Consider the following 55903-nt stretch of genomic DNA (forward strand, 5'->3'; position numbering starts at 1 on the left):
CCTGCTTAATTTTGGAGCCAGGAGCTTCAACCACCTTGTGGTTGGCTTTCACTGCGTTTCTAATTCTGGTCAGAAAGTCCGCAATAGGATCAGTCATAACGAATAGAAGTTAAAATTAATGAATTAAGTTAATGTGTTGTTCCTCAGCTTTCTACCGCATCGACGACACGTATACGGCTTCGGAGCGGTTCTCTTTTTGCCCGGCCTGGGACCGATTTTTGAGTCTGCCGACGAACCCTTGCGGTTCATCCGCTCCCCTTTCAGCCCCGGGTATAAAGCGCGCAAATATACGCATTATTTCCCAAACAAACAATTTAGGGCCTGATTTTTAGCATTTCAGACACCCCTTTGGGAAAACAGACCATGTTAGCATCCGAATTGCTAACATGTATCCGCACATAATTTCCGCAGGGCGACCTGTTCTGTTCCGGCTTCGAAAGCCGCGGCGCGTCCTCTCTCCGAGACACTCGCCGCTCCTTTCTCGCCGGCCACCGGCCCGGGAAATCTGTAACCCGATGCGAACCTTTCGAGTGCGTCCCACCGCCGAGAAGTTACCGCTTGCGGCGGCACTTTCCTCGACATTGCGACGTCTCTACACGGGTTCGGCACCCGTATCGGACTCTGCTTCTCAGAGCAATTAAAAATGAAAAATTAAAATTCCTTTCCCCATTCAATCACCCGCGGGCTTGCACCCTCAAAACAGAGACCTTTCAAAAATCAAGACTGAAAAACAATTTTCAATTTTTCATTCTTAATTTTTTAATTGGTTTCAGTCCGGGGCCGAACGGCCCCGGACTGAAACTACCAACTTGCCTTCGTCACGCCCGGGATCAACCCCTTCGAAGCCATCTCGCGGAACTGGATACGGCTGATGCCGAACAGGCGGATGTACCCCTTGGGACGCCCCGTGATCTTGCAGCGGTTGTGCTGGCGGATGGGGTTCGAGTTGCGGGGCAGCTTCGAAAGCGCCTGCCAGGACTCCTCGTGGTCCATCTCACCGCTCTTCACCTTGGCAGCGATCTCCTCACGCTTGTGCGCATAACGCTTTGCGAGCTTCTCACGCTTCACCTCGCGTGCTTTCATCGATTCTTTAGCCATAGCTTAGTTGTTGTTCTTTTTAGCGTTTTTGAAAGGGAGGCCGAATTCGCGCAGCAGGGCATAAGCCTCTTCGTCGGTCTTGGCCGTGGTCACGAACGTGATCTCCATGCCGAAGATCTTGGTGATCTTGTCGATGTCGATCTCCGGGAAGATGATCTGCTCGGTGATGCCCAGGGTGTAGTTGCCCTGGCCGTCGAATTTCTCGTTGATACCCTTGAAATCGCGGATTCGGGGCAGCGCCACGGCGATCAGGCGCTCCAGGAACTCGTACATCTTCGTGTCGCGCAGCGTCACGCGCACGCCGATGGGCATGCCCTTGCGCAGCTTGAAATTCGAAATGTCCTTGCGCGAGCGTGTCTGCACGGCTTTCTGACCCGTGATCTGCGTCAGCTCGGCTTCGGCCACATCGATGAGTTTCTTGTCGGCGACCGCCTGGCCCATGCCCTGGTTGATGACGATCTTCTCCAGGCGCGGGCACTCCATGATGCTCGAATAACCGAACTCTTTCATAAGGGCAGGCTTGATCTGCTCCTTATATTGTGTCTTGAGTGTGGGTACGTATGCCATTATTTGATCTCCTCCCCTGACTTTTTAGCGTAACGAACTAATTTACCTTTTGCATCCGCCTTGCGACCGACCTTGGTGGGTTTCCCGCTCTTGGGGTCCAAGACTTGCAGATTCGAGACGTGGATCGGCGCTTCTTTCTCGACGATTCCGCCCTGGGGGTTCTGCGCGTTGGGCTTGGTAGCTTTCTTGCAGAGGTTCACGCCCTCGACGATGGCACGCTGCTTCGACACCTCGACCTTGAGGACTTTGCCCTGCTTGCCTTTGTTGTCGCCGGCCATGACCTGAACCGTATCCCCTTTCTTAATATGTAATTTCACTGACATATCCGAAATAGTTTTTTATGATTACAATACTTCGGGTGCGAGGGAGATAATCTTCATATACTGGTCGCGCAGCTCGCGTGCTACGGGGCCGAATATACGAGTACCGCGCATTTCACCCTGGTTGTTGAGCAGCACCACGGCGTTGTCGTCGAAACGAATGTACGAACCGTTGGCACGCCGGATTTCCTTGGTCGTACGTACGACGACCGCTTTCGAAACGGAACCTTTCTTGACGTCGCCCGAGGGAGTGGCGCTCTTGACCGTCACAACGATCTTGTCGCCGATCGAGGCGTAGCGACGCTTCGTACCGCCGAGCACGCGGATGCAGAGCACCTCCTTAGCACCGCTGTTGTCAGCTACTATGAGTCTACTTTCCTGTTGTATCATGATTATTTCGCTCTTTCAGTGATTTGTACTAATCTCCAACGCTTCGTCTTGCTCAGCGGACGGGTCTCCATGATGCGGACCGTATCGCCCTCCTTGCAGGTCTCGTCGAGGCACTCGGCAACGAACTTGGTGGTCTTGTTGACGAACTTGCCGTAGATGGGGTGCTTGACCTTGCGTGCTACCGCAACCACAATGGTTTTCTCCATTTTGTTGCTGACAACCACCCCAATACGCTCTTTTCTAAGATTTCTTTCCATAGCGTGTCCAGTTATTTAGCGTTTTTTTGACGCAGAATTGTCAGCATGCGAGCGATGTCTCTGCGGTTCTTCTTAATGATCGACGGGTTTTCGACGGGGGACACCGCGTGCTGCACCTTCAGTTTCGAAAGCTGCGCTTTCTCGGTCTCGATGCGCTCCTGGAGGTCCTTGATCGAAATATCCTTGATTTCTGCACTTTTCATCTTGTGGTCCCTTAAATTGAGGTTTCGACGTAGTCACGTCTTACGATAAACTTGGTGGTGATGGGCAGTTTCTGGGCACCCAGGCGCAGTGCTTCCTGCGCGATTGCCAGGGGTACACCCTCGGCCTCGAAGAGAATGCGTCCGGGCGTAACGGGCGCCACGAATCCCTCGGGATTACCCTTACCCTTACCCATACGCACCTCGGCGGGCTTCTTGGTGATGGGTTTGTCGGGGAAGATGCGGATCCAGAGCTGACCCTCGCGCTTCATGTAACGCGTGATGGCCTGACGGGCCGCCTCTATCTGACGACCCGTAATCCAGGTCGATTCAAGTGCCTTGATTGCGAACGATCCGTATGCAAGCTGGTTACCTCTCTGAGCGATACCTTTCATACGGCCTTTCTGCATTCTTCTAAACTTGGTCTTTTTCGGCTGTAACATTGTTGTTCTGCTTTAAAAAGGTCCTACTTACTACTGATTGTTGTTGCGACGCTCGCCGCCACGACGTCCGCCGCGACGGTCGCCACCGCGGCGGTCTCCGCCACGACGGTCACCGCGACGCTCGCCGCGATCCCCGCGGTCGCCCGAAGCGGACTGCGCCGAAGCGCCGGCGATTTCGAACAGGTCGCGCTTGCCGTATACCGTACCCTGGCAGATCCAGACCTTCACGCCGAGAATACCCACCTTGGTGAGCGCTTCGGTCAGGCAGTAATCCACGTCGGCGCGGAACGTATGCAGCGGAATGCGACCCTCCTTGATGGTTTCGCTGCGGGCCATCTCGGCGCCGCCCACGCGGCCCGAAACCTGGATCTTGATCCCCTCGGCGCCCATGCGCATGGTCGAAGCCACGGCCATCTTGACGGCACGGCGGAACGACACGCGGCCCTCGAGCTGACGAGCGATGTTCTGACCCACGATCACGGCGTCCACCTCGGGACGCTTCACCTCGAAGATGTTGATCTGAATCTCCTTGCCGGTGAGCTTCTTCAACTCCTCCTTGAGCTTGTCGACCTCCTGGCCGCCCTTGCCGATGATAATGCCCGGGCGGGCCGTCGAAATGGTAACCGTCACGAGTTTCAGCGTGCGCTCGATGATGATCTTCGAGATCGAAGCCTTCTGGAGACGAACGTTCAGATACTTGCGAATCTTGGCGTCCTCCACGAGTTTTTCGGAGAAATCCTTGCCTCCGAACCAGTTGGAATCCCAACCGCGGATGATACCGAGACGATTTGCTATCGGATTAACTTTCTGTCCCATCTTGCTTACTTGTTTTCTACGGTTACCATTTTGTCAACTACGATCGTCACGTGGTTCGAGCGCTTGCGAATGCGGTGGGCACGTCCCTGCGGCGCAGCCTGAATACGCTTCAGCATGCGGCCGCCGTCGACGAACACCTCCTTGACGCAGAGCGTCGCATCTTCCAGACGCTCCGTCTCGTTCTTGGCCTCCCAGTTGGCGATGGCCGATTTGAGGAGCTTCTCCATGCGGATCGAGGCCTCCTTCTTCGAGAAGCGGAGGATGCCCAGAGCCTTGTTGATCTCCACGCCGCGGATGATGTCGGCCACCAGGCGCATCTTGCGGGGAGAGGTCGGGCAATCACGCAGTACGGCGATTGCTTTCTGCTTCTTTTCAGCCTGGATTTTCTCGGCTTTTATTGCTTTTCTTGCACCCATTTTCTACCTATTTTTTCTTGTTACCTGCGTGACCGCGGAAATTGCGCGTGGGAGCAAACTCACCGAGTTTGTGTCCTACCATGTTCTCAGTTACATAGACCGGAATGAACTTGTTTCCGTTGTGGACAGCCACCGTCTGCCCGACGAAATCGGGCGAAATCATGCTGGCCCGCGACCATGTCTTGATGACCGACTTTTTGTTTCCCACGGCCTGGGCGACGACTTTCGCTTCGAGCTTGGGATCGATAAACGGTCCTTTTTTTAATGAACGGCTCATTATGTACTCTTATTAAATTATTTTTTCTTCTTGGAAATAATAAATTTCGAGGTCGTCTTCTTGGGGTTGCGCGTCTTGTAACCCTTCGCCAGCAGACCCTTGCGCGAACGGGGATGACCTCCCGAGGCACGGCCTTCGCCACCACCCATCGGGTGATCCACGGGGTTCATCACCACGCCGCGGTTGCGGGGACGGCGGCCGAGCCAACGCTCACGACCTGCCTTGCCGGACGATTCGAGGCTGTGGTCGACGTTCGACACCACACCCACCGTCGCGCGGCAAGTTACGAGTACCATACGAGTTTCGCCCGAGGGCAGCTTGATGATGGCGAATTTGCCTTCACGAGCCAGCAACTGGGCATACGAGCCTGCGGAACGCGCCATCGCGGCGCCCTGGCCCGGGTAGAGTTCGATGTTGTGGACAACCGTTCCGAGCGGAATCTCGCTCAGGAAGAGCGTGTTACCGACCTCGGGAGCAACACCTGCGCCGCTCATCACCGTCTGGCCCACTTTCAGTCCGTTGGGTGCGATGATGTAACGCTTCTCACCGTCGGCGTATGCCACGAGGGCGATGCGGGCCGTGCGATTGGGGTCGTACTCGATCGTCTTTACAGTGGCAGCGATGCCGTCTTTCGAACGCTTGAAATCGACCATGCGGTACATCTGCTTGTGACCGCCGCCGATATAGCGGACCGTCATCTTGCCGGCATGGTTACGTCCGCCCGAACTCTTTTTGGGGCTCAGCAACGACTTTTCCGGTACGTTCGTGGTGATCTCGTCGAACGTGCCGATAATCTTATGTCTTGTACCTGGGGTAACAGGCTTGAATTTTTTTACTGCCATCTTCGTTAGATATTACTGTAAAAATCGATCTTGTCTCCATCCTTCAAGGTCACGATCGCTTTCTTGAAGTTGTTGGCGCGGCCTTCGAGCAGTCCCGCCTTGGTGTAGCGGCTCTTGAGCTTGCCCATGTAGTTGATGGTATTCACGTCCGTTACGACGACGTTGTACATCTGCTCTACGGCCTTGCGTATTTGCAGCTTGTTAGCCCGCACGTCAACGATAAAACCGTAGCGATTCAACTTGTCGCCCTGAATCGTCATTTTCTCGGTCAGAACCGGCTTAATAATAATTTCCATGGTTGTTTCCTGCGTTTTTAAGCTAACATAGTGTTCAATACGTTCTCGGCGCCCTCCACCAGCACGATGGCCGAAGCATTCATCACGTCGTACGTGCAGACGTTCTGAGCCAGCACGGGCTGCACGTAGGAGAGGTTGCGGCACGAGAGCTGGAGATTGGCGTTTCCTTCGGGCAGTACCAGCAGCACTTTCTTGTCCGCTACGTTCAGTGCATCGGTCAGAGCCACGATGGTCTTGGTTTTGGGAGCGTCCATCGAGATGGGCTCCACGACGCTGATTGCGCCGGCCTGGGCCTTGTACGTAAGAGCGCTGCGGCGGGCCAGCTGCTTGAGCTTCTTGTTGAGCTTGAAACTGTAATCGCGCGGCACGGGACCGAAGATGCGGCCGCCGCCGGGGAAGAGGGGCGACTTGATGCTGCCCGCACGTGCACCGCCGGTGCCTTTCTGGCGCTTGAGTTTGCGGGTCGATCCAGCCACCTCGTTGCGCTGCTTGGATTTGTGCGTGCCCTGACGCTGATCGGCGAGGTACTGCTTCACGTCGAGATAGATCGCGTGGTCATTAGCCTCTATCGAGAAGACGGCATCCGAAAGGACTACCTTGCGACCCGTCTCTTTTCCTTGTGTGTTCAATACAGCTAATTCCATACTATTTCTCGATTGTTAAATAAGCACCCTTTGCTCCCGGAATCGAGCCTTTCACCAACAGGAGGTTGCTCTCGGGAATTACTTTCAATACACGCAGGTTCAACACTTTCACCTGCTCTCCGCCCATCTGGCCGGGAAGACGCTTGCCTTTGAAGACACGCGAGGGATAGGACGATGCGCCCAGCGAACCGGGTTTGCGCTGCCGGTTGTGCTGACCGTGGGTCTGACCGCCCACGCCGCCGAAACCGTGACGCTTCACAACGCCCTGGAAGCCTTTGCCTTTCGAAATCCCGGTCACGTCGACCCAGTCCTCTTCGGAGAAGAGCTCCACGGTCAGCGTGTCGCCGAGCGCCACTTCGGGCATGCCCTTGAATTCCGCCATCTTGCGGCGGGGGGTCGTGCCGGCTTTCTTGAAGTGTCCTAACAAACTGCTGGTGGTGTGCTTTTCACTTTTCTCGTCATAGGCAACCTGAACCGCTTCGTAGGAGTCCTTCTCCACGGTCTTGATTTGCGTAACAACGCACGGACCAGCCTCAATGACAGTGCATGGTATGTTCTTACCCTCGGCACTGTAAACGGATGTCATTCCGATTTTCTTTCCAATAAGTCCTGACATTTGTTGTCGAATTGTTTGTTATAAATAAGTGATCTTTAGTCGTTTGATTCGGCTGTGCGCCTTTCACATCACACCTTGATCTCGACCTCGACGCCCGAGGGGAGCTCGAGTTTCATCAGCGCGTCGATGGTCTTGGGAGTCGAGGAGTAAATATCCAGGATCCGCTTGAACGTGCAGAGCTGGAACTGCTCGCGGGCTTTCTTGTTGACGAACGTCGAGCGGTTGACCGTAAAAATCTGCTTGTGCGTGGGGAGGGGCACCGGGCCGCTCACGATGGCGCCCGTGCTCTTCACGGTCTTCACAATCTTCTCGGCCGACTTGTCCACGAGATTGTGATCGAATGACTTTAACTTGATTCTAATCTTCTGGTTCATATTGTTTGCTTATTCTATATCCTTACGTTTACCACTCGCTTTCTCGATGATCTCCTTGGCCAGGTTGGCGGGAACCTCCTCGAAATGCGAGAACTCCATCGACGAGGTGGCGCGGCCCGACGAGATCGTACGCAATACGGTCACGTAGCCGAACATCTCCGACAGCGGCACCTTGGCCTTGACCACGCGGGCGGTGCCCTTGGACTCCATGCCGGTGATCTGACCGCGGCGCTTGTTCAAGTCGCCGATGATGTCGCCCATGTTCTCCTCGGGGGTAACGACCTCCACGGACATGATCGGCTCCAAAATCACCGAACCGGCCTTGGGAGCGGCGGCGCGATAGCCGTTGCGGGCAGCGATCTCGAACGAGAGCTGATCCGAGTCGACGGGGTGGAACGAACCGTCCTTGAGGGTGATCTTCATCGAGTCCATCTGGTATCCGGCCAGGGCGCCGTTGGCCATGGCCGACTCGAAGCCTTTCTGAACCGAGGGAATGAACTCCTTGGGAATGTTGCCGCCCTTGACCTCGTCGACGAACGTAAGGCCCATCTTGCCCTCTTCGGCGGGACCGATCTCGAAGATGATGTCGGCGAACTTACCGCGGCCGCCGGTCTGCTTCTTGAACACCTCGCGGTGCTGCACGGTCTTGGTAAGCGACTCCTTGTAATTGACCTGGGGAGCACCCTGGTTGATCTCCACGCCGAACTCGCGGCGCAGCCGGTCGACGATGATGTCGAGGTGCAGCTCGCCCATGCCGCTGATGACGGTCTGGCCCGAATCCTCGTCGGTATGCACCGTAAAGGTGGGGTCCTCCTCGGCCAGTTTCGACAGGGCGATGCCCAGCTTGTCGAGGTCTTTCTGCGTCTTGGGCTCCACCGCCAGGCCGATCACCGGCTCGGGGAAAGTCATCTGCTCCAGAACGATGGGTGCATTCTCGGCACTGAGCGTGTCGCCCGTGCGGATCTCCTTGAAACCTACCGCGGCGCAGATGTCTCCGGCGCCGACGGTCTCCATCGGGTTCTGCTTGTTGGCGTGCATCTGGTAGATGCGGCTGATGCGCTCGCGCTTGCCGCTGCGCGTATCCAGCACGTAGGAACCTGCATCGAGCTTACCGGAGTAGACGCGCACGAATGCCAAACGGCCTACGAACGGGTCGGTAGCGATCTTGAACGCCAACCCGCAGAACGGATCGTCCTCCGAAGCGTGGCGCACCTCCTCCTTTTCGGTCTTGGGGTTCATACCCGTTACGGGGGGCAGATCGAGGGGGGAGGGCAGGAAAGCCATCACATAGTCGAGCAGCTTCTGCACGCCCTTGTTGTGGAACGACGAACCGCAGAGCATCGGCACGATCTGCATCGAGATCGTGGCCTTGCGGATGGCTGCGAGCAACTCGTCGGCGGTGATCGAATCGGGGTCCTCGAAGAACTTTTCCATCAGCGCGTCGTCGGTCGAAGCCACCTCCTCGATGAGCTTGGCGCGCCACTCGGCGGCCTCGGCTTTCATCGACTCGGGAATCTCCTTGAGCTCGAAATTGTCGCGGACGGTCTTGTCGTCGTAGTAGTAGATCGCGTTATTATATATAAGGTCTACCAGTCCCTCGAACTTGTCCTCGGCGCCGATGGGCAGCACGACCGGCAGCGCCGTAGCGCCGAAATGCTCCTTGATCTGCGCGCACACCGAGAGGAAATCGGCGCCCGTGCGGTCCATCTTGTTGACGTAACCGATGCGGGGGACGTTGTATTTGTCGGCCTGGCGCCATACGGTCTCCGACTGCGGCTCGACGCCGCCCACGGCGCAGAACGTGGCGATCGCACCGTCCAGCACGCGCAGCGAGCGCTCCACCTCGACGGTAAAGTCGACGTGTCCCGGGGTGTCGATCAGGTTGATCTGGTACTGGTTGCCCATGTAGTTCCAGAATGCGGTCGTGGCGGCCGAGGTGATCGTGATGCCGCGCTCCTGCTCCTGCACCATCCAGTCCATGACGGCAGCACCCTCGTGCGTTTCGCCGATCTTGTGGGTCTTGCCCGTGTAGAAAAGGATACGCTCCGACGTGGTGGTCTTGCCGGCATCGATGTGCGCCATGATGCCGATGTTGCGAGTATAATGTAAATCTCTGGTTGCCATCTGTGGGTATGCGTATTAGAATCTGAAATGAGCGAATGCCTTGTTCGCCTCGGCCATGCGGTGCATCTCCTCCTTGCGTTTGAAAGCGGCGCCCTGCTGGTTGTAGGCATCCATTATTTCGGCTGAGAGTCGGTCTGCCATCGTTTTGCCGGCGCGCTTGCGGGAATAGAGGACAAGGTTTTTCATGGAAATAGAAATCTTGCGCTCCGGCCTAACCTCCATGGGAACCTGGAAAGTCGCGCCTCCGATACGTTTCGATTTCACTTCGACTTGGGGCGTGATGTTCTCCAGAGCCTGTTTCCAGATTTCCAGCGGAGATTTATCAGCATCCTTCATCTTCTTGCCCACCAACTCCAGCGAGTCGTAGAAAATCGTGTAGGCAATACTCTTCTTACCATCCAGCATGAGGTTGTTCACGAAACGGGTCACGGCCACGTCTCCGAACTTGGGATCCGGAAGTAGAATTCGCTTTTTTGGCTTAGCTTTTCTCATTGCTATTGTAAAATGACTTGATTAAAATTTTCGGTTGATTACTTGCCTGCCTTGGGGCGTTTGGCACCGTATTTCGAACGACGCTGACGGCGACCGTCGACACCGGCCGAGTCCAGTGCGCCGCGCACCAGGTGGTAGCGTACACCGGGCAGGTCCTTGACACGACCGCCGCGGACGAGCACGATCGAGTGCTCCTGCAGGTTGTGGCCCTCTCCGGGGATGTAGGCGTTGACCTCCTTGCCGTTGGTCAACCTGACACGGGCGACCTTGCGCATGGCCGAGTTCGGCTTCTTGGGGGTCGTGGTGTACACACGCGTACATACGCCTCGGCGCTGGGGACACGCGGCCAGTGCGGGAGATTTCGACTTGTCCTCCATCTTCACGCGGCCGTTTCTGACTAACTGTTGAATAGTTGGCATTTCTAAAACTGTCCTTTAAGTTGTTAAAAATTCTATTTCCATTGTCCAAAATGGACTGCAAAGGTACGCATTTTTTCGGAATTACAATATATATGCGCATCTTTTTCCGCCATTTTTCAGGAATTTGCACGTTTTGAGATTCTTTCTATTTATAGTTTTCGTGATAATATAACATGGATTTATGTATAAAAATACAACCGAATGAAAATCGTACCTTTATGCCGTCAGCGGATTGCAAAAAAGCGGACGACACCGCAAGGTATCGTCCGCCCGATCCGTTCGAATTGCAACAGGATCACTCCACCGGATTCGGATCACGCTTGAGCAGCCGGTAGAGAGACACCGGAACCACCACCACGAGCCACACTAACACATAGATACCCACCTCGGTCCCCAACGGCAGCGAATGTCCGTAAAAGACGATCATCGCATAGTGGATACCGAAAGCCAGCAGCAACAGTACAGCGTGTTGCGAAATCACATAATACAAGTCTTCCCACTGCCGGATACGCCGCACGTCCGTTTCCCGCTCCTTTTTCCGATCGAGGAAGCGGCGGCCCCAGATCGCCGCCGAGAAATGGATAATCAGAAAAAGCAGCGCCACGACAAACGGCGCGCTGAATCGGATCGCTCCTCCGTTTTCGTACAGGTTCATCCCGAACAGCGCCAGCGCCAAAAACGCAAAACCGCATAAGCTAACAGCCAACTGAGAATTGTTTTTTTCCATAACGTTCCCATGTTTTCAGTTTATTTAAAAAAGCGCCTCGACCGAAGCCGCGATGCCGCCCGCCAGCGCCCCGACGCCCGCACCCGGCACGGCGCCGAGACCGCCGGCAGTACTGCCGGTAATCGCCCCGCTGACAGCGCCGCCCAATGCACCGGCAGCATCTTTCAGGGCCACATCCTTTACCTCGTCCAAGCTCTCAGCATCCTCTTTGAGCACCACCTTTACGTTTTCGTTCCTGCCGACTTTTATGAGCTCCGTCCTGTATCCGATATAGCTGATCATCAATTCGGAATCGGACGAGGTGACCTCGATTTCGAAATGCCCGTCCATATCGGTTATCGTACCGTTGGTAGTCCCTCGCTGCACGACGCTGGCCCCGATTACCGCCCAGCCCGATGTGTCCTCGACCCGGCCCTTGACCTTCCTGCCGCCGCTCCGCGTAACCGGGTCGGCTACGTATTGCGCCACCAGCCTTTTCCATCTGGCATAGTTGCTCAGCCAGTATTCGAGACTGGAGGCAGCCGTAGCGGTGCAGCAGAAAAGCGCATCCTTTTCGGATCGGGACAGCTGCCGGTCCGCCTCGATTCGGTCATTGAGCCTGCCGATCCGGTCGAATATCACGTCGACACTTGAATTTTGGAATATGCGACGCAACTCTTCAAAGTAACTTTTCACACCCTCCGACCACTCGACCTGAGGGGACTTTTCATCCTGGTCGGCTCGTGTCGAAAACAGATGGTCGCCATCCAAATCTTTGGATTTCAGAAACTCTCGGATAGCGGCACCGATTTGTTGATCCAAATCCTCTGCGTTAACAGTACGAGTCTCAGAGCCCTTCTCCAACTCCTTGTAAACACACTCGACTCCTTCGTTATGCAGTTTTCCGATTTGTTCGAAAGGATTATTTTCCGGAACTCGTTGCTGAGGTTCTACTTTCGAACAGGAATAAATAAAAAGTCCCGACAAAAAAAAGATAAAAGACAAAATACCGAACTGAAATTTGGATGGTTTTTTCATGATCGCAAATTTTAGGTTACAAGTGATTGCAAGTTACGATAAAATACCAAAAAGTCCAAAATAAATCAACCAAAACATTCCGTTCGGAGCTTTTTCAATAAGACCGGGCCATCAAATGTACATTTTTTTTACCTTTGCAGGAAATTCGTCATCAAACAAAACCGGATATGGAGTACAATTTCAAGCAGATCGAGTCCAAATGGCAGGAGCGGTGGAGAGCAGATAAAACCTATCGCGTCGAGGCAGACCCCTCGCGTCCCAAGTTCTACGTGCTGGACATGTTCCCCTACCCCTCAGGGGCGGGGCTGCACGTGGGGCATCCGCTGGGCTACATCGCCTCGGACATCTTCGCGCGCTACAAACGGCTCAAGGGCTTCAATGTGCTCCATCCGATGGGCTACGACGCGTTCGGTCTGCCGGCCGAACAGTACGCTATCCAGACGGGCCAGCATCCGGCCACGACCACCGAGCGCAACATCGCCCGCTACCGCGAGCAGCTGGACAAGATCGGCTTCTCGTTCGACTGGGACCGCGAGGTGCGCACCTGCGACCCGGCCTACTACAAATGGACCCAGTGGGCGTTTCTGAAGATGTACGACCACTACTACTGCAACGACACGCAAAAGGCACGGCCCATCTCCGAACTGGTCGAAGCATTCCCCAAATATGGAAACGAGGGACTGAACGCCGCGTGCAGCCGGGAGCTGCATTTCACGGCCGCGGAGTGGAACGCCTGGGACGAAGCCACGCGCGAGCAGGTGCTCCAGAACTACCGCCTGGCATTCCGTGCCGACACGCAGGTCAACTGGTGCCCCAAGCTGGGCACCGTCCTGGCCAACGACGAGGTGAAAGACGGACTTTCGGTCCGCGGCGGCTACCCCGTCGAGCAGAAGCGCATGAAGCAGTGGCTGCTGCGCGTAACGGCCTACGCCGAGCGGATGCTCGCCGGACTGGACCGGTTGGCCTGGAGCGAGTCGCTCAAGGAGATCCAGCGCAACTGGATCGGCCGCTCGGTGGGTGCCCAAGTATTCTTCGAGATCGCTAGCAGCGACCGCAAACTCGAAATTTTCACCACGCGTCCCGACACGATCTTCGGGGTGACATTCATGGTCATTGCCCCCGAACACGAGTGGGCCGGCGAACTGACCACCGCCGAAAACCGGGCCGCCGTCGAGGAATATGTCCGCGAAGCGGGAAAACGCTCTGAACGCGAACGCATCGCCGAAACACGGCGCGTAAGTGGCGTGGCGACCGGCTCATACGCCATCAACCCGTTCACGGGCAAGACCATTCCGATCTTCATTTCAGACTACGTGCTCGCGGGCTACGGAACGGGGGCCATCATGGCCGTTCCGGCACACGATTCGCGCGACTGGGCGTTCGCACGCCATTTCGGTTTGGAGATCGTCCCGGTAGTCTCGGGCGGCGATGTGGAGCAAGCCTCGTACGATGCCAAGGAGGGCAAAGTAATCAACTCGGATTTCCTCGACGGATTGGATGTAAAGGAGGCAATCGCCCGGATGTTCGACCAGATCGAGCAACGCGGATTGGGTCGCCGGCTGGTCAACTACCGCCTGCGCGATGCGATCTTCTCGCGCCAGCGCTACTGGGGCGAACCGTTCCCGATCTACTACAAGGACGACGTGGCCTACCCGCTCTCGGAGGATCGACTGCCGCTCGAACTCCCGCCGATCGCCGATTTCGGCCCCACAGCCGAGGGCGAACCGCCGCTGGCCCGCGTCGAAGGCTGGGCCACACCGGAGGGATACCCCTACGAACGCTCGACCATGCCCGGATTCGCCGGCTCGTCGGCCTACTACCTGCGCTACATGGACCCGCACAACGACCAGGCGCTCGTGGGGCGCGAAGCCAACGACTACTGGCGCTCGGTCGACCTTTACGTGGGCGGCATAGAGCACGCAACGGGGCACCTGATGTACTCGCGTTTCTGGAACATGTTTCTCTACGACCTGGGGTACGTCGCCGAGGCGGAGCCGTTCCGCAAGTTGGTGAATCAGGGCATGATCCAGGGGCGTTCGAATTTCGTCTACCGCATCGCGGGCACCAACCGCTTCGTGTCGCTGGGGCTGAAAGACCAGTACGAAACGCAGGAGATCCATGTCGACGTGAATATCGTGAAGAACGACGTGCTCGACCTCGATGCGTTCCGCCGCTGGATGCCCGATTTCGCCGACGCGGAGTTCATTCTCGAAGACGGCAAATATATCTGCGGCTGGGCCGTCGAGAAGATGTCCAAGTCGATGTACAACGTGGTCAACCCCGACTATATCGTCGACACCTACGGCGCCGACACGCTGCGCATGTATGAAATGTTCCTCGGTCCGCTCGAGCAGTCCAAACCGTGGGACACGAACGGTATCGACGGCGTGCACAAATTCCTGCGCCGCTTCTGGCGCCTGTTCTACAACCGCGACGGACGGCTGCTCGTCACCGACGAACAGCCCGACGAAAAGGAGCTTCGCACACTGCACAAGACGATCAAAAAGGTCACCGAGGACATCGAGCATTTCTCGTTCAACACCGCCGTAGCGGCTTTCATGATCTGCCTCAACGAATTGGGCGAGTGCCACAAACGCGCCATCCTGGAGCCGATGGTCGTGCTGCTCGCGCCGTTCGCTCCGCATATCGCCGAGGAGCTGTGGGCGGCCCTTGGACACACGACCACCGTTTGCGACGCCGCCTACCCGGTCCCGAATGAGAAATACCTCGTGCAGAACTCGTTCGAGTTTCCCGTTTCGGTCAACGGGAAACTCCGCTTCAAAAAAGAGTACGCCACTTCGCTGACGCCCGCCGAGATTCAGCAGGCCGTCGTCTGTGAGCCCGAAGCGCAGAAATGGCTCGACGGCAAGGCGCCGAAAAAGGTGATCGTCGTACCGGGAAAGATCATAAATATCGTCGTGTGATCTCTCCACCTGACCGAGGTCTGCACCGTTTTACCTCTCCGGTCGGTGTATTCTCGCCGCCTATGGCGACGTTTGCAATTCTGACCCCACCCCAAACCCCTCCCTCGGGAGGGGCTTAAAAACTTGCTGCAATGAAACGAATCTTCTTCCTTTTCACCGCCCTGTTGACGACCGCGCACGCATTCACGCAGGATTATGGCCAGTCGGCCACCCTGAAAATCTGGGACAATGCCACGGCGCCCCACTCCAACGGGATCACCACGCCCCAGACCGAGACCCGGCCCAACCGCATCGGCAATACCTCTTCGGCCGAACTCTATCTCTTCGCGGCCGATACGGCCCGCGCCACGGGCCAGGCCGTCGTGATCTGCCCGGGAGGGGGCTACGCGCGTCTTTCGATGGACAACGAGGGCTATGAAATGGCCCGCTGGTTCGCCGCGAACGGCACGACGGCCGCCGTGCTGAAATACCGCATGCCCAACGGGCACCCCGAGGTGCCGCTCGAGGACGCCGAGCAGGCCCTGCGCATCCTCATGGGGCTCGAAGCCGGAGCCACAGGTTTCACGGCCGACCGGGTCGGGATCGTGGGCTGCTCCGCAGGCGGGCACCTCGCGGCAATGGCTTCGACGATGGGTTCCACCCGGCCGGCTTTTGCCATCCTGTTCTATCCGGTTATTACCGGCGAGGAGGGACGGTGTCACAAAGGTTCGTTCGACCGCCTGCTGGGCCGCGACCGCACGGCCGAGCAAACCGCATTCTACTCCCTGGAAAACCGCGTGGACAGCCGGACGCCCCCGACGCTGCTGCTGCTCTCGGACGACGACCGGAGCGTGCCGCCCATAAGCAGCACCCGCTACTACGATGCACTCAAAGAGCACGGCATCGCCGCCTCGATGCACATCTACCCCTCGGGCGGCCACGGCTGGGGCTTCCGCGACGATTTCCCGTATAAGGCCCAGTGGCAGCGGGCCGTACTGGAGTGGCTGCAAACCCTGCCGGCAACCCAACAATAACCGGCCAAGGGCCAACCCACCCAACGACCATGCAATCCAGACCGATCCTCTGTTTCCGCGCGGCAATTCTGCTCGCCACGCTCGTGTGTTCCCTTTCGGCCACGGCCCAGCAAGAGTATTACGAGGGAAGCATCACCCACGCCGACCGCAACGGTCAGCGCATCTGGCTCCACGACGGCAAGCCGCTCGAAGGGCTCTGCAAGATCAGCTACCTGGATACCGATCTCGCAGCTCGCTACACCCTGGCCCGCTACCGCGATGGCGTGCGAAGCGACACCGTCAGCTACCACTCCGCCGCCTCGGACCAGCTTTTGCTGCGCATAATCCACCTAAGCGACAATGCTCGCCATATATACAAGTACCAGCCATACGGCTCGTTCATGACCGACTGGCTCGAGGCGGACGGCGAGCGGGAGGGAACCTGCCGGGAGTGGTACGCCGAGGGAAAGCTGCGCTGCACGAAAGAGTACCGGGCCGGAAAGCTCGAAGGGCCGAGCCGGGAGTGGGACGAGGCGGGACGGCTGGTGTGGGAGGGCTTCTACCGCAACGATGTGCTCGACGGCCAAGAGACCACGTGGCATCACGAGGCCCCGGGAACTGGTGAAATCGAGGTCGCCAGCCATCGTAGGAGCGACCGTCCCTATCTGGTCGAACGCTACGCTTTCTGGGAAGATCAGCGCGGATTGATCGAACGCAAAACCCTCGGCTCGGATGGCGAAACGATCTATTCGGAAAGCAAACCGGACTGCGACTCCACGCGCATCGACACGCTCTGCGGCCAGCGCATGATCGTCGAGTTCCGCGACTACAAGGAGGGTACGCTCCGCTCGCTGGAGCGCTTCGACACATTCACGGGCTACCTCGTTCCCCACGGCATCTTCGAACTGTACGCCCCCGACGGACGGATCGGCACGCGGATGCGCTACGAGGACGGCGAGCTGATAGCCGTCCGAAATTACGACGAGGACGAGCCGCGCGAGGACGTCCGCTTAACGCTCCTCTCCCGCCAGGAGGGCGACCGGCTGCGCAGCGCTTCGGCCGATTCGAAACACCTCGACAAAAGCGAGGAGTGCCGCCCCCTGTGCATCCGAAACCGCGCGGGCGAGGGGCTTCTCTCAGTGGACGAAGAGGACCGCCGCTACGAGTACCACGGCTACGACCCCCGCCTGCACCTGCATGTCGGCTTTTCGAGCGAGGGCTCCTGGAACGACATCTGCTGGCACGTGGTCTACGACCACGACGGGGTGACCTCCTTTCTGGATTTGCGCGAGGAACTCTTCGCCGTGCACGGCACCTCGGGGCTTATTGCCGTGGGAACGAGCCGTTTCGAGGATGAACTGGACATCCAGGTCTACCGCTTCGTCGAGGACGGGGAGGTTGGCGGCTTTTTCGAACAGGTCTTCACGTTCACGCTGCCCGAGCTTCCCGAGGCGGTCTGGGGGCTGCACTGGCTCGGCGAGAGTTCGCTCCTGTTGTGCATGGAGAAGAGCTGCATCCGCCTGGACATCGACCCCGAATCGCTGACCTGGCAGCCGGAGGAGATGTATTAGGCTCAATTCGCCGCCCGGCGGTTGTTGAACTTGTATTCGAACGAGAACGTAAAGTAATTCCCTCCCACATATTTCACCTCCGTGGAAACTCCCTCCAGCGTTTGTGCGAACCGGATGGGCGCGTAATCGTTCAACACGTCGTAGGCGTTGAAAGCGATGCGCCCGCGCTCTTTCAGCACGCGGCATCCGAGCGAGAGGTTGAGCAGGTTGGTGTCTGTGGTCGGGAGCGTCTCCGAACTGACGTTGAAGATACCCGTGTAACCGGCCCTCAGACTCAGACGCCCGAACAGATCGCATTCACCGCCGACTTTCAGCACGTCGCGGAATTCGCGGCTGGAGGTTCCAAATCGGTTCAGCAAATGCAAATCCGCGGAATTTTCCACCCGGATTCGGAATTTCGAGGAGAAATTGGTCGTTATTCGGGTATCCAGGGTGACCATGTGGCTTCGCATGCGACCCGTTTTTTCGTAGAGCTGCTCCTGCGGATTGGAAAAGTGATACCAGCCCCTCATATCGAGCATCAGCCGCAGGGGCGCGATCGGCACCTTGTACTTGGCAGAGCAATAGAATTCGAAATGGGCCGCTCCGTTTTCGGGTGTGATGAGCGTCGAGCCGGCCGGCATCCGGTAGTCGTCGTACCCCGCAAGCGGGGTCTCTTCTGCGAAGAATACGCGACGATTCTGAATCGGATCGCACACGGCCCGCACATCGACGGAGAACCCCCAGGAAGATTTCCCGCCCAAAAATTCACTGTCGAAACCGAGCCTGTACTCTTTTGTCGGCACCAGCGAGCGGTTTCCCCGCCTCACGTAGAGCGGATTCGAATCGTCGAGGCGGCTGGAGAGATCCCGGCCCAGTACCGGCGTATGGCTGTTGCTGAAAGAGACCGAAAACCTTTTTTTCGGGCCGTTGTACTGGTAGGAGAGGCTGGCGGTGGGGAAATGAAAAATCCGACGGTCCCTGCTGCCGGCCTCGTAGTCCTCGTAGACCCGGTTCTCCAGCAGGTATTTCAACTCTGCCAAAAAACTGTAATCCTCACCTTGGAGCAAATAATTCGTGCCGATATTCCAAGTAAGGGTCTTGTCGAAAGCATCCTCCGATCGTGCCGCATCCAATAATCCGGTCTGAAGATCGGTATAGCGCATCCGCTGCGTATCTCCGTCGTACTGCACACCCGATTCGAGCGAGAGGTTGCCGGCCTTGCCGAGATCGAGCCTGTACCCGGCATTAGCCGATACGCTCTGGTCGGGTCGGGGGATATAGGAACTCCATCCCAGCGGCGTCTGCACCCCCTCCGTCGTCCGTTCTTCGAGCCGCGTTCCCCGCTGCTCTCCGCCCGACAGATTGACCCGCATGGAGGCAGACACCGAGTTTCCGCTTTTGAAACGCCGGTCGGAGTATGTCTGCCAGTCGAGGGAACGGAAATTTCTGCGGCTCCTGTCGGTCGCATCGGTCGAGGACGCGAGTTCCGCGTCTCGGACCGTGCGCTGACTCCATTGCTCGGAATTTTCGCCGCCGGACAACCTCGCACGCAGCGAGGTTTGCAGCCCGAACCGCTCCCCGGTAAAATTGTAACTGCCCGACAGGGAGTGGGAGTCCGATTCGTATTCGTTGCGTTTAGCGCTCTCGATATGCTGCGAGGTGAAATACTCGGTCGCAAAATAGTCGATGCTCTCGGCTTCCCGCATCCGCGTGATCCCGCTGTCGTAGCTGTAACCCGCCTTGTACCGATGCCGCCCGTCACCCGACCTGCCCGAAACGTCGGCTTGGGCATTGGAACTGCGTCGGGTCAGGACCGGAGAGTAGCCACTTGCACCGTTTTCGTCCATGGTCAGGTTGTTGCTCTGGCCGCTGAGGGCAAATTGCAAGGCTTCGCTGTAAAAATTCACATTGCCCGATGCGAGGTAGCGCACCGGACGCTCACCCGCCGCATTCTGCGCGAAATCCGTCCCCATCTCCCCGCGGGCTTTGGCGGAGTAGGACTGGGTAAACTCTTTGAATGTAACGATATTAAGCACCTTCCGTTTGCGGGCATTCTGTCCGTGGGCCACCGCATCCGCCTCGTCCACCTCGTCGTAGGCTTCGATCGACGCGACCTCCCTGGCCTCAAGTTCGCGCAGCGCGGCCGTAGGGTCGTAGCCGAAAAGCAGTTTCTCATTCACATAGGTCCGCTCGACTGTCTGTCCCAGAATCTTGACGCTGCCGTCGTTGCCCACCTCCACACCGGGCATCTGGCGCAGAATCTCGAGCGCCGGATCGTCTTTCATCGTCTTGACCGCCTTGGGGAAAAACAGAATCGTGTCCCCTTTCATCTTGTACAGCTGCATGCGGGCCTTGACTACCACCTCGTCGATAGGCTGCGAGCTTTGCGCGAGGAGTATCTGTCCCAGATCGTCTTTCTCCCTCCCCAAACTCAGATAGACCGTCAGGGGCTTGTAGCCCAATGACGCTACCTCCATCCGGCGCTGCACGCCGACAAAAATCTGGAAACTGAAATCGCCCTTTTCATCGGTCACATAGTTGCGAATGACCTTATCACCGTAATTATTGATCGTAACCACGGAGATAACCGCCGCGGGAAGCGCTTCCCACGTCAGCGAGTCGACGATCCGACCGGAATAAATTGTATTCACAGCCCATTCAGGCCTATCTCCGTAGTACTGCTGCGCGCTGGCGTCCAGATAGAGAGCCAGTGCACAGAGGAGAAAACAGTATTTGAACCGAAAGAAAGTCACGGCAATTTTCTCGTTACATCCCCATTTGTTACATTCAAACTTGCAACAGCTACGGCTACCCCTCCTTCGTTTTCTACGCTGAATTGATAGTACCCTGAATCCTTGATTGTTGCATCCCTAATAAGTAAACCATAGCTTCCGGCATCACTATACGACTCAAATTTCAGTATATTACTATCAGGTAGCACCGCTTTGAAATTAATCGGCCTATTATCATGCGTACAATACACTGTAGGAATAGGATGCCCTGAGAAATTAAGACTAAAATATGCGCTTTCACCCACTTTTATCCTTATACTTTTTGGATTCTTAATAATCCACGGAGCTACAATCGGATCCCGCGTCACCGAATAATAGAGTTGCGGCATATTGGGAATAGCAGGTTGCGGGGCATCGCCCGAAGCGGGTGGAGGCGTTTGCCCAAGTGCGGTCGAGACACTGCAAAGCGTCGTGAGAACGGCGGTGAAAATGGCAAGCGAGGTTTTCATAAACAAAAATTTAAGGGTTAATGAAACACGAAACTGATACTTTCCCGTTCGTTGATAATGCAATATAGGAAAATAGCGATAATTATCCAAATCGACCGACGGGAAAATCGTCCAGCATGCGGGATAGACAAAACAAATAAATTTGGTTCTGCGCCCGCCTTGTAGTATCTTTGTCTTCCAAAGACACATTTTTTTATGGCAGACAACACCATTCTGAGCCGGCTGGACGGGCTGAAACTCAAATACGAGGAGACCGGGCAGAAGCTCACCGACCCCGAGGTCATCGCCGACGTCAAGCAGTTCATCCAACTCAACAAGGAGTACAAGGAGCTGGAGCCGATTATCGAGACCTCGGAGCGCTACCGCACCGCCGTGGCCAACCTCGCGGAAGCCAAGGACACCTTTTCCAACGACCGCGACGAGGAGATGCGCGAAATGGCCCGCGAGATGATCGCCGAGCTGGAGCCCCAGATCGAACGGATGGAGGAGGAGATCAAACTGCTGCTGATCCCCAAGGACCCGCAGGACTCGAAGAACGCCATCCTCGAAATCCGCGGCGGCACGGGCGGCGACGAGGCCGCGATCTTCGCCGGCGACCTGCTGCGCATGTACACCAAGTACGTCGAGTCGAAAGGGTGGCGCTACGAGATCACCTCTTTCTCGGACGGCGCCGCGGGCGGCTACAAGGAGGTGGTGCTCAAGGTAACGGGCCAGAACGTCTACGGCACGCTCAAATACGAATCGGGCGTCCACCGCGTGCAGCGCGTCCCCCAGACCGAGACGCAGGGGCGCGTCCACACCTCGGCCGCTTCGGTGGCCGTGCTGCCCGAAGCCGAGGAGTTCGACGTCGAAATCTCGATGAACGACGTGCGCAAGGACATCTTCTGCGCCTCGGGCCCCGGCGGCCAGTCGGTCAACACGACCTACTCGGCCATCCGCCTCACGCACATCCCCACGGGGATCGTCGTGCAGTGCCAGGACCAGAAATCGCAGTTGAAGAATTTCGACAAGGCGTTCGAAGAACTCCGCACGCGCGTCTTCAACCTCGAATACTCCAAGTACCTCGACGAGATCGCCTCGAAACGCAAGACGATGGTCTCGACGGGCGACCGTTCGGCCAAGATCCGCACCTACAACTACCCGCAGGGGCGCATCACCGACCACCGGATCAACTACACGATCTACAACCTCTCGGCTTTCATGGACGGTGACATCCAGGATTGCATCAACCACCTGATCGTGGCCGAGAACGCCGAGCGGCTCAAGGAGAGCGAGGGCCTTTAAAAGGCCCTTTAAAGGCGATGGCAGCACACCCTGCTTTCGACCGAAGTCCGCGCTCCCGAACCAAAAAACCGGAAAAGCAATGAAGATTCCCCCGGATTTCGACGTCTCGGTGTACGAACTGGTCGCCCAGATTCCCCGGGGCCGTGCGGTCAGCTACAAACAGTTGGCCGTGCTCATGGGCTTCCCCGACCACGCCCGGCGCGTGGGGCGCGCCCTGGCGGCAGCCCCGCAAGGGCTTCCCTGCCACCGGGTCGTGAGCAGCGCGGGGCGCACCGTCTCCGGCTGGACGGCCCAGCGGGAGCTGCTCGAATCGGAGGGAGTCGCTTTCCGTCCCGACGGCTCGGCGGACCTGCGCCGCTGCGGCTGGGAGGCGCTGCGGTGACCGCACCTGCGCCGAAAGGCAATAACTCCGGCACGGGATTCGTTCCTTTTCCAAAAACGCTACGTGATGAAAAAACACCTCATATACCTGCTTCTGCTTCTCCCGACGCTTCTGCGGGCCGCCCCCGGACAACCGTTGTACATCGTCAACGGCATCCGAACGGAGCGCATTGCTGATATTCCGCCCGAGGACATCGAGCAGTGCGAGATGCTCCCGGCCGACGAGGAGACCATCGCACGCTACGGGCAGCAGGCCTCCAACGGCGTGATGCTCATCACGCTGCGCTACGACGAACCCGCCCGGTTCCAGGCCGACAGCACCTTCAGCGGCTACATCGCAAGCCGTGTGCGCTGGGACGAGTCGGAGCCGGCCGCCCGCGTGGTCCTGCGTTACAAAGTCACTCCCGAAGGGCGCGCGGTCGTCGACAGCGAACTGGAATCGACCGACAACCGCTTGAAGCGGCGCGTGCTGAAAGCCGTCGCCGAAGCCCCCGCCTGGCGACCCGCCCGGAAGAATGGCCAGGCCGTCGAGAGCGAGGGGGTGCTGCATATCCAGCTCCCCGCGGGCAAGCCGATGCCGCGCCCCGTGGAACTGGTCTTCCGCTAACGACAACCCTGAAAAAACAAGACCCGAACGTGAAAACCAACTCCCTGTCCGCCTGGATACTGGCCGTAAGGCCTTACAGCCTCGGCGCATCGGTCATCCCCGTAGCCGCCGGCACGGCACTGGCGTGGACCGACGGCGGATTCCGCCCCGCCGTAGCGGCGCTCTGCCTTGTGTTCGCACTTTTGATGCAGTGCACGGCCAACCTCGTAAACGACCTCTGGGACTTTCTCAAAGGGGCCGACCGCCCCGACCGGCTGGGCCCCGACCGGGCTTTTGCCAAGGGGTACATCACTCCCCGTGCGATGAAAGCGGGCATCGCACTCTTTACCGTCGCGGCCTGCGCCGTAGGGTCCGCCCTGCTCTGGTTCGGCGGCTTGTGGCTGATCTGGGTGGGCCTCGCCTGCGTGGTCTTCGCCTATTTCTACACCGCCGGCCCCTGGCCGCTGGCCTACCACGGACTGGGCGACGTGGCCGTCGTGCTCTTTTTCGGAGTGGTTCCGGTCCTGTTCACCTACTACCTCCAGACGGGCTCCTGGACCTGGGAAGCACTCATCGCCGCCCTGGCCTGCGGCCTTGTGATCGACACCATGCTGATGGTCAATAATTTCCGCGACCGCGAGGAGGATGCCCGCTGCGGCAAGCGCACCATCGTGGTCTGCCTGGGCGCGGGTGTGGGCCGCTGGGGCTATCTGGCGCTGGGCACCGTCGCCGTGGCACTGTGCCTCAGTTTGCTGGCCTGGGGCCGCGTGTGGGCCGCCCTGCTGCCGCTTCTCTACTGGATCGCCTTCTTCGCCACGTGGCGCCGGATGGTCCGCATCGACCACGGCGACGCCCTGAACGTCTGCCTCGGGGAAACGGCACGCAACATGCTGCTGTTCGGTCTCTTGTTCACCGTCGGCATCCTGCTGGGTTAAAATCATGTCCGAATCGACGCATATCACGCTGCGCGAACTGCAACGCCGGGTCCGGGAGACCCTCGGCGAGCGGTTCGCCCTGCCGTTGTGGGTGAGTGCCGAAATCTCCGAAATCAAGGTCAACTACTCGGGCCACTGCTACCTGGAACTCATCGAGAAAGGGGAGCGCGACGGCGTCCCGACGGCGCAGGCCCGGGCCGTCATCTGGCGGACGAACTACCCCCGCATCGCAAGCCATTTCGAAGCCCTTACCGGACAGCGGCTCTCGGCCGGCATCCGCATATTGGCCAAAGTGCTGGTCAACTACCACGAAATCTACGGTTTCTCGCTCCAGATCACCGACATCGACCCCTCCTATACACTGGGGGACATGGAGCGGCAGCGGCAGCTGACCATCGAGCGGTTGCAGCAGGAGGGGGTCTGGGAGATGAACCGCGAAACGCAGCTGCCCCCCGTGGTGCAGCGCATCGCCGTCGTATCGAGCGCCAATGCCGCCGGGTATCAGGATTTCTGCAAGGAGCTCGGCAAAAGCCCCTACCGATTCCGCCTGACGCTCTTCGACGCCTTCATGCAGGGCGCCGCAGCCGAGGAGTCCATCATCGCGGCGCTGTGCGCCGTGGCGGACCGCATGGAGGAGTTCGACGCCGTGGTCGTGATCCGGGGCGGCGGTTCGCGCAGCGACCTGAACTGCTTCGACGCCTACCGCCTCTCGGCCCACGTGGCGCAGTTCCCGCTGCCCGTCATCACGGGTATCGGCCACGACAAGGATACCAGCGTCGCCGACCTGGTGGCCCACACCGCACTCAAGACCCCGACCGCCGTGGCCGGCTGGCTCGTCGAACGGATGGAGGAGACCGACGGCTGGCTCGACTACGCCGCCCTCCAGCTGCAAAACGGCGTGGTAGCCCTCACCCGCAGCCGCGAACTGCGGCTCCAGGAGCTTTCGGGACAACTCCGGCTCGGCGTCGTAAGCCTTGTCGAACGGCGCCGCACGGCGCTTGAAAACCTGAGCCGCCAGTTGCCGGACGCCGCCGCCGGTTTCATCCGGCAGCAGCGGCAGCGACTCGACAATTATGCCGAACTGGCGGACAGCCGTTCGCCGCGGCAGATTCTGCGCATGGGTTTCGCCGTGGTTCGCCGCGACGGAAAGGCCGTCGCTTCGGTCGGCGACGTGGCGCGCGGCCAACGGCTCACGGTCGAGGTTGCGGACGGCACGTTCCCTGTCGAAGCTAAATAACACGCAATATGGCAAAGAAAAAAGAGTTGACTTACGCCGAAGCGATGGACGCCGTCGAGCAGATCCTGTCCCGCTTCCGCAACGAAGAGATCGACGTCGACATACTCACGTCCGAGGTCCTGCGCGCCACGGAGCTGATCGCCCTGTGCAAGGCGCGGCTGCATAAGGCCGAGGAGGAGGTGGGCAAAATCCTCGAGTAGCATGAAAAAGCTGGTCAAATGGGCCCTGAACCACCTCCCGCGTCCGCTCTTGCAGCGCATTGCGGGATGGGTCGTGCCGGTTCTCGGGCTCGCGTATCGAGGGCGGGGGGGGGTCGAATGTCCCGTCTGCGGCTCGAAATACCGCAAGTTTTTGCCTTACGGCTACGTCCGTACGCGCCCCAATGCGCTCTGCCCGCACTGCCTTTCGCTCGAACGCCACCGTCTCCTGTGGCTCTACCTCGCGCGCGAAACCGACCTGCTGCAAAAGTTTCCCCGCACGCTCCATATCGCCCCCGAGGTCTGCATCCTGCGCCATCTGAAACCCCATTTCGCGGGGCATCCGGGGCAGTACATCACCGCCGATCTCGAAAGCCCGCTGGCCGACCTGCATTTCGACGTGCAGCAGATTCCCCTTGCGGACAATTCGGTCGACGTCGTCCTCTGCAACCACCTTTTGGAACACGTCGCCGACGACCGCCGGGCGCTGCGCGAACTGCACCGCATCCTGCGGCCCGGCGGCTGGGGCATCGTCCTCTCTCCCGTGGACCGCGATTACGAACACACCTACGAGGACGATACGATCACCGATCCGGACCAGCGCACGCGCATTTTCGGGCAGTACGACCACCGGCGCATCTACGGCGCCGACTACCCCGACCGCCTGCGCGAAGCGGGCTTCGAGGTGGCCGACATCGACTATGCGGCTTCGCTGACCGAGGCCGAGCGCACGCTATACGCCCTGCCGGCGGACCACATCTACATGGTCTACAAAGTCGGCTAACCGTCCGGCGTACCGCTCGTCCAAGGGATACTCCCCGATCCGGATCGCGGGCTTGGTCTTCCCGTGGAAATCGCTTCCCGCAGTCATCCACGCACCCCGACGGCTGACCGTTTCGGCGAACCAGGCCGCCTGCTCCGCCGTGTGGTAGTTGTTGAACGCCTCCAGCCCCGCGGCGCCGCGGTCGAGCAGCTCTTCGACAACCCGCTCGCGGCCTTTCAGGTTGAGCCCCGGATGCGCCACTACGGGCACGCCGCCGTTGTCGCGCACCAGTTCGACCGCCTCGCGGAACGGCATGTATTCGACCGGCACCCAGGCCGGCCGTCCCTGGGCGAAATAATCGAGGTAGAAATTGATGCAGGGCATATCGCTCCGGCTGCCGCCCGGCTTGTAGGGCGCCAGCGGGGGCGTGTCGTATTCGGGGTGCGCGAGCATCACCTCGGCGATCAGCTCCGCCGTGGGCAGCCGCTCCCCGGCAGCCGCCAGCACGGTCCCGGCGTCGACCGCAAACCCCAGCCTCAGCAGGTTTTCGACCATCCGGTCGAACGACTCCCGCACCCGCGCGGCGACCGCCTCCTCCAGCCGGGCAAAATCGGCCGATTCGCAGTCGATCCCGTAACCCAGCAGGTGCAGGTCGGTCCCGGCGTAATTGCAGTCGATCTCGATTCCCGGCAAGAAACGAATACCTTGTTCGCGGGCAAGCTGCGCAGCCTCCCCGACGCCGCGGACCGAGTTGTGGTCGGTGAGCGCGAAAGCGTGCAGCCCGCGCTCCGCGCAGGCCTCGACTAACTGAGGGACAGTCAGTTCGCCGTCGCTGCTGCAAGCCGAGTGGATATGAAAGTCATACAGTGTCATATCAGTTCAGATAAAATACGATTCCCGCAAAGTGGCAGACTACGGCCAGGTCGATCATCAGGTGCCACACCAGGTGGTGGTAGCGGAATCCCTTTTTCGCATAGACCCACGCCCCCAGCGTATAGAACACGCCGCCCAGGGCGATCAGCGCCAAGAGCTCCGTCGATGCGCTGCGGACGAACTGCGGCAGGAAAAAGACGACGGACCACCCCATCACCAGGTAGATCGCAAGGCTCAGGGCCGGAATGGAGCGCCCTGCAAGCGACTTGTAGAACACGCCGAACACCACCATCGTCCATTGCAGCACCGTGATGAGCGTCCCCTGCCAGCCGCCGATCACCAGAAGAGCGATCGGCGTATAACTGCCCGCAATGGCCACATAGATGAAGATATGGTCAAGCACGTGCAGCACGGCCTTGTGCTCCGATCCGGGCCGCATGGCGTGGTAGAGGGTCGAAACGAGAAACATCAGGAGGATCGAAGCGACGAAAACGCTCACCGCCGCCGCGGCCTCCACCGGCTGCGCATCGTGCGCATAGGCCCATATGGCCGCGAATGGCAGCGCTCCGAGAGCCGCAAACGCCATTACGCCATGCGAAACCGCATTGGCGACCTCCTCGCCCCGGGTCGGGACATAAACCTCTTTTTTTGCTTTCATGGCACCGCGCGATTGATTCCTGTGCCAAATTTATGAAATTTTTTCATATCTTTGCCATCGAGGTTAGAGGTTCGATAAAAATGGACTTTTCACGCTACGAAAAACTCCGCACGACGGTCCGTGCGAATTTCTCGTTTGAGACCGCGTCGCTGGTCGACGAGGCGCTCGTCTATGCCGACGAGCGGCTTGCAGGCGAGGTGCGCTACGACGGCACGCCGATGCTCGCCCATGCCGCGGCCGTGGCGTCGATCGTCATCGAGGAGGTGGGGCTGGGCCGCAACTCGACCCTCTCGGCCATCCTGCACGACGTCGTGCGCCTGGCCCACAAGCGCCTCCCCGCGGCGGAGTTCCTCGCCCTGACGCGCGACATCCGCTCGAAATTCGGCGAGGAGGTCGTCGGCATCACGATGGGCCTTTCGAACATCTCCGAGCTGCGACTCAAGGTGGCCAAGGAGCAGGCCGACAATTTCCGCGACCTGATCGTGAGCTACTCCGAGGACCCGCGCGTGATTCTGATCAAGCTGGCCGACCGGCTCGAGGTGATGCGTTCGCTCGAAACGTTCCCGCGCGAGAAATGGCGCAAGAAGAGCTGGGAGTCGATGAACCTCTACGCCCAGATCGCCCACAAGCTGGGACTTTACGCCATCAAGAGCGAACTGGAGGACATTGCGCTTAAATTTCTCGAACCCAAGGATTACGAGCACATCGTCCTCAAGCTCGAGGAGAGCGCCGAGGAACGCCGTGCGTTCATCGCCCGCTTTCTGATTCCCATCGAGGAGCGGCTCCAAAAACTGGGCATCCGCTACCACATCAAGAGCCGCACCAAGTCGATCTTTTCGATCTGGACCAAGATGCACAAACAGCACGTCCCGTTCGAGGGGGTCTACGACATCTTCGCCATCCGCATCATCATCGACTGCAAACCCGAGGAGGAGAAACCCCAGTGCTGGACGGCTTACTCCATCGTCTCGGATTTCTACACGCCCAACCCCAACCGCATGCGGGATTGGATTTCGATCCCCAAATCCAACGGCTACGAGTCGCTGCACACCACCGTTTCGGCCGAAGGACGCTGGGTCGAGGTGCAGATCCGCACCGAGCGCATGGACGCCGTGGCCGAGCGCGGCATCGCGGCGCACTGGCGTTACAAGGGGGTCAATCAGGGTGCGCAGACCAGCGAGCAGTGGCTGGGGCGCCTGCGCGAACTGATGGAGGACACCACCCACGCGCTGGCGCAGCGTTTCGACGCCAAGCCCGCCACGGGCGAGATCTTCGTCTTCACGCCCAACGGCGATCTGAGAAAACTGCCCGAGGGGGCCACGCTTTTGGATTTCGCTTTCGACATCCACACCTCGCTGGGCTCGACGTGCGTGGGCGGCAAGGTCAACAACCGCACGGCGGCCATCCGCGATGCACTGCACAACGGCGACATCGTCGAAATATTCACGCAGAAGAACCAGACCCCCAAAGCGGACTGGCTCTCGTTCGTGGTAACCTCCAAGGCGCGCAACAAGATCAAATCCTACCTCCGGGAGGAGCAGGCCAAGCACACCCGCATGGGACGCGAGGAGCTGGAACGCAAGCTCAAGAACTGGAAATTTCCCCTGACGATGGACGAGGCCGTCGCCTGCCTGGCCAAGTATTTCAAGCTGCGGCTGGGTACGGAGGTCTACGCCCTGATCGCCACGCAGAAACTCGATTTCGGCTCGATCAAGGAGATTCTCTCGCGCCACCTCTCGGGCGAGGCCGACGAGGAGCGACGCGCGGCGGCGGCCGAGGCCGAGCGGCAGAAAGCGGCGGCACACGCCTCGCGCGAGAGCAGCGCGTCGCAGGACGCCCTGGTGATCGACGACGACATCTCGAAGATCCAGTACAAGCTGGCCAAGTGCTGCAACCCGATCAAGGGCGACGAGGTGTTCGGTTTCGTCACGATCACCTCGGGCATCACCATCCACCGCACCGACTGCCCCAACGCCCGCCGCATGCGCGAGAACTACCCCTACCGGGTGATCGAGGCGCGCTGGCGACACACGGCCAACGGAGCGTTCCGCGTGACGATCCGCATCGTGGCGGCCGACACCACGGGCATGGCCAACCACATCACCGAGGTCATCAGCCGCGACCTGAAGCTCAACATCCGCGCGATCAATTTCGAAGCGGCCTCGGGCGGCTGCGTCGCGGGCACGGTCTCGGTCGAGGTGCCCGGCGCCAGCGTCGTCGACACGCTCATCCACCGCATCATGCGCATCAAGGGCGTGCAGCGAGCCTACCGTATCAATTAGCGGCTCCCCGAATCACGACTTTTTTCCTACACACAAACGATAAATGAATAACAACTCTATCAGCGTCCTTTTTGCCGACTCGTCGCATGCGCACTACGCAGAGCGCATCTGCCAGATGATCTACGAGTCGGCATTGCAGCGGGGTACGGGCATTGCGAAGCGTTCGCCCGAATACATCGCCGCAAAGATGACCGGCGGCAAGGCCGTCGTGGCGCTGGACGGCGAGAAACTGATCGGTTTCAGCTACATCGAGTGCTGGGGGCACGGCGATTTCGTCGCCACCTCCGGTCTGATCGTCGATCCCGAGTACCGGCACATGGGGCTCGCGGAGCGGATCAAGCGACGAACGTTCGAGCTGGCCCGACGACGATTTCCCTACGCCAAGTTATTCAGCATCACCACGTCGCTTCCGGTCATGAAGCTCAACTCGCGCCTGGGCTACGTGCCCGTGACCTTTTCCGAACTGACCGAGGACGAGGAGTTCTGGCAGGGCTGCCAGGGCTGCTGCAACTACGACATCCTCCAGCGCAACCAGCGCCGCATGTGCCTCTGTACGGGCATGTTGTACGACCCGGCCAAGAAGCGGACGCGGCAGTCGCGCATGGCGCCTTATGTGATGTTTTTCAGGAATAAATTAAAAAAACTTTTTCACCTGAAATAACGGTCTGAATTCCCATTGCCGCGCAGCGGCACATAAGCCCCCGCCGAGGCGGGGGTTTGGGGGTGGGTCAGAATTGTAAACGCGGCGGAACGCTGCGAGAACGGCCTGCCTCTACAAGAAACGGTCAAATGAAATCGAAAAAAAGATAAGGATATGGAAAAGAAGAAAATCGTTCTGGCATTCAGCGGCGGACTGGACACCTCGTTCTGTGTCAAATACCTCTCCGAGGAGCGGGGCTACGACGTTTATACGGCCGTAGCCAATACGGGCGGCTTTTCGAAAGCCGAACTGGAGCGTATCGAGAAACGGGCCATCGAGCTGGGCGCCGTCGCCCACGCCACACTCGACATCGAGCAGGAGTACTACGAAAAGAGCATCCGTTACATGGTTTTCGGCAACGTCCTGCGCAACGGTACCTACCCCATTTCGGTCAGCTCCGAGCGCATCTTCCAGGCCATTGCCATCATCGAATACGCCAAACGGATCGGCGCCGACGCCGTAGCACACGGCTCCACGGGCGCGGGCAACGACCAGGTGCGCTTCGACCTGACGTTCCAGATCCTGGCCCCCGAGATCGAGATCATCACCCCCACGCGCGACCTGACCCTCACGCGCGAACAGGAGATCGACTACCTGCGCCGCCACGGCATCACGGCCGACTACAAGCAGATGGAGTATTCGATCAACAAGGGGCTGTGGGGCACCTCGATCGGCGGCAAGGAGACTTTGCGCTCCGCAGAGACCCTCCCCGAAGAGGCCTATCCGAGCCAGATCACCGCCGAGGGCGAAGAGCGCCTCACCATCTCTTTCGCCGAGGGCGAAATCGCCGCCGTCAACGGCACCCCCTACGAGGACAAGGTCGCAGCCATCCGCGCCGTGGAGGCCATCGGCTCGCGCTACGGCATCGGCCGCGACATGCACGTGGGCGACACGATCATCGGCATCAAGGGCCGCGTGGGCTTCGAGGCAGCCGGTCCGATGCTCATCCTGGCCGCCCACAAGCTGCTCGAAAAACACACGCTGACCAAGTGGCAGCTCTACTGGAAAGAGCAGGTGGCCACGTGGTACGGCATGTTCCTTCACGAGGCGCAGTACCTCGAACCGGTCATGCGCGACATCGAAGCGATGCTTCGCTCCTCGCAGCGCAACGTCACGGGCACCGTGGAGCTGATCCTGCGGCCGCGCAACTTTACGCTGGTGGGCGTCGAGTCGCCGTTCGATCTGATGAAAACCGATTTCGGCGAGTACGGCGAGGTGAACCGGGCCTGGACGGCGGACGACGTCAAGGGCTTCACGAAGATTCTGGGCAACCAGATCAAAATCTACCACAACGTCCAGAAACGCAACGGCAAATGATCCGCGTCGGCATCCTCGGAGGCGCCGGTTACACGGCCGGCGAACTCATCCGGCTCGTGCTGAACCACCCGGCAGCCGAGCTGGCGTTCGTCCACAGCACCTCGAATGCGGACAACCGCCTTGCGGACGTCCATTCGGGGCTCGAGGGCGACACCGAACTGCGCTTCACCGCCTCCGCAGACCTCACGGCGGCCGATGTGGTGTTCCTCTGCTCGGCCCACGGTCAGAGCCGCGTATGGCTGGCCGAAAACGAGATTCCGTCCGGCGTAAAGATCATCGACCTGGCGCAGGATTTCCGCGACGAATCGCAGGGCTTCGTCTACGGCCTACCGGAGCTCAACCGCGATCGCATCCGCAGCGCCGCGCGTGTGGCCAACCCGGGCTGCTTCGCTACGGCGATCCAACTGGCGCTGCTGCCCCTGGCGGCCGCCGGACTGCTGCGCGACGAGGTGCACGTGACGGCCGTGACCGGATCGACGGGCGCCGGCGTCAAACCCTCGGCCACGACCCATTTCAGCTGGCGGGCGCAGAACCTCTCGGTCTACAAGGCTTTCACGCACCAGCACCTGACGGAGATTGCCCGCAACCTGCGTCGCCTCGACCCGATGTTCGGCTCGGCGGTGAATTTCGTCCCCCTGCGCGGCGATTTCACGCGGGGCATCCTCGCAAGCGTCTACACCTCCTGCACCGCGGACAGCGAGACGGTCCGCCGGCTTTACGAGGAGTTCTACCGCACGGCTCCTTTCACGTCGGTCGTCTCCCGCGACGTGGACCTCAAGCAGGTCGTGAACACGAACAAGGCGCTGCTGAACGTCAACCGCCACGGCGACAAACTGCATGTGGTCTCGGTGATCGACAACCTGCTGAAAGGGTCTTCGGGGCAGGCCGTCGAGAACATGAACCTGATGTTCGGGCTCGACCAGACCGCGGGGCTGCGGCTCAAAGCGTCGGCTTTTTAAAAAGGTGAAAGGTGAACTTTGCGATTGAGCGAGGGCAGAGACTGCAAGCAGTCTCTGCCGAGCGTTAGCAAAGTCAAGCCGCCGCAGGCGGGTTAAAGGAGAAAGGTGTAAAGTTTTATGCGCCGGCTCTCACCGCACAAGAAACCACCTGTTCCCGATCCCCGAGCCCTGTCGAGGGGCCGCAAGGCACAAACGCATAAAAACTGCAACATGGAACTCTTCAACGTCTATTCCCTCTATCCGGTCGAACCCGTCCTGGGCCGCGGCTGCTTCGTTTACGACGACGCCGGCACGGAGTACCTCGACCTCTACGGCGGCCATGCCGTCATCTCGATCGGCCACTCCCACCCGGCCTGGGTCGAGGCCATCCAAACGCAGGCCGCCCGGCTGGGATTCTACTCCAACTCGGTCGAAAACTCGCTCCAGCGGCGCCTGGCGGAGCTGCTGGGCCGCCTCTCGGGTTACGACGACTACCGCCTTTTCCTCTGCAACTCGGGCGCTGAGGCCAACGAGAATGCCCTGAAGCTAGCCTCGTTCCACACCGGTCGCACAAAGGTCCTGGCTTTCTCCCACGCTTTCCACGGCCGCACGGCCGGAGCTGTCGCCGCCACCGACAACCCGGCCATCCGCTCGCCGTTCAACCAGACTGCCAATGTAGAGTTCGTTCCGCTGAACGACATCGGAGCGGTCCGCGAAAAACTCTCCACGCGGGAGTTCGCCGCCGTGGTGATCGAGGGCATCCAGGGCGTGGCGGGCATCCACTGCCCGACGGACGATTTTCTCCGCGAGTTGCGCGCCGCAACCAACGAAACGGGCACCCAGCTCATCCTCGACGAAATCCAGTCGGGCTACGGCCGCACGGGCCGCTTCTTCGCCCACCAGCGGGCCGCGATCCGTCCGGACCTCATCACCGTGGCCAAAGGCATGGGCAACGGCTTCCCCATCGGCGGCGTCGTGATCGCCCCGCATTTCGAGGCGCGGCCCGGAATGCTGGGGACCACGTTCGGCGGCAGCCACCTGGCCTGCGCCGCAGCCATCGCCGTGCTGGAGACGATCGAGCGCGAGGGGCTCGTCGAAAATGCCGCCCGCGTGGGCGACTACCTCCTAAATGAGCTGCGGGGTATCGACGGTCCGCGGGAGGTTCGGGGCCGGGGGCTGATGATCGGCATCGAACTCGACGGCTCGGGGACGGAGCTGCGCCGCCGGCTTCTCTTCGACAAACATGTTTTTACGGGCGGTGCAGGACCCTCGACGGTACGTTTGCTGCCGGCGCTGTGCCTGACGCGCGAACTGGCCGACCGCTTCCTCGAAGCACTGTGCGATGCAATCAAAAATTAAGAATTAAAAATGCATAAATTCACCTGCGTACACGACATCGGCGACCTGCGGGAAGCCGTCGCCGAAGCGCGCGAGCTCAAACGCGACCGCTTCCGCCATACCGCGCTGGGCCGCAACCGGACCCTCTTGATGCTCTTCTTCAACGCGAGCCTGCGCACGCGGCTCTCGACCCAGAAGGCCGCGATGAACCTGGGCATGAACACCATGGTCCTCGACGTGAACCAGGGGGCCTGGAAGCTCGAAACCGAGCGGGGCGTGGTGATGGACGGCGACCGCGCCGAGCACCTGCTGGAAGCCATCCCCGTTATGGGCTCCTACTGCGACGTGATCGGCGTGAGGTCTTTCGCCCGCTTCGAGGACAAGCAGGAGGACTACTCGGAGCGCATCCTCGAGCAGTTCATCCGCTACTCGGGCCGCCCGGTCTTTTCGATGGAGGCTGCCACGCGGCATCCGCTCCAGAGTTTCGCCGACCTCGTTACCATCGAGGAGCACAAGACCAAGGAACGCCCCAAGGTGGTGCTGACCTGGGCTCCCCACCCCAACGCCCTGCCGCAGGCCGTGCCCAACTCGTTCGCCGAGTGGATGATCGCCGCGGGCTACGACCTCGTGATCACCCACCCCGCAGGCTACGAACTCGCCCCGGAGTTCGTGGGCCCGGCAAAAGTCGAATACGACCAGCGCAAGGCCCTCGCCGGCGCCGATTTCGTCTATGCAAAAAACTGGGCGGCCTGGGCCGATCCCAACTACGGCAAGGTCCTCTCGCGCGACCGCTCCTGGACGGTCGATGCGGAGAAAATGGCCTTGACCGACGATGCTTTCTTCATGCACTGCCTGCCCGTGCGCCGGAACATGATCGTCACGGACGAGGTGATCGAGTCTCCCCGTTCGCTGGTAATCGCCGAGGCCGCGAACCGCGAGATCGCCGCCCAGGTCGTCCTCAAACGCATGCTGGAGGGACTTTCGTGATGGAACGGATTACTGTCGTAAAGATCGGCGGCCACGTCATCGACGACCCCGCGGCCCTTGCACGTTTTCAGCGGGATTTCGCCGCGCTGCCCGGGGCCAAAATCCTCGTACACGGCGGCGGCAAGCTGGCCACGCGGCTCGCCGAGCGGCTGGAACTGAAAGTCGAGCTGGTCGAGGGACGCCGCATCACCGACAAGGGCACGCTCGACGTGGTGACGATGGTCTATGCCGGGCTGGTCAACAAGCAGCTCGTGGCCGGGCTCCAAGCCGCCGGGTGCAACGCCCTGGGACTCTCGGGGGCCGACGGAAACATCGTGCTCGCCGGCCGCCGGCCGCCGCAGCCCGTCGACTACGGCTTCGTGGGCGACATCGTCCGGGTCGATTCCGAGCTGCTCCGACGCCTGCTCGACGCGGGGCTGACACCCGTGTTTTCGGCCATTATGCACGACGGCGCGGGCACGCTGCTGAATTGCAACGCCGACAGCGTGGCTTCGGCGCTGGCCACGGCCCTGGCCCGGATCGCCCCGACGGACTTGATCTACTGCTTCGAGAAGCGCGGCGTGCTGGGCGATCCGGACGACGAGCGGTCGCTTATCCGGGAGATCACCCCGGTCGGTTATGCTGCGCTCCGTACGCAGGGTGTCATCCGCGGGGGCATGATCCCCAAGGTCGAGAATGCCCTGAAAGCCGTCGAGCAGGGCGTCCGCAGCGTCTCGATCCGGCGTGCCGACCGACTGCTTGCAGACGACGGCACGACGATACGGAATTCACAACTCTCAACTCCCGACTGATGGATGCACGGAGCGCACAGGCCCTCGATCTGCTGAAGCAACTGATCGCCACCCCGTCGCCCTCGCGCGACGAGGGGGCGACGGCCGACCTGCTGTACGCCTTTCTTGCGGAGCGGGGCGCTGCGCCCGAGCGGCTCGCAAACAACGTCTACGCCCGCGCGGCCGAATTCGATCCGGCACGGCCTGCGCTGCTGCTGAACTCCCACCACGACACCGTGCGCCCCGCCGCCTCGTGGACGCGCGATCCCTATGCCCCCGTCGTCGAAGAGGGCCGTCTCTACGGGCTGGGCAGCAACGACGCCGGAGCCTCGGTCGCGGCACTGACGGCGGTTTTTCTGGCCATGCGCAACCGGCCGCTGCCGTTCAACCTCTACTTGGCCCTCACGGCCGAGGAGGAGTGCTCGGGCGAACGGGGCATCCGGGCCCTGCTGCCGGTGTTGGGGCGGATCGATATGGCTCTGGTCGGGGAGCCGACCGGTATGCGGGCAGCCGTGGGCGAGCGGGGTTTGGTGGTCCTCGACTGCGAGGCGCACGGCGTAAGCGGCCACGCCGCCCGCGACGAGGGGGTCAATGCCCTCTACCGGGCGCTCGACGACATCGCCCGGCTCCGCACATTCCGCTTCGAGCGCGAATCCCCTCTGTTGGGTCCTATCGGTATCGCCGTGACCGGAATCGCGGCCGGTACACAGCACAACGTCGTACCGGACCGCTGCCGCTTCGTGGTCGATGTGCGGACGACGGACGCCTACACCAACGAAGAGACGGTCGAAATCCTCCGCGCCGCCATACGCTCCGAGGTGGTACCGCGTTCGACGCGCATCCGCGCCTCGGCCCTTGCCGACGACCACCCGCTCGTCGGGGCCGCCCGGGCCGCGGGGCTCGAAACATTCGTCTCGCCTACCACCTCCGACCGGACGCTCATGCCCTTTCCGGCGCTCAAAATGGGCCCGGGCGAGTCGTCGCGTTCGCATACGGCCGACGAGTACGTCCTGGTCGCAGAGGTGGAGCAGGGTATTCGCATCTACACCGAATACCTCGAAAAACTCGGCGAACTCTTCATGCAATGAAAACCGCGCCCGACGAACAAGGCATCGGGCACCGAAAACTCTTTATAGACTTATGGCAACTAAACTCTGGGACAAGGGTTTCGAACCCGACCGGCTGATCGAGGAGTACACCGTGGGCAATGACCGCGAACTGGACATGCGGCTGGCACAGTACGATGTCGAGGGGTCGCTGGCGCATATCGCCATGCTCGAAAAGATCGGCCTGCTGACCTCCGACGAACTGCAAACGCTCACGGAGGGGCTGCACGAAATAGCCGAAGAAATCCGGGCCGGACGCTTCGGGATCGAGCCCGGCACCGAGGACGTCCATTCGCAGGTCGAATTGCTGCTCACGCGGCGGCTGGGCGACGCGGGCAAGAAGATTCACGCGGGCCGTTCGCGCAACGATCAGGTGCTCGTCGATCTCAAGCTCTTCCTGCGGGACGAACTGCGGCAGATCGCCGACAGCGTACGGGCGCTCTTCGACCGCCTGCAATCGCTCAGCGAACGCTACCGCGAAGTGCTGATGCCCGGCTACACCCATTTGCAGGTCGCCATGCCCTCGTCGTTCGGACTCTGGTTCGGCGCTTATGCCGAGACACTCATCGATGACCAGCGGCTGGTGGCGGCGGCCTGGCACATCGCCAACCAGAATCCGCTGGGTTCGGCCGCCGGCTACGGCTCGTCGTTCCCGCTGGACCGCGAAATGACCACCCGGCTGCTGGGCTTCGAGACACTGCACTACAACGTCGTGGCGGCGCAGATGAGCCGCGGCAAGAGCGAACGGGCCGCCGCTGCGGCCATTGCCGCCGTGGCCGCCACCGTGGGGCGGCTGTCGATGGACGTCTGCCTGATGATGAGCCAGAATTTCGGCTTCGTCACCCTCCCCGACCGCCTCACCACCGGTTCGAGCATCATGCCGCACAAGAAGAATCCCGACGTCTTCGAGATCATGCGCGGCCGCTGCAACCGCCTCCAGGCCGTGCCCAACGAGCTGGCGCTCCTGACCGCGAACCTGCCCGTCGGGTACCACCGCGACATGCAGCTCCTGAAAGACATTCTCTTCCCCGCGACGACCGAAATCCGCCGCACGCTCTCGATGTGCGACTACATGCTCTCGAACCTCGGTGTCAACGAGCACATTTTGGACGATCCCAAATACGACTACCTCTTCACGGTCGAAGATGTGAATCGGCTGGTCCTCGGGGGCACCCCGTTCCGCGAAGCCTACCGCACGGTGGGAAAGGCGGTGCAGGAGGGCCGCTACCGCCCCACGCGCGAGGTGCACCACACCCATGCGGGCAGCATCGGAAATCTTTGCACGGACCGCATCCGACAAAAAATGGAGGCGGTAATGGCCGAATTCACAACCCGCTCCCAGCCCGAAGAACCGCATGGGCGGAGGTAGTAAAGGCGAATGCCAAATCATGAGTTTTCGATTTTAGAGGAGCAGATTTGTGCTTAAACGAAATGCGGCACGGATGGGTAGTACATAAGGTACGTCCCATTCGTGCCGCATGAGTGCAAGTGCAAAGATGCCCTATAAAATCGAAAACAAATCGAAAGCTACTTGATGCGCTCGTAGTACTCGCGCGTGCGGGTATCGACGCGGATCTTGTCGCCCGTGTTGATGAACAGGGGGACGCGGACCGTGGCACCGGTGTTGACCGTGGCGGGCTTGAGGGAGTTGGTCGAGGCGGTGTCGCCCTTGATGCCCGGCTCGGTGTAGGTGACCTCCATGTCCACGATCGGGGGCAGCTCGGCCGAAAGCACCTGCTCTTTCTCGGTGTGGAACATGACCTCGACGATCTGGCCATCGGCCATCAGGTCGTAGTTGTTGATCAGGTTCTTGTCGATATTGATCTCCTCGAACGTCTCGGTGTGCATGAAATGCATGCCCAGGTCGTCCTCGTAGGTGAACTGGTAGGGACGGCGCTCGACGCGCACGGGCTCGATCTTCACGCCAGCCGAAAAGGTGTTTTCCAGCACGCGGCCGTTTTCGAGGTTCTTGAGTTTGGTGCGCACGAAAGCGGGTCCCTTGCCGGGCTTGACGTGCTGAAAATCGACGATCTGAAAGGTCTTGCCGTCCATTTCGATGCACATTCCGATTTTGATGTCAGCGGTAGTTGCCATAGTGTATAGTATTTTAGATGTATTTCGCGGCGCAAAGGTACGCATAAAATCCGAAAAATCCTATTCCCCGGCACCGGCGCACCGGAGAGGGCGTCAAAACTCGATCGGCTTGCACCGCAGGCCCATCTGCCGGATCTTTTCGAGCGTGCGCGGCAGGGCGTAGCGCATGTTGCGGAACGCCTTTTCGCTGTCGTGGAAGACGACGATGGCCCCTGGCGCGAGGTACTTGGTGACGTTCTTCAGACAGGTGCGGGGCGACAAACGCCGGTTGTAGTCGCGCGAGAGGATGTCCCACATGACCAGCTTGTAGCGCTGGCCCAGAAAGCGCGCCTGCGCCGGGGTGATGCGGGCATAGGGCGGACGAAACAGCTCACTTTGGATCAGGTCATTGGCAAAATCCACGTCCTCCGTATAGCGCTCCAGGCTCATGCCCCATCCTTTCTGGTGGGAGTAGGTGTGGTTGCCCACCTTGTGACCCGCATCGACGATGCGGCGGAAGAGGTCGGGATACATCTCGACGTTCTTGCCCAGCACGAAAAAGGTCGCTTTGGCATCGTACTTGTCCAGTGTCGAGAGAATCCACTCGGTGATACCGGGCGTGGGGCCGTCGTCGAACGTGAGGAAAACGCCCTCCCGGTCGTCGATCTCCCAGATCAGGTCCGGCATCAGGCGCCGGATTATTTTGGGCGGTTTCAAACGCATGGCCCGGCAAAAATAGTGAAAATCCGCGCCATTTGGAAAAATATCGTTATCTTTGCTCTTAACAAATTCGACCCGAAGCCGTTGCGCTGCCGGGTCCGCAATGACCGACCGGCTATGAAAATTGTCAATCGCATGGTGCTTGCGGCGTTTCTCGTCGCCCTCATGACGGGCTGCGACGCCTTTCACACTCTGACCAAAAAGAAACTCAAGACCGCCCAGGGGCGGCCCTACGAGTTGATCGTCGTCTGCGCGCAGCGGGAGTGGACGGGCGAGGTGGGCGACACGCTGCGCGCGATCCTCACGGCTCCGGTGCCCTACCTCAACCAGACCGAACCGTTGTTCGACGTGATGCGGGTGCGCGAGCAGGACTTTTCGAACATGATCGCCGACCACCGCAACGTGCTGAAAGTAGTCGAGGTGCCGTCGCTCGACAAGACCTCGGTGGCCGTGCAGTACAACGTCACGTCCGAGCCGCAGATCGTCCTCACGTTGCAGGGTCCCGACGACAAATCCATCGTCGAATACCTCTCGAAGAACCGGCAGAGCCTCGTTCAGGCCCTCGAATCGGCCGAACGCGACCGGGCCGTGAAAAACGCCGAAGCGTTCGACAACCCCGCCGTGCAGTCCGCCGTCCAGCGCACGTTCGGGGTCGAGATGACCGTTCCGAAAGGGTATACGCTGGCCGCCGAGCAGCCCGATTTCGTCTGGGCCCGCTACGAATATCCCACCGCCAGCCAGGGATTCTTCATCTACTCCTACCCCTACGAGGGACCCCGGTCGCTCTCCGAAGCGGCGCTGCTCGAAGCCCGCAACCGGTTCGCGGCGCGCATCCCCGGCCCCTCCGAAGGCTCGTACATGACCACCTCCGAGGTCATGCCGCCCGATTACCGCATGTTCCGCCTCGAGGGACGGCTGTGGTGCGAACTGCGCGGTTTCTGGGACGTGCACGGCGATTTCATGGGCGGCCCGTTCGTAAGCTATTCGACCGTCGATACGGCCACCAACCGCGTCTTCACGCTCGACTGCTACGTCTACTCCCCGAAACTCCACAAGCGCAATTTCATGCGGGGGGTCGAGCACCTCTTGTACATGGTGCATTTCCCCGAGCAGAAATAACCCCGGTGCGGTTGGACGGACAACCGTCCGGCACGAGCCGAACACCTGCCGTGCGACCCTCCCAGCACGCGCCGAATGCTCGTCCGCTCCGCTGACCGAACACCCATACCGAAGAAACGCCATGCAGCAAGTCCTGACCTATTTATTTCTGGGAATCTACTCGCTCACCATCCTGGGTATCATCGTGGTTATCATCACCGACAACCGCAACCCGCTCAAGACGGTGCCGTGGATCGTCGTGCTGCTGCTGGCTCCGGGCGTCGGGCTGGTCTTCTATTTCTTTTTCGGTCAGAACCTCTCCAAGCAGCGCATCATCACCCACCGCACGCGCAAGCGGATCACCATGCAGCTGGACGAGAGCGAGCACCGGCAGCAACCCGGCATTCCGCCTGCACACCGCGCGCTGTCCGAGTTGCTGATGACCACGCTCCACGCCGTGCCGCTCTACGGCAGCCGCCTGAAGGCTTTCACCGACGGGGAGTCGAAGATGGAGGCCCTGCTCGAGGAGATCGGCCGGGCCCGGCACCACATCCACGTCCAGTACTACATCCTCTCGGACGACGCCACGGGGCGACGCCTGCGCGACGCCCTGGTGGCCAAGGCGCGGTGCGGGGTCGAGGTGCGCCTGCTCTACGACGACGTGGGAAGCAGCGGCGTGAAAAAGGCTTTTTTCGAGGGGATGCGCCGCGAGGGGATCGAGGTACGTGCGTTTCTGCACGTGAAATTTCCGTTCTTCACGAGCAAGGTCAACTACCGCAACCACCGCAAGATCGTCGTCATCGACGGCCGCGTAGGCTTTATCGGCGGCATGAACGTCGCCGACCGCTATGTGCACGGAACGGGCTGGGGCTCGTGGCGCGATACCCATTTCCGCATCGAGGGCAGCGGCGCCGCCGGGTTGCAGGCTTCGTTCCTGAGCGACTGGTCGGCGACCACCAAGCAGCACATTTCGGGCCCGGACTACTACCCCGAGGCCGCATCCTATACCGACGACGTGATGCAGATCGTCCCGAGCGGACCGTTCGGCAAGTGGCGCGCCCTGTTGCAGGCCGACAGCTACGCCATCGCCCGGGCACGGCGGCGGATCTGGATCGAGACCCCCTATTACCTGCCGTCCGACGTGCTGAATACGGCGTTGCAGGTTGCGGCGCTCGCGGGAATCGACGTGCGGCTGATGCTGCCCGAACGCTCCGACTCGAAAGCCATCGACCTGGCTTCGCACTCCTACCTGGACGACATGATGAAAGCCGGGGTGAAGATTCTCTTCTACACCCCGGGGTTCCTCCACTCCAAACTGCTCATCATCGACGACGATTTGACGGTGATCGGCTCGGCGAACATGGATTTCCGCAGTTTCGAACACAATTTCGAGATCAACGCCTTTGTTTACGACGCGGAATTCACAGACCGCATGGAGTCCGTTTTCGAGCGCGATGCGGCCCAGTGCCGCCACCTCACCGCGGCCGAGTGGTTCAACCGCCCCCGTTCCCGCCGCTGGGCCGAGTCGTTCCTGCGCCTCTTCTCCCCGCTGATGTGAGGCTGCGGCCGGGGCGTTATACACGATCCCCCGAGCCTGTCGATGGGTCGCAAATAGTGGAGCGATTTGCTTAAACGAGCGGCGCGCGGATGGGTAGTACATGAGCGTAAGGACCCGGAATCAGTTTTCGATCAGTGTGGTGCAGATGCCGTGCATCGTGACAATCCCCGGACGGGTAGTACTTGAGGTACATCCCGTTCGGGGATTGGAGGGATGTGCGGCAGGTGTGCCGCAATCATCGAAAACTACAATTCGACGATGCGGTGGCGTATGGCATAGACCACCAGCGAGGCGGTGTTCTTGCAGCCGGTCTTTTCGAGAATGTTGGCGCGGTGCTTGTCGACGGTGCGCTTGGAGATGAACAGCTCGTCGGCGATCTCCTGGTTCGACAGGCCCCGGCAGACGGCCACCAGAATTTCGCGCTCGCGCTCGGAGAGCGGCTCGTCGGGGGTCGCCTCGCGGGTGCGGATGCGGCCCGCGAGCGACGAGAGCAGCCGGGGACTGAAATAACTCCCGCCCGCGCGGACCGTTGCGATGGCTTCGATCACGTCGCCGATGTCGGAATCTTTCAAGAGAAAACCCCGGGCACCGGCTTCGACCATGCGCGTATAGTAGCTCTCTTCGCCGAACATGGAGAGGGTGATGATCCGCAACTCCGGACGACGGGCCAAAGCCCGTTCGGTGGTCTGGGCGCCGTCGATTCCGGGCATGGAGAAATCCATGAAAACCACGTCGGCCTCGATTCCGTCCAGCAGGGCGAGGAACTCCTCGCCGCTGGCCGCCTCGCCCGCCACGCGGCACCCGGCGCAACGCTCCAGCAGCCCGCGCAGCCCGTTGCGGAACAACGAATGGTCGTCGACCAGGAAGATGGCGCACTCGTTCATGACCTCCTTTTTCGCCGCCGTTTTTCAGGGGCCGTTTCCGTTTCGGTATTCACCCGGATCGAAGCGCGCATGCCTTTGCCTTTGGCCGAAGCGATGTCGAACGACCCGCCCAGCGAGTTGATGCGCGACGCGATGTTCGAAAGCCCCATGCCGCAGTCCATCATCGCCTGGGGATTGAACCCGCGGCCGTCGTCGGTGTAGTCGAGTGCCAGCATGGTTCCGTTCTGCGACAGCGAGAGGTTCACCGACGTGCAGGCGGCGTGTTTCAGGGAGTTGTTTATCAGTTCGCACACCACCCGGTAGAGGATCACCTCGATGTCCGTATCGTAGCGCTCCGTACGCAGGTTGGTCGTGAAACGGATCTTCACCTCGTGCATCGCGGCGCTCTTGTCGATGAAATTCTGAATCCCCCGCGCCAGCCCGAAATCGTTGAGCACGTGGGGCGAGAGGTTGTTCGATATTTCGCGCAGCGAGCGGATGGCCTCGTCGATGACGTAGGTCGTATTGGCGATGATCTCGCGCTGCTCGTCGCCCGACTGCTCGCGTGCAAGCGCCGTAAGCGACATGCGGGCCGAGGAGAGCAGCGGCCCCAGGCCGTCGTGCAGCTCTTTCGAGAAGCGCGAGCGGGCTTTCTCCTCGGTGCGCAGGACGGCCGTTAGGATGCGCTTATTGAGCAGCTGCCGCTGGCGGTTGAGGCGGTCGATGTATTTGAAGAGTTTGTGGGCGTACATGACGCCGATGGAGAGGCAGACCGAGATCACGATGCCCAGGTAGGCGAACCACCAGCGCGGCACGTACTGCCCCGAAGCCATCAGCAGCTGGATGAAGCGCTCGACCGAGAGCAGCGAGAAGCCGACGATGAAGAGAATCCACACCGAGTTGTACTTGGTCATGCGCACCAGCCTCAGGGCGTAGGCCGTGGCCATTATCTGTACGATGATGGCGATGACGAGCAGAATCTTTATCAGCATAGGCAAATATAATTAAAAATTGAGAATTAAGAATTAAAAATTACCCTATTTTTATCCTTATACCGGTCTGCGACAACGAGGAGTGTTCGAGAATAAAATAAAGTACGTTCCCCGCATCCTTATTAATTTTTAATTCTTAATTTTTAATTGTTTCATTGCGGTTGAGAAACCGCAGGTTCTCCAGCTGCCGGTAGTCCGTCAGGTCGGTCTGCACGGGCACCACCGAGACGTACCCGTGCGAAAGGGCCCATTCGTCGGTGTCCTCGGCCTCGGGTTCGCTGTTGACGAAAGCCCCTGTGAGCCAGAAATAGGCCCGCCCGCGGGGGTCTTCGTGGCGGAAAAACTCCTCGCGCCAGAAGCCCCGGTTCTGGCGGCAGAGGCGGATGCCCCGCAACTCGTCGGGCCGGCCGATCGGCACGTTGACATTCAGGCAGAGCGGCATTTCAAGCTGCGCGGCCAACACCTGATCCACGATCCGCCGGCCGTAGCGGACCGAAGCCTCGAAATCGGCGCCGGCCTCGTGGTCGTCGAGCGACAGCCCGATGGCCGGGCAGCCGTAGAAGCTCCCCTCGATGGCGGCGCCCATCGTGCCCGAGTAGAGCACGTTCACGGCGGAGTTCGAGCCATGGTTGATGCCCGAGAGGACCAGATCGACCCGCCGGTCGCGCAGCAGGTAGTCGAAAGCCATCTTCACGCAGTCGACCGGAGTGCCCGAAAAGGCATAGACCTCCAGTTTCTCCTCTTCGCGCACCTTTCTTAAATATAACGGGTTGTAAATCGTGATGGCCTGGCTCATGCCGCTCTGCATCGTCTCGGGCGCCACCACCACTACGCGGCCCAGGTCGCGCACCACCTCGATGGCGGCGGCCAGGCCGCGGGAATCGTAACCGTCGTCGTTGGTTACCAGGATCAATCGCTCTTTCATCGTGTTCGTTTTGCCTGTAAAGATACGAATAAAACGCGTTCCGAAAAGATATTTTCATGCCACACTTGCGCACAACCGAAATTTCTTCGTATATTTGCAGCCCCGAAAGGGACGTATATCAACCTCTTTCATTGGGCGACCGGGCGCATGCGGAGCGGAGTCGATCCACCGCGCGATTAGGGACAAAGGGTCCTATGGGGTCCGTCGCAGCGGGAATGTTGAATGCGAAACCATTTTAATTGTTGCAACAATGAACAAAGATGCAATCATCAGGCTCGTCAACGAGCAGATGTGGCCGAAGACGGACGCCGACGTACCGTCGTTCAAAGCCGGTGACACGATCACCGTATCGTACAAGATCGTCGAGGGTAACAAGGAGCGTATCCAGAGTTTCCGCGGCGTGGTGATCCAGATCAAGGGATCGGGCAAGACCAAGATGTTCACCATCCGCAAAGTTTCGAACGGCGTGGGTGTCGAGCGTATCTTCCCGCTCTACTCGCCTCATATCGAAAAGATCGAGGTCAACAAGATCGGCGTTGTCCGCCGTGCACGCATCTACTACCTGCGCGATCTGACCGGCAAGAAAGCCCGCATCAAGGAGAAGCGCATGACCAGCGCGGAGAAGAAATAATCCGCCGCCGGCGTTCAGAAAAACAGGACAACCGAAACGGTTGTCCTGTTTTTTTCATTTACCGGCATGGCTTATGTCTTCGTGGATCGAGAAAATTCGCTTGACGTTATGCCAGCCACCGAAGAGGCAAACACAGGTAAGCTTTTCACCTTTTAACTTTCACTTTTCACCTCACCCGAACCGCCATCCCCTAACCGAAAAACCCCGACCTCCATCGAAGAGGCCGGGGATTTTCGATCCGTTCGGAAGCGTCAATCCTCCACGGGAATATCGCGGTTGACGTTGCGCGAGCCGATAAGCGCATAGTAGAGCATGTAGGCCAGCCCGATCACGATCACCCAGTAGCTCGTCAGGTAGCTCGAGATGTCGGCCACATAGCCCTGGATGAGCGGGAGAATGCCGCCGCCGCAGACCATGACCATGAAGATGCCCGACCCCATCGAGGTGTACTTTCCGAGCCCCTCGACGGCCAGGTTGAAGATGCCGCCCCACATTACCGAGGTGCACAGACCGCAGAGCGTGAGGAACATGATGCCGATCGGCACCTGGATCATGGAGAAGCCCGTACCCGTGAACACGGGCATGGAAGCCGTCACGGTCATGGGAGCGAAGATGCCCAGCAGGACGAAGACAATGGCCAGGGAGCATACCACCGAGAGCTGCACCCGGCTCGACACCTTGCCGCCGATGGCGCCGCCGATCAGCCGTCCCACCATCATCAGGAACCAGTAGGTGCCCACCAGCGAACCCGCAGCAGCAGCAGCCATGCCCACGCCGCTGGTCGAGGCGTCGGAAGCGGCCGTGAGGAAGAGGTTCATGAAGTTGGGAATGCCCACCTCGACACCCACATAGATGAAAATGGCCACCGTGCCGAGCACGAAATGGCGGAACGAGAGGGCGCTGTGCGTATCTTTCTTCTTGGCGCCTCCCTGCTCGATGGCGTACGGTTCGGGAATGCGGACCAGGTAGAGGACCACGAAGACCAGCGCGAAGATACCCATGGCGATCCAGAGCGCGGGAGCCGCGTCGCGGATGGTGGCGTTGGCCGCGTTGCCCATCAGGTAACCTACCAGAATGGGAACGATGGTTGCGGCGATCGAGTTGAGCGAGCCGCCGAACTGGATGAGCTGGTTGCCTTTCTTGCCGCCGCCGCCCAAGGTGTTGAGCATCGGGTTGACGACCGTATTGAGCATGCACATCGAGAATCCGGAGATGAAAGCGCCCGTCAGGTAGATGGCGAAACTTCCGGCCTCGCCCGAAAGGAACTGGATGCCCACGCCGACGAATCCCACGGCCACGGCCACCAGCGCCGTCTTCTTGTAGCCGATGCGTCGGAGCATCATGCCCGCCGGAATGCCCATGAAAGCATAGGCGATGAAATTGGCCGCATTGCCCAGCTGCGACATCCAGTTGGCCACGGCAAACTGGTTCTTCACGATCACGCCAAGCGGGTTGGTGAGGCCCGTCACGAACGAGATCATCGCAAAGAGACAGAACATCATGACGATGGGCAGCGTGTAATTTTTTTTCTGTTCCATAAAGAGTATCGATTAGGTTAATAAGTTTGCAGGTTCGATATCAGCGGTCCCGCTCGACGACATACGTGCAGAGATTCACCAGCGAGGAGCGGTAGGGCGAGGGCTCGTATTCGGAGAGCATGTCCACGGCCCGCGAAACGTAGCTGTGCATCACCTCGGAGGCGAATCGCAGGCCTCCCTCGTTCTCGACCGTGCGCCGGAGATATTCCACGGCCTCTTCGTCCTCGTGGCAGCGGGCCAGCCGGGCAAGCAGGTCCTCTCGCCGCCCCTCGTCCGCCCGGTCCAGCACCGCGAGCAGCGGCAGGGTGATCTTTCCCTCCCTCAGGTCGTTGTTCGCGGGTTTTCCGGTATGCGCGTCGCGGGTGTAGTCCAGCAAGTCGTCTTGAATCTGGAACGCCATGCCCAGGGCTTCGCCGAAGCGGCGCATGAGCGACACCCGCTCGCGCGGGGCACCGACGGCCAGCGCACCGGCCGAGGCGCAGACGCCTATCAGGCTGGCGGTTTTCTTGTATATGATGTCCAGGTAGGTCTGGCGGGTCATCGTGTGCTTGTCGGCGCACTCCCCTTGCAGCACCTCGCCCTCGCACAAGGCGGCCATCGCGCCGCAAATGTGGGTCACCAGGTCGAACTGGCCGCTCTGAAGCCCGACCGCCATGTTGCGGGCCAGGATGTAGTCGCCCAGAATCACGGCCCGGTGCGACTGCCAGCGGGCATTGACCGACGGCCGGCCGCGTCGCGTATCGGATTCGTCGATCACGTCGTCGTGGATGAGCGAAGCCACGTGGATCATTTCGACCAGCATGGCCGCCAGCGAGACCCTGCGGCCACGGGAAGCGCCCTTGACGGAGGCATTCATCGCGGCCGACAGCATCACCAGCAACGGGCGGATACCCTTGCCGCGCGACGAAAGGGCGTAACGCAGCATGTTCGAAAGCAACTCCCCCTCGGCCGTAAACTGCTCGGCGACGAACTCGTCGAACGCCTCCAGCTCGGCGGTTACGGGTTTGCGAATGGTATCGAGTGTCATCATAAAAACCTTTTTTCAAAGCGGCTCCCCAAAGCCCCGCGGCCTCGTAACGCATGGCGGCAGCCCCTGTGCGGAAGAGGGAAAAAACGCCTCCCGCCCCGCGCCGAAAGATTCGCCTCCTCCGCTCTTCATGGTGCGTTCGCCAGGGGCAAAGATAATGAAATTTCACGACCGCAACTCGGGAACTGACTATTTTTTCGTACCTTTGACCCTCGGTTAAGCGACTAAAAAATGGAATCTTCGAAAGGCATCCTGCCGAGGTTGCTGCCCGCAGCGGCGGCCCTCGCTCTCTTCTTCGTGGTGAGCGCCCTCTATTTCGCCCCGCAGTTCCGCGGCGAGGCGCTGCCCCAGCACGACGTGGTGCAGTACGAGGGCATGGCCAGCGACATCACCCGGATGCGCCTCGCCACGGGCGAAGACCCCCAGTGGACGGGCGGCATGTTCGGCGGAATGCCCGCCTACCTGATCAACGTGGCCTATCCGGCACAACTGGTCAAGCGCACCGTGGGACAGGTCGTCAAGGCGATCTCCACCCCCGCCGGATTCCTCTTCTTCGCCATGACGGCCATGTGGCTCATGCTGCTCATCGTGGGGATCGATCCCTGGGTGGGGATCGTGCCGGCCCTCGCCTACGGACTTTCGACCTATTTCCTGCTCATCATCGGGGCGGGCCACCTGACCAAAATGTGGGCTTTGGTCTACGCCCCGCTGATGATGGGAGGCGCCTGGATCGCCCTGCGCGGCAACATGTGGATCGGTGCGGCCCTGACGGCGCTGGCCGCTTCGCTCGAGATCGGCGCCAACCACCCGCAGATCACCTACTACTTTCTCGTGGCGATGGCCGCGTTCTGGATCAGCGAGGGCGTCTCGGCTCTCAGGGAGAAGCGCCTGAAAGATTTTGCCCTGCGCACCCTTGTGCTGGCCGCCGCGGGGATAGTGGCCGTGGGTTCCAACTTTTCACCCCTGTGGTACACGGCCCAGCATACGCCCGAAACCATGCGCGGCGGCTCGGAGCTGACCGCACCTGCTCAGGCCTCGCAGAACGGCCTGGACCTCGACTACGCCACGGCCTGGAGCTACGGACGCACGGAGACGCTCAACCTCCTCGTTCCCGATTTCATGGGCCGCGAATCGGGCTCGGTCTTCTCGCCCGACGGGGAGGTCGCCGCCACGCTCAACGAAATGGGGTTGCGGGGCGCCGCGCAGCAGCTTCCGACCTACTGGGGCGACCAGCCCTACACCGGAGGCCCCACCTACCTGGGCGCCGCCGCCGTGTTCCTGGCCGCACTGGGTATCGCGCTGGCGCGCGGACGCAACAAGTGGTGGATCGTGGCGGCCTGCGTGGCGATGATCCTCCTGGCCTGGGGTCGCCATTTGATGGGATTCACCGAATTTGCTTTCAGATACCTGCCCGGTTACAACAAGTTCCGCACCGTGTCGATGACCCTCGTGGTCGTGCAGTGGGCCGTGCCGCTGCTGGGCGCGCTGGCGCTGATGCGGTTGTGGCGCGGCGAGATACCGCGCCGGCAGTTGCTGCGCGCACTGGCCTGGACGGCGGGCGTAACGGGTGGGCTGTGCCTCCTGCTGGCGCTGGCGGGCGGCTCGCTCTTCGATTTCGGCCGCGCGGAAAGCACCGAGATGATGACCGGGCAGTTCACCCGCATCTTCGAGGCCAACGGGATGCAGGAGTACCTCGACCGCGGCATGGATATCGAATGGGGCGAGCGCGTGGGGGCCGCGATGGCGGCCGAGCGGACGCGGATGATGCAGGCCGATGCCTGGCGGTCGCTCGTGATGATCCTCCTCGCTGCGGGGAGTGTGCTGCTGTTCGCCCTGCGAAAAATCAATAAATACGCTTTGACAGCCCTGCTGGCGGCCGTCGTACTGATCGACCTCGTGCCGGTAGACCTGCGGTTCCTTTCGCACGACGATTTCGGCTCTCCGCGCCGGCAGCAGGTCGTCCAGTCGGCCGCCGACAAAGCAATTTTGCAGGACAAAGAGCCGGGGTACCGGGTGCTGAACCTTACGGTCAGTCCGTTCAACGACGCCACGACCTCCTATTTCCACCGCTCGGTGGGCGGCTACCACGGAGCCAAACTGGCCCGCTACCAGGACCTGATCGACCGCTACCTGGCCGCGGGCGACGAGGCGGTACTCGACATGCTCAACACGCGCTACGTGATCGTCCCGGGAGCCGACGGACAGCCCGAAGCGCGACGACGGGCCGCGCCCAACGGCGCGGCGTGGTTCGTCGAACGGACGGTGTGTGCGCACACACCCGAGGATGAGATCGCCCTGCTGGGCGAGGTAAACCTCAAAACCACGGCCGTCATCGCCGAAAAGGATTGCGCCTACGCCGAAGCGTGGCAGGCGGGGATTGCCCCCGACACGGCCGCCGTGCAGCGGATCGCGCTGACGGAGTACCGCCCCAACTACCTCAAATACGAATACACCGCACCCGAAGAATCGCTGGCGGTCTTTTCGGAGATCTACTACGACAAGGGGTGGCGGGCCTGTGTGGACGGCGAAGAGAGGCCCTACATCCGCGCCGACTATGTGCTGCGGGCAATGAAGCTCCCGGCCGGAGCACATACCGTCGAGTGGCGTTTCCGCGCCCCGAAGTGGACCGCGGTAGAGACGGTGACGGGTATTTGCTCGGCACTGATTCTGCTGGGCGCGGCGGCTGCGCTGGTCTATATGATCCTGAAAAGGAGGAAAAAAGAGTGACCCAACTGCCCGCAGACCCGTTTGCTTTCCGAACGAAATTCGGGTTTCGTGAAAGAGCAGGGACCGTTACGCAGGAGGACCAGACAGGAAAAGGGCTGGTGTAAATCCCGCCCCGCAGGAAAGCCCCCGCCGAGGCAGGGTTTGGGGGTGGGTCAGAATTGGATACGCGGCCAGGGGCCGCGATTGCAACGGGCCGAAGAAACAACCGGAACAAAATTGTATGCAAGGATAGGATATGAAAGACGATAAACGACTCAAGCGGAAAGTCCGCAACTCCTATATCGTATCGACCGTAAGCATTACGCTGGTGCTTTTTCTGCTGGGGTCGGTGGGCTACCTGATGGTGGCGGCGATGAAGGTGGCCGACACGCTGCAAGAGAGCATCGCGGTCTCGGTGGAGCTCGAAAACGGCCTCACGGATGCCGACCGGGAGCGGATTGCGGGCGACCTGACCGCCGAAGCGATCGTCGCAACGATCGCCTACGTACCCAAGGAGGAGAAGCTGGAAGATGCCGAATTCCGCAAGATGTTCGAAAGCCAGTTCGAGGAGATTCTGGGAGAAAATCCGTTGCTGGACTCCTACGAACTGACCCTCACGGCCGCTTCGGAGGAGCGGGAACTGCTCGACGGCTTCATCGCCGCAGCCTCCCGCATCCGGGGCGTGGACCGCGTGTCGTACCCGGCATTGCTGGCCGAGCGGCTGCACGCCACGGTGGGCAAAATCCGGCTGGTGCTGCTCCTGTTCGGCGGGGCGCTGCTGGCAATTTCACTGATTCTGGTGAGTAACACCATCCGCCTGGCGATCTTCTCGAAACGTTACCTCATCAATACGATGAAACTCGTGGGAGCGACCAAGTGGTTCATCATGCGCCCGTTCCTGGCGAGCAGCATCACGCAGGGCATCCTCTCCGGGCTGGCGGCCGCGGGGCTCTTCGCGCTGGCGGTCTACGGACTCAACGAGACCATCCCCGAACTGACGAACATCGCCGCAGCGGAAAAGGTCGCCCTGATTCTGGGCTCGATGGTTGCGGGAGGTATCCTCCTCTCGCTGCTCTTCACGGCTTTCGCGCTCAACAAATTCATCAACATGAAATCGAACAAGATATACCTCTATTAAATGAAAAAAGCGAACAATCCCCCCCGGCGGTCCGACGTGGAGAACCCCCGCATGCCGCTTACGCGCCGCAACTACATCCTGCTGGCGATCGGTTTCGGCGTCATCCTCCTCGGATTCATCCTCATGGCAGGCGGCGGCAGCGACTCGCCCGAGGAGTTCAACTACGCCATGTTTTCGTGGCGGAGGATCACGCTGGCCCCGATCCTGGTGATCGGCGGTTTCGTGATCGAAATCTTCGCCATCCTCAAACGGTACAAGTAAAACAATTCAAAATTCATAATTCAAACGCGCCATACATGCAAGTTACGGAACATCGGATTGCTGCATTTCCAGGACCGTACAGACCCTGCGCCGTGGATTGCGAAAGAATAATTATGAATTATGAATTCTTAATTCTGAATTGCATTCGATGGATACATTGCAAGCCATTCTGCTCGGCATCGTGCAGGGTATCACCGAGTTCCTGCCCGTGTCGAGCAGCGGGCACCTCCAGATCGCCAAGGAGCTGCTGGGCGTAAGGATCGAGGACAACCTCACGTTCGACGTGATGCTGCACGCCGGAACGGTCCTCAGTACGCTCGTGGTGCTGCACCGCGAGGTGTGGCGCCTCTTGAAAGGACTCTTTTCGCGCCGGTTCAACGAGGAGCAGGCCTACGTGCTCAAGATCGTCGTCTCGATGATCCCCATCGGCATCGTCGGGCTGCTGCTGGTCGACCGGATCAACGCCCTGCTCGAAGCGCCCTATATCCTGGTCGTGGTCGGCGCCATGCTGCTCCTGACCGCAGCGCTGCTCACGTTCGCCTACTACGCCCGCCCGCGCCAGAAAGAGACGATCTCCTACCGAGACGCCTTTCTCATCGGCCTGGCGCAGGCCGCAGCCGCCATGCCGGGGCTTTCGCGCTCGGGCTCGACCATCGCCACGGGGCTGCTGCTGGGTAACAAAAAAGCCGTGGTGGCGCAGTTCTCGTTTTTGATGGTGCTCGCGCCGATCATCGGACAAACGCTTCTGGAGATGCTCGACGCCGGAGGGCTTCCGGCCGCAGGCATAGGCGCAGGGACGCTCGCCGCGGGATTCGCCGCCTCGTTCCTGACCGGATGCCTGGCCTGCAAGGGCATGATCGAGGTCGTCAAGCGGGGCAAGCTGATCTGGTTCGCCGTCTACTGCGCCCTGGCGGGCATCGTATCCATTTACAGCTACCTGGCATGACGGAACAGATACCCGACCTCAGAGGCCTCAATTTCGAGGAGGGCTACATCGCCGTCATCGACAAGCCCCTGGAGTGGACCTCGACGGACGTGGTCCGCAAGATCAAGTTCGCGCTGCGCCGGCTGGGTTACCGCAAGATCAAAGTGGGCCATGCCGGGACGCTCGATCCGCTGGCTACGGGCGTGCTGTTGGTCTGCATCGGCAGGGCTACCAAACTGGTCGATGCGCTTCAGGCCGAGGAGAAAGAGTACGTGGCCGACGTGATGCTCGGGGCCACGACGCCCAGTTTCGACCTCGAACACCCCGTGGACCGGACCTATCCGTGGGAACACATCACCCGCGAGGGGGTCGGGGAGGCGCTCCGCGCCCTGACGGGCGAGCGGTTGCAGGAGCCGCCCCGCTACTCGGCCAAGAAGATCGACGGCACGCGGGCCTACGAGTTGGCCCGTGCGGGCGAGGAGGTCACGCTGCGCAAGGCGCAGATCGCCATCTACGAGATGGAGCTGCTGGAATACGCCCTGCCGCGGATCAAAATCCGCGTCCGGTGCAGCAAGGGCACCTACATCCGCTCGCTCGCCGGCGAGATCGGTCAGTCGCTCCGCAGCGGCGCCCACCTGACGGCGCTCCGGCGCACGCGCAGCGGCGGCTTTACGGCCGAAAAAGCCTTTTCGCTGGACGTTTTTCTGCAAAAATTGCAGGAACTTGAAACAAAATAGTCTTTTTTGCGTATAATATTTAATCTGTCTTTCGTAAACGCAAACTAAAGGACAACCTATGAAATTATCGCAATACGGATACGATTTCGCGCCCGAAATGCTGGCCAAACACCCGGCCCTGAACCGCGACGAGTCGCGCCTGATGGTCATCAACCGCGCCAAAGGCACCATCGAGCACCGCATATTCAAGGAGATCATCGGCTATTTCAAGGAGAAAGACCTCTTCGTCTTCAACGACACGAAAGTCTTTCCGGCACGCCTCTACGGAAACAAGGAGAAGACGGGCGCCGAGATCGAAATCTTTTTGCTCAGGGAGTTGAACCGCGAGCTGCGGCTGTGGGACGTGCTGGTCGACCCGGCGCGCAAAATCCGCATCGGCAACAAGCTCTATTTCGGCGACGACGACCTCTTGGTGGCCGAGGTGATCGACAACACCACCTCGCGCGGCCGCACGCTGCGTTTTCTGTTCGACGGCTCCTACGAGGAGTTCAAGCAGACCCTCTTCGCGCTGGGCGAAACGCCCCTGCCCAAATGGGTGCGCGAGAAAGTCGAACCCGAGGACGCCGAACGCTACCAGACGATCTTCGCCGAGAAAGAGGGCGCCGTAGCCGCGCCGACGGCCGGCATGCACTTTTCGAAGCACCTGATGAAGCGCATGGAGATCAAAGGGATCGACCGCACGTTCATCACGCTGCACGTCGGACTGGGCAATTTCCGCACGGTGGACGTCGAGGACCTCTCGAAGCACAAGATGGACTCCGAGCAGTTCTTCGTCACCGACCAGGCCGCCCGGGCGGTGAACGAAGCCAAGTGCAGCGGGCACAAGGTCGTAGCCATCGGCACGACCGTGATGCGCACCGTCGAGACGGCCGTCTCGACCGGCGGCATGATAAAACCCATGGAGGGCTGGACCAACAAGTTCGTCTTCGCGCCCTACGAATTCACCGTGGCCGACGCGATGGTGACCAATTTCCACCTCCCCTACTCCACGCAGTTGATGATGGTGGCCGCATTCGGCGGTTACGACACGATCATGAACGCCTACAAGGTAGCCAAAGAGGAGGGGTACCGTTTCGGTACTTACGGCGACGCCATGCTCATTCTTTAAGAATTTTTTCGTACCTTTGCCCGTATAAAACCCCCGAATCATGGCAAGCAAGATTCTGTACGTATGTCAGGAGATCATGCCCTATCTCCCCGAAACGGAGAGTTCCAGGCTGTGCCGTACCCTCACGCAGGCGATGCAGGAACGCGGCAACGAGATCCGCACGTTCATGCCCCGCTACGGCTCGATCAACGAGCGCCGCCACCAGC

At 60.2% G+C, this 55903-nt stretch carries 61 protein-coding genes (1 of these 61 cut by a window edge); 29 read left to right on the top strand and 32 right to left on the bottom strand.

Annotated features, from left to right (window positions below):
- From rpsH to ACMQ11_RS01835, 21 genes are all read right to left on the bottom strand, one after another.
- The coding region (gene rpsH, locus ACMQ11_RS01735) for a 30S ribosomal protein S8 (RefSeq protein ID WP_418982439.1) at nucleotides 1–97 on the bottom strand (97 nt) is incomplete at its 3' end.
- A 704-nt stretch (nucleotides 98–801) separates the two neighbouring features.
- Nucleotides 802–1098, bottom strand: a complete 297-nt coding sequence (rpsN, locus tag ACMQ11_RS01740; RefSeq protein WP_418990941.1) for a 30S ribosomal protein S14 — start codon at nucleotides 1096–1098, stop codon at nucleotides 802–804.
- Between the two features lie 3 nt (nucleotides 1099–1101).
- Nucleotides 1102–1665, bottom strand: coding sequence for a 50S ribosomal protein L5 (gene rplE / locus ACMQ11_RS01745; protein WP_418990942.1), 564 nt, complete (start codon nucleotides 1663–1665; stop codon nucleotides 1102–1104).
- Nucleotides 1665–1988, bottom strand: a complete 324-nt coding sequence (gene rplX / locus ACMQ11_RS01750) for a 50S ribosomal protein L24 (RefSeq protein ID WP_418990943.1) — start codon at nucleotides 1986–1988, stop codon at nucleotides 1665–1667. The genes rplE and rplX overlap by 1 nt, the downstream gene beginning before the upstream one ends.
- 21 nt (nucleotides 1989–2009) lie before the next feature.
- Nucleotides 2010–2375: a 50S ribosomal protein L14 gene (gene rplN / locus ACMQ11_RS01755; protein ID WP_418990944.1), complete on the bottom strand. Its 366-nt coding sequence runs from the start codon at nucleotides 2373–2375 to the stop codon at nucleotides 2010–2012.
- A 2-nt stretch (nucleotides 2376–2377) separates the two neighbouring features.
- Complete coding sequence (rpsQ, locus tag ACMQ11_RS01760; RefSeq protein ID WP_418990945.1) at nucleotides 2378–2632, bottom strand: 30S ribosomal protein S17; 255 nt, start codon at nucleotides 2630–2632, stop codon at nucleotides 2378–2380.
- Nucleotides 2633–2643: 11 nt separating this feature from the next.
- Nucleotides 2644–2835: a 50S ribosomal protein L29 gene (rpmC, locus tag ACMQ11_RS01765; RefSeq protein ID WP_418990946.1), complete on the bottom strand. Its 192-nt coding sequence runs from the start codon at nucleotides 2833–2835 to the stop codon at nucleotides 2644–2646.
- Between the two features lie 11 nt (nucleotides 2836–2846).
- On the bottom strand, nucleotides 2847–3275 hold the full coding sequence (gene rplP / locus ACMQ11_RS01770) for a 50S ribosomal protein L16 (protein ID WP_418990947.1): 429 nt from the start codon (nucleotides 3273–3275) through the stop codon (nucleotides 2847–2849).
- A gap of 30 nt (nucleotides 3276–3305) precedes the next feature.
- Nucleotides 3306–4091: a 30S ribosomal protein S3 gene (rpsC, locus tag ACMQ11_RS01775; RefSeq protein WP_418990948.1), complete on the bottom strand. Its 786-nt coding sequence runs from the start codon at nucleotides 4089–4091 to the stop codon at nucleotides 3306–3308.
- A gap of 5 nt (nucleotides 4092–4096) precedes the next feature.
- Nucleotides 4097–4507, bottom strand: a complete 411-nt coding sequence (rplV, locus tag ACMQ11_RS01780) for a 50S ribosomal protein L22 (protein ID WP_418990949.1) — start codon at nucleotides 4505–4507, stop codon at nucleotides 4097–4099.
- 7 nt (nucleotides 4508–4514) lie between these two features.
- A complete protein-coding gene (gene rpsS, locus ACMQ11_RS01785; RefSeq protein WP_418990950.1) occupies nucleotides 4515–4784 on the bottom strand; it encodes a 30S ribosomal protein S19 in 270 nt (89 codons plus the stop codon).
- Between the two features lie 17 nt (nucleotides 4785–4801).
- Entirely contained in the window at nucleotides 4802–5626 is an 825-nt protein-coding gene (gene rplB, locus ACMQ11_RS01790; protein WP_418990951.1) for a 50S ribosomal protein L2, read from the bottom strand.
- Nucleotides 5627–5631: 5 nt separating this feature from the next.
- Nucleotides 5632–5922, bottom strand: a complete 291-nt coding sequence (rplW, locus tag ACMQ11_RS01795; protein ID WP_418990952.1) for a 50S ribosomal protein L23 — start codon at nucleotides 5920–5922, stop codon at nucleotides 5632–5634.
- A 17-nt stretch (nucleotides 5923–5939) separates the two neighbouring features.
- Nucleotides 5940–6566: a 50S ribosomal protein L4 gene (rplD, locus tag ACMQ11_RS01800; protein ID WP_418990953.1), complete on the bottom strand. Its 627-nt coding sequence runs from the start codon at nucleotides 6564–6566 to the stop codon at nucleotides 5940–5942.
- A 1-nt stretch (nucleotide 6567) separates the two neighbouring features.
- On the bottom strand, nucleotides 6568–7182 hold the full coding sequence (rplC, locus tag ACMQ11_RS01805; protein ID WP_418990954.1) for a 50S ribosomal protein L3: 615 nt from the start codon (nucleotides 7180–7182) through the stop codon (nucleotides 6568–6570).
- A 68-nt stretch (nucleotides 7183–7250) separates the two neighbouring features.
- The gene (rpsJ, locus tag ACMQ11_RS01810; RefSeq protein WP_418990955.1) at nucleotides 7251–7556 is read right to left on the bottom strand and encodes a 30S ribosomal protein S10; all 306 of its coding nucleotides are present in this window, start codon (nucleotides 7554–7556) and stop codon (nucleotides 7251–7253) included.
- Between the two features lie 9 nt (nucleotides 7557–7565).
- The gene (fusA, locus tag ACMQ11_RS01815) at nucleotides 7566–9680 is read right to left on the bottom strand and encodes an elongation factor G (protein ID WP_418990956.1); all 2115 of its coding nucleotides are present in this window, start codon (nucleotides 9678–9680) and stop codon (nucleotides 7566–7568) included.
- 15 nt (nucleotides 9681–9695) lie between these two features.
- Nucleotides 9696–10172: a 30S ribosomal protein S7 gene (rpsG, locus tag ACMQ11_RS01820; RefSeq protein WP_418990957.1), complete on the bottom strand. Its 477-nt coding sequence runs from the start codon at nucleotides 10170–10172 to the stop codon at nucleotides 9696–9698.
- A 38-nt stretch (nucleotides 10173–10210) separates the two neighbouring features.
- A complete protein-coding gene (rpsL, locus tag ACMQ11_RS01825; protein WP_022061192.1) occupies nucleotides 10211–10591 on the bottom strand; it encodes a 30S ribosomal protein S12 in 381 nt (126 codons plus the stop codon).
- A gap of 295 nt (nucleotides 10592–10886) precedes the next feature.
- On the bottom strand, nucleotides 10887–11318 hold the full coding sequence (locus tag ACMQ11_RS01830) for a hypothetical protein (RefSeq protein ID WP_418990958.1): 432 nt from the start codon (nucleotides 11316–11318) through the stop codon (nucleotides 10887–10889).
- Between the two features lie 24 nt (nucleotides 11319–11342).
- The gene (locus ACMQ11_RS01835; protein WP_418990959.1) at nucleotides 11343–12335 is read right to left on the bottom strand and encodes a carboxypeptidase-like regulatory domain-containing protein; all 993 of its coding nucleotides are present in this window, start codon (nucleotides 12333–12335) and stop codon (nucleotides 11343–11345) included.
- A gap of 167 nt (nucleotides 12336–12502) precedes the next feature.
- Here ACMQ11_RS01835 and leuS point away from each other — a divergent pair, with 167 nt between their 5' ends.
- The 3 genes from leuS to ACMQ11_RS01850 all read left to right on the top strand — a co-directional run bounded on the left by leuS (nucleotide 12503) and on the right by ACMQ11_RS01850 (nucleotide 17822).
- Complete coding sequence (gene leuS, locus ACMQ11_RS01840) at nucleotides 12503–15259, top strand: leucine--tRNA ligase (RefSeq protein WP_418990960.1); 2757 nt, start codon at nucleotides 12503–12505, stop codon at nucleotides 15257–15259.
- Nucleotides 15260–15390: 131 nt separating this feature from the next.
- Entirely contained in the window at nucleotides 15391–16272 is an 882-nt protein-coding gene (locus tag ACMQ11_RS01845; protein WP_418990961.1) for an alpha/beta hydrolase, read from the top strand.
- A gap of 29 nt (nucleotides 16273–16301) precedes the next feature.
- A complete protein-coding gene (locus ACMQ11_RS01850; protein WP_418990962.1) occupies nucleotides 16302–17822 on the top strand; it encodes a toxin-antitoxin system YwqK family antitoxin in 1521 nt (506 codons plus the stop codon).
- A gap of 2 nt (nucleotides 17823–17824) precedes the next feature.
- Here the strand turns inward: ACMQ11_RS01850 and ACMQ11_RS01855 are convergent, their stop codons facing one another.
- Nucleotides 17825–20557 (bottom strand): hypothetical protein, encoded by a 2733-nt coding sequence (locus tag ACMQ11_RS01855; RefSeq protein WP_418990963.1) that lies wholly within the window; start codon nucleotides 20555–20557, stop codon nucleotides 17825–17827.
- Nucleotides 20554–21045 (bottom strand): hypothetical protein, encoded by a 492-nt coding sequence (locus tag ACMQ11_RS01860; RefSeq protein WP_418990964.1) that lies wholly within the window; start codon nucleotides 21043–21045, stop codon nucleotides 20554–20556. The genes ACMQ11_RS01855 and ACMQ11_RS01860 overlap by 4 nt, the downstream gene beginning before the upstream one ends.
- A 195-nt stretch (nucleotides 21046–21240) precedes the next feature.
- Between ACMQ11_RS01860 and prfA the strand changes: the two genes are divergently transcribed.
- The 7 genes from prfA (at nucleotide 21241) to ACMQ11_RS01895 (ending at nucleotide 26449) form a co-directional block, all read left to right on the top strand.
- Nucleotides 21241–22329: a peptide chain release factor 1 gene (gene prfA, locus ACMQ11_RS01865; RefSeq protein ID WP_418990965.1), complete on the top strand. Its 1089-nt coding sequence runs from the start codon at nucleotides 21241–21243 to the stop codon at nucleotides 22327–22329.
- A 79-nt stretch (nucleotides 22330–22408) separates the two neighbouring features.
- Nucleotides 22409–22711 carry an MGMT family protein gene (locus tag ACMQ11_RS01870; protein WP_418990966.1) on the top strand — a complete coding sequence of 101 codons (303 nt, stop codon included), beginning with the start codon at nucleotides 22409–22411 and terminating at the stop codon, nucleotides 22709–22711.
- A 66-nt stretch (nucleotides 22712–22777) separates the two neighbouring features.
- Nucleotides 22778–23317: a TonB-dependent receptor gene (locus ACMQ11_RS01875; RefSeq protein ID WP_418990967.1), complete on the top strand. Its 540-nt coding sequence runs from the start codon at nucleotides 22778–22780 to the stop codon at nucleotides 23315–23317.
- Nucleotides 23318–23346: 29 nt separating this feature from the next.
- Nucleotides 23347–24231: a 1,4-dihydroxy-2-naphthoate octaprenyltransferase gene (menA, locus tag ACMQ11_RS01880; RefSeq protein ID WP_418990968.1), complete on the top strand. Its 885-nt coding sequence runs from the start codon at nucleotides 23347–23349 to the stop codon at nucleotides 24229–24231.
- 4 nt (nucleotides 24232–24235) lie between these two features.
- Complete coding sequence (gene xseA / locus ACMQ11_RS01885) at nucleotides 24236–25468, top strand: exodeoxyribonuclease VII large subunit (RefSeq protein WP_418990969.1); 1233 nt, start codon at nucleotides 24236–24238, stop codon at nucleotides 25466–25468.
- A gap of 8 nt (nucleotides 25469–25476) precedes the next feature.
- Nucleotides 25477–25668: an exodeoxyribonuclease VII small subunit gene (gene xseB / locus ACMQ11_RS01890; RefSeq protein ID WP_418990970.1), complete on the top strand. Its 192-nt coding sequence runs from the start codon at nucleotides 25477–25479 to the stop codon at nucleotides 25666–25668.
- Nucleotide 25669: 1 nt separating this feature from the next.
- Nucleotides 25670–26449 carry a class I SAM-dependent methyltransferase gene (locus tag ACMQ11_RS01895; protein WP_418990971.1) on the top strand — a complete coding sequence of 260 codons (780 nt, stop codon included), beginning with the start codon at nucleotides 25670–25672 and terminating at the stop codon, nucleotides 26447–26449.
- On the opposite strand, the gene ACMQ11_RS01900 is transcribed toward ACMQ11_RS01895, so the two are convergent.
- Together ACMQ11_RS01900 and trhA are read right to left on the bottom strand one after the other, a co-directional pair.
- Nucleotides 26399–27301 carry a PHP domain-containing protein gene (locus ACMQ11_RS01900; RefSeq protein ID WP_418990972.1) on the bottom strand — a complete coding sequence of 301 codons (903 nt, stop codon included), beginning with the start codon at nucleotides 27299–27301 and terminating at the stop codon, nucleotides 26399–26401. The genes ACMQ11_RS01895 and ACMQ11_RS01900 overlap by 51 nt on opposite strands.
- A 1-nt stretch (nucleotide 27302) precedes the next feature.
- Nucleotides 27303–27959 (bottom strand): PAQR family membrane homeostasis protein TrhA, encoded by a 657-nt coding sequence (gene trhA / locus ACMQ11_RS01905; protein WP_418990973.1) that lies wholly within the window; start codon nucleotides 27957–27959, stop codon nucleotides 27303–27305.
- A gap of 80 nt (nucleotides 27960–28039) precedes the next feature.
- Here trhA and ACMQ11_RS01910 point away from each other — a divergent pair, with 80 nt between their 5' ends.
- From ACMQ11_RS01910 to argH, 9 genes are all read left to right on the top strand, one after another.
- The gene (locus ACMQ11_RS01910; RefSeq protein ID WP_418991125.1) at nucleotides 28040–30241 is read left to right on the top strand and encodes a RelA/SpoT family protein; all 2202 of its coding nucleotides are present in this window, start codon (nucleotides 28040–28042) and stop codon (nucleotides 30239–30241) included.
- A 43-nt stretch (nucleotides 30242–30284) separates the two neighbouring features.
- A complete protein-coding gene (locus ACMQ11_RS01915) occupies nucleotides 30285–30902 on the top strand; it encodes a GNAT family N-acetyltransferase (RefSeq protein WP_418990974.1) in 618 nt (205 codons plus the stop codon).
- 153 nt (nucleotides 30903–31055) lie between these two features.
- Nucleotides 31056–32258 carry an argininosuccinate synthase gene (gene argG / locus ACMQ11_RS01920; protein WP_418990975.1) on the top strand — a complete coding sequence of 401 codons (1203 nt, stop codon included), beginning with the start codon at nucleotides 31056–31058 and terminating at the stop codon, nucleotides 32256–32258.
- Nucleotides 32255–33217 carry an N-acetyl-gamma-glutamyl-phosphate reductase gene (gene argC / locus ACMQ11_RS01925; RefSeq protein WP_418990976.1) on the top strand — a complete coding sequence of 321 codons (963 nt, stop codon included), beginning with the start codon at nucleotides 32255–32257 and terminating at the stop codon, nucleotides 33215–33217. The genes argG and argC overlap by 4 nt, the downstream gene beginning before the upstream one ends.
- Nucleotides 33218–33427: 210 nt before the next feature.
- Nucleotides 33428–34555, top strand: coding sequence for an aspartate aminotransferase family protein (locus tag ACMQ11_RS01930; RefSeq protein WP_418990977.1), 1128 nt, complete (start codon nucleotides 33428–33430; stop codon nucleotides 34553–34555).
- 9 nt (nucleotides 34556–34564) lie between these two features.
- Nucleotides 34565–35521 (top strand): N-acetylornithine carbamoyltransferase, encoded by a 957-nt coding sequence (locus tag ACMQ11_RS01935; RefSeq protein WP_418990978.1) that lies wholly within the window; start codon nucleotides 34565–34567, stop codon nucleotides 35519–35521.
- Nucleotides 35521–36312: an acetylglutamate kinase gene (gene argB / locus ACMQ11_RS01940; protein ID WP_418990979.1), complete on the top strand. Its 792-nt coding sequence runs from the start codon at nucleotides 35521–35523 to the stop codon at nucleotides 36310–36312. The genes ACMQ11_RS01935 and argB overlap by 1 nt, the downstream gene beginning before the upstream one ends.
- Nucleotides 36312–37379, top strand: coding sequence for a M20 family metallo-hydrolase (locus ACMQ11_RS01945; protein ID WP_418990980.1), 1068 nt, complete (start codon nucleotides 36312–36314; stop codon nucleotides 37377–37379). Before argB ends, ACMQ11_RS01945 begins: the two co-directional genes overlap by 1 nt.
- 52 nt (nucleotides 37380–37431) lie before the next feature.
- On the top strand, nucleotides 37432–38766 hold the full coding sequence (argH, locus tag ACMQ11_RS01950; protein ID WP_418990981.1) for an argininosuccinate lyase: 1335 nt from the start codon (nucleotides 37432–37434) through the stop codon (nucleotides 38764–38766).
- Between the two features lie 158 nt (nucleotides 38767–38924).
- Here argH and efp read toward each other — a convergent pair whose 3' ends face one another.
- Entirely contained in the window at nucleotides 38925–39491 is a 567-nt protein-coding gene (efp, locus tag ACMQ11_RS01955) for an elongation factor P (RefSeq protein WP_418990982.1), read from the bottom strand.
- A 93-nt stretch (nucleotides 39492–39584) separates the two neighbouring features.
- Nucleotides 39585–40157, bottom strand: a complete 573-nt coding sequence (locus ACMQ11_RS01960) for a polysaccharide deacetylase family protein (RefSeq protein ID WP_418990983.1) — start codon at nucleotides 40155–40157, stop codon at nucleotides 39585–39587.
- 150 nt (nucleotides 40158–40307) lie between these two features.
- On the opposite strand from ACMQ11_RS01960, the gene ACMQ11_RS01965 reads away from it, so the two are divergent.
- Complete coding sequence (locus tag ACMQ11_RS01965; RefSeq protein ID WP_418990984.1) at nucleotides 40308–41309, top strand: DUF4837 family protein; 1002 nt, start codon at nucleotides 40308–40310, stop codon at nucleotides 41307–41309.
- Between the two features lie 121 nt (nucleotides 41310–41430).
- Nucleotides 41431–42846, top strand: coding sequence for a cardiolipin synthase (gene cls / locus ACMQ11_RS01970; protein ID WP_418990985.1), 1416 nt, complete (start codon nucleotides 41431–41433; stop codon nucleotides 42844–42846).
- 245 nt (nucleotides 42847–43091) lie between these two features.
- Here the strand turns inward: cls and ACMQ11_RS01975 are convergent, their stop codons facing one another.
- The 3 genes from ACMQ11_RS01975 to surE all read right to left on the bottom strand — a co-directional run bounded on the left by ACMQ11_RS01975 (nucleotide 43092) and on the right by surE (nucleotide 45626).
- Entirely contained in the window at nucleotides 43092–43730 is a 639-nt protein-coding gene (locus ACMQ11_RS01975; protein ID WP_418990986.1) for a response regulator, read from the bottom strand.
- Nucleotides 43727–44701, bottom strand: coding sequence for a sensor histidine kinase (locus ACMQ11_RS01980; protein ID WP_418990987.1), 975 nt, complete (start codon nucleotides 44699–44701; stop codon nucleotides 43727–43729). Before ACMQ11_RS01980 ends, ACMQ11_RS01975 begins: the two co-directional genes overlap by 4 nt.
- A gap of 136 nt (nucleotides 44702–44837) precedes the next feature.
- Nucleotides 44838–45626: a 5'/3'-nucleotidase SurE gene (surE, locus tag ACMQ11_RS01985; RefSeq protein ID WP_418990988.1), complete on the bottom strand. Its 789-nt coding sequence runs from the start codon at nucleotides 45624–45626 to the stop codon at nucleotides 44838–44840.
- A gap of 250 nt (nucleotides 45627–45876) precedes the next feature.
- Here surE and rplS point away from each other — a divergent pair, with 250 nt between their 5' ends.
- Nucleotides 45877–46257, top strand: coding sequence for a 50S ribosomal protein L19 (gene rplS, locus ACMQ11_RS01990; RefSeq protein WP_418990989.1), 381 nt, complete (start codon nucleotides 45877–45879; stop codon nucleotides 46255–46257).
- 251 nt (nucleotides 46258–46508) lie between these two features.
- Here the strand turns inward: rplS and ACMQ11_RS01995 are convergent, their stop codons facing one another.
- Nucleotides 46509–47795 carry an MFS transporter gene (locus tag ACMQ11_RS01995; RefSeq protein WP_418990990.1) on the bottom strand — a complete coding sequence of 429 codons (1287 nt, stop codon included), beginning with the start codon at nucleotides 47793–47795 and terminating at the stop codon, nucleotides 46509–46511.
- 40 nt (nucleotides 47796–47835) lie between these two features.
- Entirely contained in the window at nucleotides 47836–48825 is a 990-nt protein-coding gene (locus ACMQ11_RS02000) for a polyprenyl synthetase family protein (protein ID WP_418990991.1), read from the bottom strand.
- Nucleotides 48826–49053: 228 nt separating this feature from the next.
- On the opposite strand from ACMQ11_RS02000, the gene ACMQ11_RS02005 reads away from it, so the two are divergent.
- From ACMQ11_RS02005 to ACMQ11_RS02035, 7 genes are all read left to right on the top strand, one after another.
- Nucleotides 49054–51549, top strand: coding sequence for a YfhO family protein (locus ACMQ11_RS02005; protein WP_418990992.1), 2496 nt, complete (start codon nucleotides 49054–49056; stop codon nucleotides 51547–51549).
- A gap of 235 nt (nucleotides 51550–51784) precedes the next feature.
- Nucleotides 51785–52666, top strand: coding sequence for a cell division protein FtsX (locus ACMQ11_RS02010; protein ID WP_418990993.1), 882 nt, complete (start codon nucleotides 51785–51787; stop codon nucleotides 52664–52666).
- Nucleotides 52667–52927 (top strand): DUF3098 domain-containing protein, encoded by a 261-nt coding sequence (locus ACMQ11_RS02015; protein ID WP_418990994.1) that lies wholly within the window; start codon nucleotides 52667–52669, stop codon nucleotides 52925–52927.
- Nucleotides 52928–53075: 148 nt separating this feature from the next.
- Nucleotides 53076–53873: an undecaprenyl-diphosphate phosphatase gene (locus ACMQ11_RS02020; RefSeq protein ID WP_418990995.1), complete on the top strand. Its 798-nt coding sequence runs from the start codon at nucleotides 53076–53078 to the stop codon at nucleotides 53871–53873.
- Entirely contained in the window at nucleotides 53870–54589 is a 720-nt protein-coding gene (gene truB / locus ACMQ11_RS02025; RefSeq protein ID WP_418990996.1) for a tRNA pseudouridine(55) synthase TruB, read from the top strand. Before ACMQ11_RS02020 ends, truB begins: the two co-directional genes overlap by 4 nt.
- A gap of 58 nt (nucleotides 54590–54647) precedes the next feature.
- Nucleotides 54648–55697, top strand: coding sequence for a tRNA preQ1(34) S-adenosylmethionine ribosyltransferase-isomerase QueA (gene queA / locus ACMQ11_RS02030; protein WP_418990997.1), 1050 nt, complete (start codon nucleotides 54648–54650; stop codon nucleotides 55695–55697).
- A 40-nt stretch (nucleotides 55698–55737) separates the two neighbouring features.
- Nucleotides 55738–55903 carry the 5' portion of a glycogen/starch synthase gene (locus ACMQ11_RS02035; protein ID WP_418990998.1) on the top strand. The gene runs 641 nt beyond the window's last position, so the window shows 166 of its 807 coding nt (coding positions 1–166); it begins with the start codon at nucleotides 55738–55740; the stop codon falls past the right edge of the window.

It is taken from the genome of Alistipes sp., assembly GCF_048465575.1.
Lineage (GTDB): Bacteria > Bacteroidota > Bacteroidia > Bacteroidales > Rikenellaceae > Alistipes.

Coding starts and splice junctions, on each gene's coding strand:
- rpsN (WP_418990941.1), bottom strand. CDS start 1,098: ATGGCTAAAGAATCGATGAAAGCACGCGAGGTGAAGCGTGAGAAGCTC.
- rplE (WP_418990942.1), bottom strand. CDS start 1,665: ATGGCATACGTACCCACACTCAAGACACAATATAAGGAGCAGATCAAG.
- rplX (WP_418990943.1), bottom strand. CDS start 1,988: ATGTCAGTGAAATTACATATTAAGAAAGGGGATACGGTTCAGGTCATG.
- rplN (WP_418990944.1), bottom strand. CDS start 2,375: ATGATACAACAGGAAAGTAGACTCATAGTAGCTGACAACAGCGGTGCT.
- rpsQ (WP_418990945.1), bottom strand. CDS start 2,632: ATGGAAAGAAATCTTAGAAAAGAGCGTATTGGGGTGGTTGTCAGCAAC.
- rpmC (WP_418990946.1), bottom strand. CDS start 2,835: ATGAAAAGTGCAGAAATCAAGGATATTTCGATCAAGGACCTCCAGGAG.
- rplP (WP_418990947.1), bottom strand. CDS start 3,275: ATGTTACAGCCGAAAAAGACCAAGTTTAGAAGAATGCAGAAAGGCCGT.
- rpsC (WP_418990948.1), bottom strand. CDS start 4,091: ATGGGACAGAAAGTTAATCCGATAGCAAATCGTCTCGGTATCATCCGC.
- rplV (WP_418990949.1), bottom strand. CDS start 4,507: ATGGGTGCAAGAAAAGCAATAAAAGCCGAGAAAATCCAGGCTGAAAAG.
- rpsS (WP_418990950.1), bottom strand. CDS start 4,784: ATGAGCCGTTCATTAAAAAAAGGACCGTTTATCGATCCCAAGCTCGAA.
- rplB (WP_418990951.1), bottom strand. CDS start 5,626: ATGGCAGTAAAAAAATTCAAGCCTGTTACCCCAGGTACAAGACATAAG.
- rplW (WP_418990952.1), bottom strand. CDS start 5,922: ATGGAAATTATTATTAAGCCGGTTCTGACCGAGAAAATGACGATTCAG.
- rplD (WP_418990953.1), bottom strand. CDS start 6,566: ATGGAATTAGCTGTATTGAACACACAAGGAAAAGAGACGGGTCGCAAG.
- rplC (WP_418990954.1), bottom strand. CDS start 7,182: ATGTCAGGACTTATTGGAAAGAAAATCGGAATGACATCCGTTTACAGT.
- rpsJ (WP_418990955.1), bottom strand. CDS start 7,556: ATGAACCAGAAGATTAGAATCAAGTTAAAGTCATTCGATCACAATCTC.
- fusA (WP_418990956.1), bottom strand. CDS start 9,680: ATGGCAACCAGAGATTTACATTATACTCGCAACATCGGCATCATGGCG.
- rpsG (WP_418990957.1), bottom strand. CDS start 10,172: ATGAGAAAAGCTAAGCCAAAAAAGCGAATTCTACTTCCGGATCCCAAG.
- rpsL (WP_022061192.1), bottom strand. CDS start 10,591: ATGCCAACTATTCAACAGTTAGTCAGAAACGGCCGCGTGAAGATGGAG.
- ACMQ11_RS01830 (WP_418990958.1), bottom strand. CDS start 11,318: ATGGAAAAAAACAATTCTCAGTTGGCTGTTAGCTTATGCGGTTTTGCG.
- ACMQ11_RS01835 (WP_418990959.1), bottom strand. CDS start 12,335: ATGAAAAAACCATCCAAATTTCAGTTCGGTATTTTGTCTTTTATCTTT.
- leuS (WP_418990960.1), top strand. CDS start 12,503: ATGGAGTACAATTTCAAGCAGATCGAGTCCAAATGGCAGGAGCGGTGG.
- ACMQ11_RS01845 (WP_418990961.1), top strand. CDS start 15,391: ATGAAACGAATCTTCTTCCTTTTCACCGCCCTGTTGACGACCGCGCAC.
- ACMQ11_RS01850 (WP_418990962.1), top strand. CDS start 16,302: ATGCAATCCAGACCGATCCTCTGTTTCCGCGCGGCAATTCTGCTCGCC.
- ACMQ11_RS01860 (WP_418990964.1), bottom strand. CDS start 21,045: ATGAAAACCTCGCTTGCCATTTTCACCGCCGTTCTCACGACGCTTTGC.
- prfA (WP_418990965.1), top strand. CDS start 21,241: ATGGCAGACAACACCATTCTGAGCCGGCTGGACGGGCTGAAACTCAAA.
- ACMQ11_RS01870 (WP_418990966.1), top strand. CDS start 22,409: ATGAAGATTCCCCCGGATTTCGACGTCTCGGTGTACGAACTGGTCGCC.
- ACMQ11_RS01875 (WP_418990967.1), top strand. CDS start 22,778: ATGAAAAAACACCTCATATACCTGCTTCTGCTTCTCCCGACGCTTCTG.
- xseA (WP_418990969.1), top strand. CDS start 24,236: ATGTCCGAATCGACGCATATCACGCTGCGCGAACTGCAACGCCGGGTC.
- xseB (WP_418990970.1), top strand. CDS start 25,477: ATGGCAAAGAAAAAAGAGTTGACTTACGCCGAAGCGATGGACGCCGTC.
- ACMQ11_RS01895 (WP_418990971.1), top strand. CDS start 25,670: ATGAAAAAGCTGGTCAAATGGGCCCTGAACCACCTCCCGCGTCCGCTC.
- ACMQ11_RS01900 (WP_418990972.1), bottom strand. CDS start 27,301: ATGACACTGTATGACTTTCATATCCACTCGGCTTGCAGCAGCGACGGC.
- trhA (WP_418990973.1), bottom strand. CDS start 27,959: ATGAAAGCAAAAAAAGAGGTTTATGTCCCGACCCGGGGCGAGGAGGTC.
- ACMQ11_RS01910 (WP_418991125.1), top strand. CDS start 28,040: ATGGACTTTTCACGCTACGAAAAACTCCGCACGACGGTCCGTGCGAAT.
- ACMQ11_RS01915 (WP_418990974.1), top strand. CDS start 30,285: ATGAATAACAACTCTATCAGCGTCCTTTTTGCCGACTCGTCGCATGCG.
- argG (WP_418990975.1), top strand. CDS start 31,056: ATGGAAAAGAAGAAAATCGTTCTGGCATTCAGCGGCGGACTGGACACC.
- argC (WP_418990976.1), top strand. CDS start 32,255: ATGATCCGCGTCGGCATCCTCGGAGGCGCCGGTTACACGGCCGGCGAA.
- ACMQ11_RS01930 (WP_418990977.1), top strand. CDS start 33,428: ATGGAACTCTTCAACGTCTATTCCCTCTATCCGGTCGAACCCGTCCTG.
- ACMQ11_RS01935 (WP_418990978.1), top strand. CDS start 34,565: ATGCATAAATTCACCTGCGTACACGACATCGGCGACCTGCGGGAAGCC.
- argB (WP_418990979.1), top strand. CDS start 35,521: ATGGAACGGATTACTGTCGTAAAGATCGGCGGCCACGTCATCGACGAC.
- ACMQ11_RS01945 (WP_418990980.1), top strand. CDS start 36,312: ATGGATGCACGGAGCGCACAGGCCCTCGATCTGCTGAAGCAACTGATC.
- argH (WP_418990981.1), top strand. CDS start 37,432: ATGGCAACTAAACTCTGGGACAAGGGTTTCGAACCCGACCGGCTGATC.
- efp (WP_418990982.1), bottom strand. CDS start 39,491: ATGGCAACTACCGCTGACATCAAAATCGGAATGTGCATCGAAATGGAC.
- ACMQ11_RS01960 (WP_418990983.1), bottom strand. CDS start 40,157: ATGCCGGACCTGATCTGGGAGATCGACGACCGGGAGGGCGTTTTCCTC.
- ACMQ11_RS01965 (WP_418990984.1), top strand. CDS start 40,308: ATGAAAATTGTCAATCGCATGGTGCTTGCGGCGTTTCTCGTCGCCCTC.
- cls (WP_418990985.1), top strand. CDS start 41,431: ATGCAGCAAGTCCTGACCTATTTATTTCTGGGAATCTACTCGCTCACC.
- ACMQ11_RS01975 (WP_418990986.1), bottom strand. CDS start 43,730: ATGAACGAGTGCGCCATCTTCCTGGTCGACGACCATTCGTTGTTCCGC.
- ACMQ11_RS01980 (WP_418990987.1), bottom strand. CDS start 44,701: ATGCTGATAAAGATTCTGCTCGTCATCGCCATCATCGTACAGATAATG.
- surE (WP_418990988.1), bottom strand. CDS start 45,626: ATGAAAGAGCGATTGATCCTGGTAACCAACGACGACGGTTACGATTCC.
- rplS (WP_418990989.1), top strand. CDS start 45,877: ATGAACAAAGATGCAATCATCAGGCTCGTCAACGAGCAGATGTGGCCG.
- ACMQ11_RS01995 (WP_418990990.1), bottom strand. CDS start 47,795: ATGGAACAGAAAAAAAATTACACGCTGCCCATCGTCATGATGTTCTGT.
- ACMQ11_RS02000 (WP_418990991.1), bottom strand. CDS start 48,825: ATGATGACACTCGATACCATTCGCAAACCCGTAACCGCCGAGCTGGAG.
- ACMQ11_RS02005 (WP_418990992.1), top strand. CDS start 49,054: ATGGAATCTTCGAAAGGCATCCTGCCGAGGTTGCTGCCCGCAGCGGCG.
- ACMQ11_RS02010 (WP_418990993.1), top strand. CDS start 51,785: ATGAAAGACGATAAACGACTCAAGCGGAAAGTCCGCAACTCCTATATC.
- ACMQ11_RS02015 (WP_418990994.1), top strand. CDS start 52,667: ATGAAAAAAGCGAACAATCCCCCCCGGCGGTCCGACGTGGAGAACCCC.
- ACMQ11_RS02020 (WP_418990995.1), top strand. CDS start 53,076: ATGGATACATTGCAAGCCATTCTGCTCGGCATCGTGCAGGGTATCACC.
- truB (WP_418990996.1), top strand. CDS start 53,870: ATGACGGAACAGATACCCGACCTCAGAGGCCTCAATTTCGAGGAGGGC.
- queA (WP_418990997.1), top strand. CDS start 54,648: ATGAAATTATCGCAATACGGATACGATTTCGCGCCCGAAATGCTGGCC.